This window comes from Pseudoxanthomonas sp. OG2 (genome assembly GCF_014192765.1).
Lineage (GTDB): Bacteria > Pseudomonadota > Gammaproteobacteria > Xanthomonadales > Xanthomonadaceae > Pseudoxanthomonas_A > Pseudoxanthomonas_A beigongshangi.
The window spans coordinates 1-56,870 of the sequence record NZ_JACHYM010000003.1; the positions used below are offsets into that span (position 1 = coordinate 1).

General features: G+C 65.2%; 51 protein-coding genes and 2 riboswitches (1 of these 53 running past the window's edge). Of the genes, 26 read left to right on the top strand and 25 right to left on the bottom strand.

Translation table 11 applies throughout. From position 1 onward, the window contains the following. On the top strand, positions 1–206 hold a 206-nt coding region (locus FHW78_RS19840; protein WP_221189082.1), incomplete at its 5' end, for a hypothetical protein. 267 nt (positions 207–473) lie between these two features. Continuing rightward, entirely contained in the window at positions 474–1,547 is a 1,074-nt protein-coding gene (locus FHW78_RS19390) for a 3-deoxy-7-phosphoheptulonate synthase (protein ID WP_183644900.1), read from the top strand. A gap of 135 nt (positions 1,548–1,682) precedes the next feature. Here the strand turns inward: FHW78_RS19390 and FHW78_RS19395 are convergent, their stop codons facing one another. Further along, positions 1,683–2,300, bottom strand: coding sequence for a trimeric intracellular cation channel family protein (locus FHW78_RS19395; protein WP_183644903.1), 618 nt, complete (start codon positions 2,298–2,300; stop codon positions 1,683–1,685). Between the two features lie 111 nt (positions 2,301–2,411). Next, a riboswitch (glycine riboswitch) is annotated at positions 2,412–2,503 on the bottom strand. A 10-nt stretch (positions 2,504–2,513) separates the two neighbouring features. Beyond that, positions 2,514–2,606: riboswitch (glycine riboswitch) on the bottom strand. A gap of 58 nt (positions 2,607–2,664) precedes the next feature. Here FHW78_RS19395 and FHW78_RS19400 point away from each other — a divergent pair. Further along, positions 2,665–3,183, top strand: coding sequence for an N-acetyltransferase (locus tag FHW78_RS19400; RefSeq protein WP_343205585.1), 519 nt, complete (start codon positions 2,665–2,667; stop codon positions 3,181–3,183). 607 nt (positions 3,184–3,790) lie between these two features. Here FHW78_RS19400 and FHW78_RS19405 read toward each other — a convergent pair. After that, positions 3,791–5,305, bottom strand: coding sequence for an acetyl-CoA hydrolase/transferase family protein (locus FHW78_RS19405; RefSeq protein ID WP_183644909.1), 1,515 nt, complete (start codon positions 5,303–5,305; stop codon positions 3,791–3,793). Positions 5,306–5,433: 128 nt separating this feature from the next. Here FHW78_RS19405 and FHW78_RS19410 point away from each other — a divergent pair, with 128 nt between their 5' ends. From FHW78_RS19410 to rarD, 5 genes are all read left to right on the top strand, one after another. Beyond that, entirely contained in the window at positions 5,434–7,629 is a 2,196-nt protein-coding gene (locus FHW78_RS19410; RefSeq protein ID WP_183644912.1) for a hypothetical protein, read from the top strand. A 396-nt stretch (positions 7,630–8,025) separates the two neighbouring features. After that, positions 8,026–9,057, top strand: a complete 1,032-nt coding sequence (gene lipA, locus FHW78_RS19415; RefSeq protein WP_183644915.1) for a lipoyl synthase — start codon at positions 8,026–8,028, stop codon at positions 9,055–9,057. Positions 9,058–9,250: 193 nt separating this feature from the next. Next, complete coding sequence (locus FHW78_RS19420; protein WP_183644918.1) at positions 9,251–11,443, top strand: carboxy terminal-processing peptidase; 2,193 nt, start codon at positions 9,251–9,253, stop codon at positions 11,441–11,443. A 267-nt stretch (positions 11,444–11,710) separates the two neighbouring features. Further along, positions 11,711–12,613 (top strand): drug/metabolite exporter YedA, encoded by a 903-nt coding sequence (gene yedA / locus FHW78_RS19425; protein ID WP_183644921.1) that lies wholly within the window; start codon positions 11,711–11,713, stop codon positions 12,611–12,613. Beyond that, on the top strand, positions 12,610–13,527 hold the full coding sequence (rarD, locus tag FHW78_RS19430; RefSeq protein WP_141454171.1) for an EamA family transporter RarD: 918 nt from the start codon (positions 12,610–12,612) through the stop codon (positions 13,525–13,527). Before yedA ends, rarD begins: the two co-directional genes overlap by 4 nt. Before the next feature lie 24 nt (positions 13,528–13,551). On the opposite strand, the gene FHW78_RS19435 is transcribed toward rarD, so the two are convergent. The 4 genes from FHW78_RS19435 to FHW78_RS19450 all read right to left on the bottom strand — a co-directional run bounded on the left by FHW78_RS19435 (position 13,552) and on the right by FHW78_RS19450 (position 18,140). Then, positions 13,552–14,631: an alpha/beta fold hydrolase gene (locus FHW78_RS19435; protein ID WP_183645096.1), complete on the bottom strand. Its 1,080-nt coding sequence runs from the start codon at positions 14,629–14,631 to the stop codon at positions 13,552–13,554. A 203-nt stretch (positions 14,632–14,834) separates the two neighbouring features. Then, entirely contained in the window at positions 14,835–15,413 is a 579-nt protein-coding gene (locus FHW78_RS19440) for a hypothetical protein (RefSeq protein ID WP_203323431.1), read from the bottom strand. Positions 15,414–15,423: 10 nt separating this feature from the next. Next, positions 15,424–17,628: a xanthine dehydrogenase family protein molybdopterin-binding subunit gene (locus tag FHW78_RS19445; protein ID WP_343205583.1), complete on the bottom strand. Its 2,205-nt coding sequence runs from the start codon at positions 17,626–17,628 to the stop codon at positions 15,424–15,426. 56 nt (positions 17,629–17,684) lie between these two features. Further along, on the bottom strand, positions 17,685–18,140 hold the full coding sequence (locus tag FHW78_RS19450; RefSeq protein ID WP_183644927.1) for a (2Fe-2S)-binding protein: 456 nt from the start codon (positions 18,138–18,140) through the stop codon (positions 17,685–17,687). 90 nt (positions 18,141–18,230) lie between these two features. On the opposite strand from FHW78_RS19450, the gene FHW78_RS19455 reads away from it, so the two are divergent. Together FHW78_RS19455 and FHW78_RS19460 are read left to right on the top strand one after the other, a co-directional pair. Further along, positions 18,231–19,196, top strand: coding sequence for an XdhC/CoxI family protein (locus FHW78_RS19455; protein WP_183644930.1), 966 nt, complete (start codon positions 18,231–18,233; stop codon positions 19,194–19,196). Then, positions 19,193–19,831: a nucleotidyltransferase family protein gene (locus tag FHW78_RS19460; protein ID WP_183644933.1), complete on the top strand. Its 639-nt coding sequence runs from the start codon at positions 19,193–19,195 to the stop codon at positions 19,829–19,831. The genes FHW78_RS19455 and FHW78_RS19460 overlap by 4 nt, the downstream gene beginning before the upstream one ends. Positions 19,832–19,882: 51 nt before the next feature. Here the strand turns inward: FHW78_RS19460 and FHW78_RS19465 are convergent, their stop codons facing one another. From FHW78_RS19465 to FHW78_RS19480, 4 genes are all read right to left on the bottom strand, one after another. Next, positions 19,883–21,190: an ABC transporter permease gene (locus FHW78_RS19465; protein WP_141454165.1), complete on the bottom strand. Its 1,308-nt coding sequence runs from the start codon at positions 21,188–21,190 to the stop codon at positions 19,883–19,885. 10 nt (positions 21,191–21,200) lie between these two features. Then, on the bottom strand, positions 21,201–22,358 hold the full coding sequence (locus tag FHW78_RS19470) for an ABC transporter permease (protein WP_183644936.1): 1,158 nt from the start codon (positions 22,356–22,358) through the stop codon (positions 21,201–21,203). A 12-nt stretch (positions 22,359–22,370) separates the two neighbouring features. After that, entirely contained in the window at positions 22,371–23,063 is a 693-nt protein-coding gene (locus FHW78_RS19475; RefSeq protein WP_183644939.1) for an ABC transporter ATP-binding protein, read from the bottom strand. A gap of 240 nt (positions 23,064–23,303) precedes the next feature. Further along, the gene (locus tag FHW78_RS19480; protein WP_183644942.1) at positions 23,304–24,551 is read right to left on the bottom strand and encodes an efflux RND transporter periplasmic adaptor subunit; all 1,248 of its coding nucleotides are present in this window, start codon (positions 24,549–24,551) and stop codon (positions 23,304–23,306) included. Positions 24,552–24,797: 246 nt separating this feature from the next. Here FHW78_RS19480 and FHW78_RS19485 point away from each other — a divergent pair, with 246 nt between their 5' ends. The 5 genes from FHW78_RS19485 (at position 24,798) to FHW78_RS19505 (ending at position 30,291) form a co-directional block, all read left to right on the top strand. After that, complete coding sequence (locus FHW78_RS19485) at positions 24,798–25,715, top strand: ABC transporter ATP-binding protein (RefSeq protein WP_183644945.1); 918 nt, start codon at positions 24,798–24,800, stop codon at positions 25,713–25,715. Beyond that, the gene (locus FHW78_RS19490) at positions 25,715–26,482 is read left to right on the top strand and encodes an ABC transporter permease (protein ID WP_183644948.1); all 768 of its coding nucleotides are present in this window, start codon (positions 25,715–25,717) and stop codon (positions 26,480–26,482) included. Before FHW78_RS19485 ends, FHW78_RS19490 begins: the two co-directional genes overlap by 1 nt. 33 nt (positions 26,483–26,515) lie before the next feature. Further along, complete coding sequence (locus FHW78_RS19495) at positions 26,516–27,691, top strand: sensor histidine kinase (RefSeq protein ID WP_183645102.1); 1,176 nt, start codon at positions 26,516–26,518, stop codon at positions 27,689–27,691. Between the two features lie 47 nt (positions 27,692–27,738). After that, positions 27,739–28,341: a response regulator transcription factor gene (locus FHW78_RS19500; RefSeq protein ID WP_183644951.1), complete on the top strand. Its 603-nt coding sequence runs from the start codon at positions 27,739–27,741 to the stop codon at positions 28,339–28,341. 243 nt (positions 28,342–28,584) lie between these two features. Then, positions 28,585–30,291, top strand: coding sequence for a diguanylate cyclase (locus tag FHW78_RS19505; RefSeq protein ID WP_318288443.1), 1,707 nt, complete (start codon positions 28,585–28,587; stop codon positions 30,289–30,291). Here FHW78_RS19505 and FHW78_RS19510 read toward each other — a convergent pair. The 7 genes from FHW78_RS19510 to FHW78_RS19540 form a co-directional block, all read right to left on the bottom strand. After that, positions 30,282–31,649, bottom strand: coding sequence for a leucyl aminopeptidase family protein (locus FHW78_RS19510; protein ID WP_183644954.1), 1,368 nt, complete (start codon positions 31,647–31,649; stop codon positions 30,282–30,284). The genes FHW78_RS19505 and FHW78_RS19510 overlap by 10 nt on opposite strands. Further along, a complete protein-coding gene (locus FHW78_RS19515) occupies positions 31,646–32,383 on the bottom strand; it encodes an HAD-IA family hydrolase (protein ID WP_183644957.1) in 738 nt (245 codons plus the stop codon). Before FHW78_RS19515 ends, FHW78_RS19510 begins: the two co-directional genes overlap by 4 nt. 183 nt (positions 32,384–32,566) lie before the next feature. Beyond that, positions 32,567–33,667, bottom strand: coding sequence for an AI-2E family transporter (locus FHW78_RS19520; RefSeq protein ID WP_183644960.1), 1,101 nt, complete (start codon positions 33,665–33,667; stop codon positions 32,567–32,569). Positions 33,668–34,347: 680 nt separating this feature from the next. Next, positions 34,348–34,785 carry a protein sip-5 gene (locus FHW78_RS19525; protein WP_183644963.1) on the bottom strand — a complete coding sequence of 146 codons (438 nt, stop codon included), beginning with the start codon at positions 34,783–34,785 and terminating at the stop codon, positions 34,348–34,350. After that, positions 34,782–35,258 (bottom strand): phage holin family protein, encoded by a 477-nt coding sequence (locus tag FHW78_RS19530; RefSeq protein WP_183644965.1) that lies wholly within the window; start codon positions 35,256–35,258, stop codon positions 34,782–34,784. Before FHW78_RS19530 ends, FHW78_RS19525 begins: the two co-directional genes overlap by 4 nt. Positions 35,259–35,267: 9 nt before the next feature. After that, positions 35,268–35,633: a hypothetical protein gene (locus tag FHW78_RS19535; protein ID WP_141454151.1), complete on the bottom strand. Its 366-nt coding sequence runs from the start codon at positions 35,631–35,633 to the stop codon at positions 35,268–35,270. A 268-nt stretch (positions 35,634–35,901) separates the two neighbouring features. Beyond that, a complete protein-coding gene (locus FHW78_RS19540) occupies positions 35,902–37,359 on the bottom strand; it encodes a Do family serine endopeptidase (protein ID WP_183645108.1) in 1,458 nt (485 codons plus the stop codon). A 534-nt stretch (positions 37,360–37,893) separates the two neighbouring features. Here FHW78_RS19540 and FHW78_RS19545 point away from each other — a divergent pair. The 5 genes from FHW78_RS19545 (at position 37,894) to FHW78_RS19565 (ending at position 42,828) form a co-directional block, all read left to right on the top strand. After that, entirely contained in the window at positions 37,894–40,047 is a 2,154-nt protein-coding gene (locus tag FHW78_RS19545) for an adenosylcobalamin-dependent ribonucleoside-diphosphate reductase (RefSeq protein WP_183644968.1), read from the top strand. A gap of 351 nt (positions 40,048–40,398) precedes the next feature. Continuing rightward, positions 40,399–40,944: a hypothetical protein gene (locus FHW78_RS19550; protein WP_183644971.1), complete on the top strand. Its 546-nt coding sequence runs from the start codon at positions 40,399–40,401 to the stop codon at positions 40,942–40,944. A 118-nt stretch (positions 40,945–41,062) separates the two neighbouring features. Further along, positions 41,063–41,929 (top strand): NrdJb, encoded by an 867-nt coding sequence (locus FHW78_RS19555; RefSeq protein ID WP_183644974.1) that lies wholly within the window; start codon positions 41,063–41,065, stop codon positions 41,927–41,929. 18 nt (positions 41,930–41,947) lie between these two features. Then, entirely contained in the window at positions 41,948–42,460 is a 513-nt protein-coding gene (locus FHW78_RS19560; RefSeq protein ID WP_183644977.1) for a hypothetical protein, read from the top strand. After that, positions 42,457–42,828, top strand: coding sequence for a hypothetical protein (locus FHW78_RS19565; RefSeq protein ID WP_183644980.1), 372 nt, complete (start codon positions 42,457–42,459; stop codon positions 42,826–42,828). The genes FHW78_RS19560 and FHW78_RS19565 overlap by 4 nt, the downstream gene beginning before the upstream one ends. Positions 42,829–42,855: 27 nt before the next feature. Here the strand turns inward: FHW78_RS19565 and FHW78_RS19570 are convergent, their stop codons facing one another. Then, complete coding sequence (locus FHW78_RS19570; protein ID WP_183644982.1) at positions 42,856–44,298, bottom strand: hypothetical protein; 1,443 nt, start codon at positions 44,296–44,298, stop codon at positions 42,856–42,858. Between the two features lie 498 nt (positions 44,299–44,796). Beyond that, positions 44,797–45,231, bottom strand: a complete 435-nt coding sequence (locus FHW78_RS19575) for a GNAT family N-acetyltransferase (RefSeq protein ID WP_183644985.1) — start codon at positions 45,229–45,231, stop codon at positions 44,797–44,799. A gap of 292 nt (positions 45,232–45,523) precedes the next feature. On the opposite strand from FHW78_RS19575, the gene FHW78_RS19580 reads away from it, so the two are divergent. Next, positions 45,524–46,369 (top strand): amidohydrolase family protein, encoded by an 846-nt coding sequence (locus FHW78_RS19580; protein WP_183644988.1) that lies wholly within the window; start codon positions 45,524–45,526, stop codon positions 46,367–46,369. A gap of 830 nt (positions 46,370–47,199) precedes the next feature. On the opposite strand, the gene FHW78_RS19585 is transcribed toward FHW78_RS19580, so the two are convergent. The 6 genes from FHW78_RS19585 to FHW78_RS19610 all read right to left on the bottom strand — a co-directional run bounded on the left by FHW78_RS19585 (position 47,200) and on the right by FHW78_RS19610 (position 53,680). Further along, on the bottom strand, positions 47,200–48,231 hold the full coding sequence (locus FHW78_RS19585; RefSeq protein WP_183644991.1) for a TraB/GumN family protein: 1,032 nt from the start codon (positions 48,229–48,231) through the stop codon (positions 47,200–47,202). Between the two features lie 49 nt (positions 48,232–48,280). Beyond that, positions 48,281–49,033 (bottom strand): hypothetical protein, encoded by a 753-nt coding sequence (locus tag FHW78_RS19590; RefSeq protein ID WP_183644994.1) that lies wholly within the window; start codon positions 49,031–49,033, stop codon positions 48,281–48,283. Between the two features lie 233 nt (positions 49,034–49,266). Beyond that, positions 49,267–49,953, bottom strand: coding sequence for a hypothetical protein (locus FHW78_RS19595; protein WP_183644996.1), 687 nt, complete (start codon positions 49,951–49,953; stop codon positions 49,267–49,269). A gap of 660 nt (positions 49,954–50,613) precedes the next feature. Then, a complete protein-coding gene (locus FHW78_RS19600; protein ID WP_221189084.1) occupies positions 50,614–51,939 on the bottom strand; it encodes an MFS transporter in 1,326 nt (441 codons plus the stop codon). Positions 51,940–52,173: 234 nt separating this feature from the next. Next, the gene (locus tag FHW78_RS19605) at positions 52,174–53,313 is read right to left on the bottom strand and encodes a fimbrial protein (protein WP_183644999.1); all 1,140 of its coding nucleotides are present in this window, start codon (positions 53,311–53,313) and stop codon (positions 52,174–52,176) included. A 193-nt stretch (positions 53,314–53,506) separates the two neighbouring features. Next, positions 53,507–53,680: a hypothetical protein gene (locus FHW78_RS19610; protein WP_183645002.1), complete on the bottom strand. Its 174-nt coding sequence runs from the start codon at positions 53,678–53,680 to the stop codon at positions 53,507–53,509. Positions 53,681–53,949: 269 nt separating this feature from the next. On the opposite strand from FHW78_RS19610, the gene FHW78_RS19615 reads away from it, so the two are divergent. The 5 genes from FHW78_RS19615 to FHW78_RS19635 all read left to right on the top strand — a co-directional run. Further along, on the top strand, positions 53,950–54,612 hold the full coding sequence (locus FHW78_RS19615; protein ID WP_183645005.1) for a type II CAAX endopeptidase family protein: 663 nt from the start codon (positions 53,950–53,952) through the stop codon (positions 54,610–54,612). Between the two features lie 53 nt (positions 54,613–54,665). Further along, positions 54,666–55,007: a hypothetical protein gene (locus tag FHW78_RS19620; protein ID WP_183645009.1), complete on the top strand. Its 342-nt coding sequence runs from the start codon at positions 54,666–54,668 to the stop codon at positions 55,005–55,007. A 77-nt stretch (positions 55,008–55,084) separates the two neighbouring features. Continuing rightward, a complete protein-coding gene (locus FHW78_RS19625; protein WP_183645012.1) occupies positions 55,085–55,864 on the top strand; it encodes a hypothetical protein in 780 nt (259 codons plus the stop codon). Positions 55,865–55,898: 34 nt separating this feature from the next. Beyond that, a complete protein-coding gene (locus FHW78_RS19630) occupies positions 55,899–56,096 on the top strand; it encodes a hypothetical protein (protein WP_183645015.1) in 198 nt (65 codons plus the stop codon). A gap of 113 nt (positions 56,097–56,209) precedes the next feature. Beyond that, positions 56,210–56,870, top strand: partial view of a hypothetical protein gene (locus FHW78_RS19635; RefSeq protein WP_183645018.1) — the 5' portion only. The gene runs 443 nt beyond the window's last position; only the first 661 of its 1,104 coding nucleotides appear in the window; its start codon is at positions 56,210–56,212; its stop codon lies off the right edge, out of view.

A 56,870-nucleotide genomic window follows, 5' to 3' on the forward strand; every position in this document is an offset into this window, starting at 1 on the left:
GCCGGGCGGTGGCATGGGCGGCATGGGCGGCATGGATTTCTGATCCGGCCCTCCAGGCAAACCCGCAAGACGAAAAACCCCGCCGCAAGGCGGGGCTTTTCTTTGGGCCCGGCAACCTCCTCTCCTGTGGGAGCGACGTCAGTCGCGAGCTTTTGCCATCGGCGCCTCTGCCCTTCCCGAATGATGAACGGAAGGCTCGCGACTGACGTCGCTCCCACAAGGAGAGGGCGGGTGCTTGCAAATGAAACATTTTGCGTTGCGGCAAAGCTGTGCTATCAATGCAAACCAATGAACGCAGCCCGCGCCAGCTTTTACTTTTGGTACTACTTTCCGATGCCGCTGGCGGAGGAAGGACTGCGCTCACCCTGAAGAAACATTCAGACGCATTCCCGAAAGCCGCCAGCGAACCTGGCGGCTTTTTTGCTTCCAGGGCTGGCGACATCGCACACAGACAACGAACTGGAGATTTCCCGATGGCGCCCCACACCGACGATCTGCGCATCCGCAAGCTGGAACCGCTCACGCCTCCGGCCGAGGTCATCGCGGAACTGCCCTGCGACGAAGCCGTGTCCGAAACCGTCAGCCGCAGCCGCGAAGCGCTGCACGCGATCCTGCATGGCCGCGACGATCGCCTGGCGGTGGTGATCGGCCCATGTTCCATCCACGACCCGATCGCCGCGATGGAATACGCGCAGCGCCTGCGCCCGCTGCGCGATGCGCTGGGCGGAGAGCTGGAAATCGTCATGCGCGTGTATTTCGAGAAACCGCGCACCACGGTCGGCTGGAAGGGCCTGATCAATGACCCTGGCCTGGACGGCAGCTTCCGCATCAACGAGGGCTTGCGGCTGGCACGCGGCCTGCTCCGCAACATCAACCGCCTGGGCCTGCCGGCCGGTTGCGAATACCTGGACACCACCTCGCCGCAGTACATCGCCGATCTGGTCGCCTGGGGCGCCATCGGCGCGCGCACCACCGAGAGCCAGATCCACCGTGAACTCGCCTCGGGCCTGTCGTGTCCGGTCGGCTTCAAGAACGGCACCGACGGCAACGTGAAGATCGCCGCCGACGCGGTCAACGCGGCTTCGCATCCGCATCATTTCCTGGCCGTCACCAAGGAAGGCCGCTCGGCCATCGCCGCCACCACCGGCAACCCGGATTGCCACGTGATCCTGCGCGGCGGCAAGGCGCCGAACTACGACGCCGACAGCGTGGAGGCGGCCAGCCAGGTATTGGCGAAGGCGGGCCTGGCACCGCGCCTGATGATCGACGCCAGCCACGCCAACAGCCTGAAGGATCCGGAAAACCAGCCGCGCGTGATCGAGGACATCGCCGCGCAGATCGAGGCCGGCGAGACCCGCATCATCGGCGCGATGATCGAAAGCCACCTGGTCGCCGGCCGCCAGGATCTGGTGCCGGGCCAGCCGCTGGCCTACGGACAGAGCATCACCGACGGCTGCATCGGCTGGGACGCGTCGGTGGCCGTGCTGGAACGCCTGGCCACCGCCGTGCGCCGCCGCCGCGAGCGCAACGTGTCGCAGGCGGCCTAGTCCGCATCGTGGAGGGCCGCAGGAGCGGCCCGGGCGCGACGGCGATCCGTTCCCCTCTCTCCGGATCGTCGGCGCAATCCCGGGGCCGCTCCTGCGCGGAGCGCCATCGCGGGATGCCCGCATCGCCCGATGCGATCAGTGCGTTTCGCCGCGATAGACGAACTTCGGCACGTCCCAGTTGTAGCGGATCGCCAGCAGCCGCAGCAGGAAGCCACCGCCCAGGCAGCCCAGGGTGGCGGTGGACTCATTCACGCCCGCGTGCAGCAGGAGCAGATACGCCGCGCCGGTCAGCAGCGAGACGCTGGCATACAGTTCCTTCTGGAATACCAGCGGAATCTCGTTGCACAGCACATCGCGCAGCACGCCGCCGAAGGTGCCGGTGAGCATGCCGGCGATCACCACGATGGCCGGCGCGTGCCCGGCCTCGCGCGCGATCGCGCAGCCGATCAGGGTGAAGGCGACCAGGCCCAGCGCATCCAGCCACAGGAACGCCTGGCGAAGATGATGCATCCAGCGGGCGACGAAGGTGGCGACGATGGCCGCGCCAATCGTGTAGCCCAGGTATTCCGGATGCTTCACCCAGCCCAGCGGGTAGTGGCCGAGCACGATGTCGCGCAACGAGCCGCCGCCGAGCGCGGTGACCGAGGCGATGATGACGACACCGAACAGGTCCATCCGCCGACGGCCGGCGGATAGCGCGCCGGTCATGGCTTCGGCGGTGATGGCGACGAGGTAGATCAGGGACAGTAGCATGGGGAAGGTTCCGGCGGGAGGTGGCCGGAACCGGCGGGAATTGCGCGCACGCGGTCCACGCGCGGAGGGCGCGTGGGACGGAACACTCAATTCATGACCGGAATCCGGTGCCGCTCCCGCTGTCCTTTTGCCTGAGAGTTCGGCGGCGTGGGCCGCTTGCCCCTTCGGCGGGTCATCGAAGACCTCTCTCCAGATCGGCGTGGGTGGATGCAGTGGATGGTTGCGTCCAGCAACCGGGCCTGAGCGATTATGGGAGCCTGCGCCTTCGGCGGGAGCCGTGCGGCTCCGCTCTCCTGCATCTGGCGCGCACTTTAGCAGAGACCGATGTGAAAATACCGGCTCCACTGGCCTGCCTGTCCCCATGATCGCCTACGCGCTGCGCTCCGAAACCCCCGCCGACCTGACCGCCATCCGCGCCCTGATCACGGAAGCCTTCGCCGGCGCCGAACACAGCAGCGGCACCGAGGCGGCGATCGTCGACGCGCTGCGCGCGCGCGACGAGCTGACCCTGTCGCTGCTGGCGGAACAGGATGGGCGGGTGATCGGGCATGCGGCGTTTTCACCGGTGGCCATCGGCGATGGCGCGGCCGGCTGGTATGGGCTGGGGCCGGTGGCGGTGGCGCCGGACTGCCAGGGCGCCGGCATCGGCGCCGCGCTGATCGAAGCCGGCCTGGCCCGGTTGCGCCAAACCGGCGCGGGCGGCTGCGTGGTGCTGGGCGATCCCGGGTATTACGCGCGTTTCGGTTTCGCGAACGAGGCCGAGCTGCGTTACGAGGGCGCACCGGCCGAATACTTCATGGCGTTGACCCTGGATGGCAGCCGGCCGCAGGGGCCGGTGGCGTACAGCGTGGCGTTCGAGGCGACGGAAACCGCGCGGGACTGACATTGGCTTTGCCTCTCCCTTCGGAGAAGGGGGATTGAGGGGGATTTGTTCTTGGCGCCAAAAGCAAATCCCCCGTCACCTGCTGCGCAGGTGCCCGCCCCCTTTTGCAAAGGGGGCTATCGATGTTGCGCCTTGCTTATGCCTCCCCCTTCGAAGAAGGGGGACTGAGGGGGATTTGTTCTTGGCGACAACAGCAAATCCCCCGTCGCCCGCTACGCGGCCGCCCGCCCCCTTTGTTAAAGGGGGCTATCGATGCTGCGACTTCTGCTTTTGCCTCCCCCTTCGGAGAAGGGGGATTGAGGGGGATTTGTTCTTGGCGCCAAAAGCAAATCTCCCGTCACCTGCTGTGCAGGTGCCCGCCCCCTTTTGCAAAGAGGGCTATCGATGTGGCGCCTTTGCTTATGCCTCCCCCTTCGAAGAAGGGGGACTGAGGGGGATTTGCTTTTGGCGCCAAAAGCAAATCCCCCGTCACCTGCTGCGCAGGTGCCCGCCCCCTTTGAAAAAGGGGGCTATCGATGCTGCGACTTCTGCTTTTACCTCCCCCTTCGGAGAAGGGGGACCGAGGGGGATTGATCAGCCATGCGGCTGTTGAAAAGCGCTTGCTCTTTCAGGTCTTCATGCTGCCCGTGTCCAGCCACCGCTGGTGCCACGACAGTGCCTCGGGCAACAGATGCGGGGTGTGGCGGCCATAGCTGGCATGCAGGGCGCGTTCGAAATAGTCGGTCAGCGCGTCGCGGTAGTCCGGATGCGCGCACTGCGCAATCAGCACGCGCGCGCGTTGCTTGGGCGAGAGGCCGCGCAGATCCGCAAGCCCCTGTTCGGTGACGATGATCGAGACGTCGTGTTCGGTGTGGTCCACGTGGCTGACCATCGGCACCAGCGAGGAGATGCTGCCGCCCTTGGCGGTGCTGGGGCTGAGGAAGATCGAAAGGTAGCCGTTGCGGGCGAAGTCGCCGGAGCCACCGATGCCGTTCTGGATGCGCGAGCCCATGATGTGGGTCGAATTGACGTTGCCGTACAGGTCCGCTTCCACCATCCCGTTCATGCAGATGCAGCCGAGCCGGCGCACCAGTTCCGGATGGTTGGAGATTTCCTGCGTGCGCATGACGATGCGCTCGCGGTAGAAACCGATGTTCTGCTTGAACACCTCGTTGGCTTCCGGGCTCAGCGCGAAGCCGGTGCACGAGGCGCTGCGCAGCACGCCATCGCGCAGCATGTCCAGCATGCCGTCCTGGATGACCTCGGTGAACGCGGTCAGGTCGCGGAAGCCGCTGGCGCTCAGGCCGGCCAGCACCGCGTTGGGGATGTTGCCCACGCCCGATTGCAGTGGCAGCAGGTTGGGCGGCAGCCGGCCCTTTTTCACTTCGTGCTGCAGGAATTCGATCAGGTGCGCGGCGATCCGTTCGCTGGTCGCATCGGCCGGATTGAACGGGCTGTTGCGATCCGGGCCGTGGGTGCGCACCACCGCGACAATCTTGTCCGGGTCGCAGCGCAGCGCGGTGTCGCCGATGCGATCGTCCGGATGGATCAGCGGAATCGGGTTGCGGTGCGGCGGCAGCGCGGTGCCGTAGTAGATGTCGTGCATGCCGTCCAGGCCTTCGGGCTGCCAGTCGTTGACCTCGACGATCACCTTGCGCGCCAGATCCAGCCAGGTCTTGTTGTTGCCCACCGAGGTGGACGGCACCAGCGCACCGTCCTCACGGATGGCCGACACTTCCACCACCGCGGTATCGACCTCGCCGTAGAAGCCGAACCAGGTGTGCTGGGCGACGTGGCTCAGATGGGTGTCGAGGTATTCCAGGGTGCCGGCGTTGATGCGCTGGCGGGTGTCCGGATCGCTCTGGAACGGCAAACGCAGGGCGATGCCGTCGACCTTGGCCAGCGCGCCGTCCAGTTCCGGCGCGGTGGACGCGCCGGTGAGCAGGCGGATCTGGAAGCCCTGGCCCTGCGCGTGGCAACGGTCGATCCGCGCCGCCAGTGCCAGCGGCACTTCCTTCGGATAGCCCGAGCCGGTGAATCCGCTCATGGCCACGGTCTCGCCGGGCTGGATGTGCGCGGCGGCTTCTTCGGCGGAAACGGCGAGCGCGCGCAGGCGCGGATGGCGGATACGGTCGCTGGACATGCGGGGGAGCGGAACCAGAAAGCGGAAAGCGCGCATTATCGCCCGCGGGCCCGGCCCGGGGGCCAAGACGATCGGGGAATACACCGCATGCGATGTTTCGTGTCCCGTGGTTCGGGCATGCTGTGCGCATGAACAGGACGTCGATTTCCGGGCTCGCCCCCCGCTGGAGCAGCACACGCCGCTGGCTGCTGCGCGCGGCCTTGGCCCTGCTGGCGCTGTACGCGCTGTACCTGGCCGCGGCCAATCTGTGGATCAACACCGCTTTGGGCGAGAGCACGCTCAACCGCAAGCCGGAGAAATTCCAGATGCATTGGGCCGGCGGCCACAGCTGGTGGCCCGGACGGGTCAGCCTGCGCGAGGTGAAACTGCAGGGCCAGGTGCGGCGCATCGCCTGGCAGGCGCAGGCCAGCGCGGTGCAGGGCGAGATTGCGTTGTGGCCGCTGCTACGGCGGGAACTGCACGTGCCGTGGGTACAGGCCGACGGCGTGAGCGGCGGCGTCCATCGCGCCGAACGGGAACTGCCGGTGCCGCCGCCGCGCGATGGCGGCTGGGTGTTGCGCTTCGATCGCATCGCCAGTGACAGCCTGACCCGCGGCGAGTTCGACGGCCTGCGCCTGGACGGTGAAGGCAGCGCACAGGTCGGTTTCGTCAAGCAACTTCGCGGCGGGCCAATGGAATTGCTGCCCTCGCGCGCGGCGTTCCGCAAGGCGCGCCTGGCCCGTGATGGCGAGGAGGTGCTGCGCGAGGCGGAACTGGACGCCACCTTCGCGATCGCCAGGCACCGCCGCGAGGAGGCGCCGGGCCTGCGCAAGTTGCTCAAGACCGACGCGCGGCTGAAGCTGCGCGGCATCACCAGCGCCATCGACGTCACTCCGGTGCCGGGCGGCGTCACCCTCGCGCTCGTGCCCGGGCGCGGCCAGGCCAATATCGAGCTCGGTTTCTCCAGGGGCGCGCTCGCGCCGGGCAGCCGCCTGCAATGGAGCATGCCGATCGGCGGCAGCGACGCATCCGGCGTCTCCCGCACCGACGCGCTGGGCATCGCGCTGGCGGTGGATCGCCAGGACATCGCGCTGAAGGTGAAGGCGCCGCCGCTCGCCCAGGGCCGGATGTCGGTGGACGCGGATCTGCGCCTGCGCGGGCGCGAGCTTCCGCTGGGAGATTTCCCCTCGCTGCTGCCGCGCGCGTCCGGGCACGTGGTCGGGCGCTGGCGGTTCTCCTCGCTGCACTGGATCACCAGCCTGTTTCCGCGGACGCCGTGGCTGCAACTGGAAGGCGCGGGGGACGTGGATGCCGACGTGCAGGTGGTGAACGGGCAACTGGCCGCCGGCAGCCGCATCGGCGTGCCGGAGGTGGACGCGGTGGCCGATGTGATGGGCAACCGCATCCGCGGCCGCGCCCACGCCGATATCCGCCTGGACGCCGGTCCCAAGGGCGAACTGGTGCCGCGCCTGCAGGCGGTGATGGAGCAGTTCCATGTCGCCTCGGTGCGCGCACCGCAGCGTCCCTATGTGCAGGGTCGCAACCTGCGCCTGTTCCTCAACGCCGATGGCCCCTTGCAGGACCTGCGCAACGCGATGCGCGGGCGGGTGGTGTTCGACAACGCCAACGTGCCGGACCTGCGCGTCTACAACCCGTACCTGCCGCGCCGGCACATGCGCTTCGACGGCGGCGCCGGTTTCCTCAGCGGCGATCTGTCGCTGGATACCGCCGGCGATGTCGGCCACGGCCGCCTGCGCATCACCGGGCGCGGCGCGCGCATGCATCTGGCCGGAATCGATCTGCGTGGCGACGTGGACATCGGCCTGGCCCTGCGCCGCGCGGATCTGCGACGGCGCGCGTTCGTCGCCGACGGCAGTACCGTGCAGTTCCGCAACCTCGGTTTCCGCGAACCCGGCGGCGATGCGCGCAGCGGCTGGTGGGCGAAGCTGCGGCTGGATCGCGCGCGCCTGGACGTGGATCGCCCGCTCAGCGCCGGAGGCAGCGCGGCGGTGCAGATGAAGGACGTGGGTTTCCTGCTGGCGCTGTTCTCGCGCAAGAAGGACTACCCCAAATGGGTCTACCGGCTGGTCGACGCCGGCCAGGCGCAGGCCGATGGCCGCGTGCAGTGGCGCGACGACGTGCTGGTGCTGGACCGGGTGAAGGCGAACAACGACCGTTTCGACCTGCAGGCCCGGCTGCGCCTGCAGGGCCCGCGTCGCAGCGGCCAGCTCTACGCGCGCTGGGGCGTGCTCAGCGCGGGGCTGGAATTGCAGGACAATGCCCGCCGCTGGCACCTGGTGAAGGCGCGGGAGTGGTACCAGGGGCAGCCGGATCTGCTGCGTTGAGGACCGTTTTGCGCAGTTGAACGGTTTGGCCCCTATTCAGGTTTCAGCCGTGTGAATCGTGAAACCGGTTACAGGATCGGCCCGAAAATTGGTCTGGCATCGGTAACATCCAAGCAGAACAAGGCTTTTCGGAAAAACCCCGTTCCCGGCTCAAATGTACTGCCCGGTTTTGTTTTGCAGTGCAGCGTGCAAGCCCCGCAACCGCTCCTTCACGATGGCCCCGCATCCCGACGTGGGGGAGGGAGCAAGCCCGCAACTGGCCTAGCCATTGCGGGCTTTTTTATGCCCGGGATTTGGGATTCGGGATTGGGGATTCGCAACAGCGCGGTGTGGCCGCAATGCTGGATTCCGGTAGGGCGGCTGTCGGTGGGGTGGGGGAGGCGTAGAATTCACGCCATGAACGAGTCCTCCCCGCGCCAGATTCCCCTCCAGGTCGTTTCCACCGCCGCCGCCGCCTCCGCCCCGCTGGAAACGGGCGTCAAGCAGTTGGGCGGCGACAAGATTTCCCGTTCGCCGGTGCAGTTCGCCGACGCGCCGGTGCTGCGCAAGCCGTCGTGGATCCGCGTGCGCATTCCCAGTGACGGTTCGGTGGCGCGGCTGAAGGCCAAGCTGCGCGAGAACCGGCTGGTCACCGTGTGCGAGGAGGCCAGTTGCCCGAACATCCACGAGTGCTTCGGCCACGGCACCGCGACTTTCATGATCCTGGGCGAGGTCTGCACCCGCCGCTGTTCCTTCTGCGACGTCGCCCACGGCCGGCCCAAGCCGCCGGATGCGTCCGAGCCGCTCAGCCTGGCGCATACCGTGGCCGACATGGGCCTGAAGTACGTCGTCGTCACCAGCGTGGATCGCGATGACCTGCGCGACGGCGGCGCCCAGCATTTCGTCGACTGCATCGCGGCCATCCGCGAGCATTCGCCGGGCACCCGCATCGAGATCCTGACCCCGGACTTCCGCGGCAAGGGCCGCATGGACCGGGCGCTGGAAATCCTGGCGGTGAATCCGCCGGACGTGTTCAACCACAACATCGAGACGGTGCCGGACCTGTACCCCAACGTGCGCCCCGGCGCCGACTACCAGTGGTCGCTGACCCTGCTGCAGAAGTTCAAGCAGCAGCATCCGGAGCTGCCGACCAAGTCCGGCATCATGCTGGGCCTGGGCGAGACCATGGAGCAGGTGAAGGCGACCCTGCGCGACCTGCGCGCGCATGACGTGGAGATGGTCACCATCGGCCAGTACCTGCAGCCCACCGCGCACCATCACCCGGTGATGCGCTACTGGACGCCGGAAGAGTTCAAGGAGCTGGAGCTCTACGGCAACGAGCTGGGTTTCAGCCACGTCGCCTCCGGCCCGCTGGTGCGTTCGTCCTACCACGCCGATCGCCAGGCCGCCGAGGCCGCCGCCAGCGCCCGCAACGCCGCCGCCGGCTGAACCGCGGGTTGGCCGACGGACGGCCAGCCGAAACAGGTTCACTTTTCTCTACGGGCCCGGGGTTAGGGTCTCTTTCGGCAGGCCCATCCGCCTGCCGAAAGACAGGGATGACAAGCGCCGCAACTTTGGGCACTGTCTGGCTGTCAGATGTCCCCGCCGTTCTCCTGCAAGGCCTCCGGGCCGCGAGTACCCGATGAAAGTGAAGAAAGTCCCCGCCGTCTTCCTGCTGTCCCTGGCGCTGGCGTCGCCGCTGGCGCTGCTGGCGCGTGGCGATGGCGACAACCGCGTCGCGCTGCCGACCGCGCCCACCGCGGATCAGGCCACCACCTCCAAGCTGGTCTACGGCCTGCTGTCCGACAGCCGCTACGCCTACCGCCCGCGCGCGCTGGATGAAACGTTGTCGGCGGACATTTTCAAGCGCTACCTGGAAGCGCTGGACGGCGGCAAGCAGTTCTTCACCGCCGCCGACGTGGCCAAGTTCGCGCCGCTCAAGGCGCAGATGGGCGAGGCGGTCCGCAGCGGCGAACTGGATCCGGCCTACGACGTCTTCACCATCTACCGCCAGCGCGTGCAGCAGCGCGTGGCCTACGCGCGCTCGCTGCTCAAGCAGGACTTCGACTTCAGCGGCGACCAGCGCTGGGAGTACGACCGCAAGGACGCCCCGTGGGCGGCCAGCACCGAGGAACTGGATGCGCTGTGGAAGAAGTCGGTGATGAACGACTGGCTGCGCCTGAAGCTGGCCGGCAAGAAGCCCGAGGACATCCGCAAGACCCTGGACAAGCGCTACGCCAACCTGCAGCGCACGGTCGACGAGTTCAAGAGCGAGGACGTGTTCCAGGCGTTCCTCAACAGCTACACCGGCGCGATCGACCCGCATACCGATTACTTCACCCCGCGCACCGCCGAGAACTTCAACCAGTCGATGTCGCTGTCGCTGGAAGGCATCGGCGCGGTGCTGCAGCGGCAGGACGATCTGGTGGCGATCCGCGAGATCGTGCCCGGCGGCCCGGCGGATCTGAGCGGCAAGCTCAAGGTCGGCGATCGCATCGTCGCGGTCGGCCAGGGCAAGTCCGGCGCGATGACCGACGTGATCGGCTGGCGCATCGATGATGTCGTCGCGCAGATCCGCGGCAAGAAGGACACCCAGGTCCGGATCGAATACATCCCGGTCGAATCCGGCATCGACGGCAAGCACGCGCAGGTCACCATCACCCGCCAGAAGGTCAAGCTGGAGGAGCAGGCGGCCAAGGCCGAGACCATCACCCTGCCGGCCGCCAACGGCGAGCCGCAGCGGCGCATCGGCGTGATCAAGCTGCCGGCGTTCTACCAGGACTTCGAGGGGCGTCGCCGCAATCCCAACGACTTCACCTCGGCCACCCGCGACATCGCCAAGCTGCTGGCCCAGTTCAAGACCCAGGACGTCGACGGCGTGGTCATGGACCTGCGCAACAACGGCGGCGGTTCGCTGGACGAGGCGGTCGAGCTGACCGGCCTGTTCATCGACAAGGGCCCGGTGGTGCAGGTGCGCGAGTCCGGCGGTCGCGTCACCGTCAACAGCGATCGCAAGCCGGGCGTGGCCTGGGACGGTCCGCTGGCGGTGCTGATCAACCGCGGTTCGGCTTCGGCTTCGGAGATCTTCGCCGGCGCCATCCAGGACTACGGCCGTGGCCTGGTGATCGGCGAGACCAGCTTCGGCAAGGGTACCGTGCAGAACATGGTGGATCTGGATCGCTGGCCGGCCAACGAGACCGCGCGCTTCGGCCAGGTCAAGCTGACCATCGCACAGTTCTTCCGCGTGGCCGGCGGCAGCACCCAGCACAAGGGCGTGGTGCCGGACATCGCGTTCCCGGTGAGCGTGGACGCCAACGAATACGGCGAGAGCACCTACGACAACGCGCTGCCGTGGACCCGCATCGCCGCGGTGCCGCACACCCAGTACGGCAACTTCGCGCCGCTGCTGCCGAAGCTGGAAGCCCTGCACGCCTCGCGCGTGGCCAAGGACAAGGAATTCCAGTGGAAGCTGGAGGACGTGGCTCAGTTCCGTGCCGAGGCGGCCAAGAAGTACGTCTCGCTCAACGAGGCCGAGCGCCGCGCCGAGCGTGAGAAGCAGGATGCGCAGTTCAAGGCGCGCCAGGCCGAACGCAAGGCGCTGGGACTGGCGCTGGATCCGCTGGCCGACGATCTGGCCGACGACGGCCTGGGCGCGAGCGAGCGCGACATCGTCAAGGATGCGGCCCGCGAGAAGCTGGTCGACAAGCGTCCGGATCCGCTGCTGCGCGAATCGGCGGCGATCCTGGGTGACGCCATCGGCGTGTTGAACCAGGACCGCAAGCTGTCGGCGCAGGTGCTGCCGGAATCGACGGGACCGGGACGCTGGGCGGATTGAAGCTGGGCATGGGTTTGTAAGATGAGAAAAGCGCGGCCTTCGGGTCGCGCTTTTTTTGGGGGTGCTCGCGGCGGGGTGGGGTGTTGGGTTGTTTTCCGGGACGCCGGGGAAGGGGTTTACGGTCGCGACTTATGTCGCTCCTACAAGGATGGGGCGGGAGACTTGAGCCAGATGAAAGGCGGACCGTGAAAGCTTTCAACGGTGGGGTCGCGCCGTGGCCGTCGGGGCTGGCCTAGAATAAGCGTCAATACGCTTGGCGCCTCCCCCATGAACTCCTCCGCTTCCAGCACCGCCGCGCCCGCGCGCGGTGGCGTCGCCGTCGTCGTCGCCCTGGCCCTGGTCTACGTCGTCTGGGGCTCCACCTATCTCGGTATCCGCCTGGCCCTGGAAGGCGGCTATCCGCCGCTGTTGATGGCCGGCGGCCGCTTCATCGTCGCCGGCACGCTGATGTACGCGGTGCTGCGCTGGCGCGGTTATGCCGCGCCGACCCGCGCGCAATGGAAGAACGTGGCCTTCATGGCGCTGGCGCTGCTGCTGTTCGGCAACGGCTTCGTGTGCGTGGCCGAGCAGACCGTGTCCTCCGGTCTGGCCGCGGTCGCGGTGGCCTCGATGCCGCTGTGGATGGGCCTGTTCGGCGCCATGCGCGGACAGCATCCCAGCCGCGCCGAATGGGCGGGCATCGTGATCGGCTTCCTGGGCGTGGTCTGGCTCAACTCCGGCAGCGCGCTGACCGCCAGCCCGAAGGGGCTGATCATGCTGCTGATCGCGCCGATCGCCTGGGCCTACGGTTCGGTGTGGAGCCGCGGCCGCGATCTGCCGTCGCCGTTCATGTCGGCAGCCGCGCAGATGGTGTGCGGCGGCGTGATCATGCTGGTGGTGGGCGCGGCGATCGGCGAGCGTTTCACCCAGTGGCCGACGTTGCAGGGCACGCTGGCGGTGGGCTACCTGGCGCTGTTCGGTTCCATCGTCGCCTTCAGCGCCTATGTCTGGCTGCTGCACAACGTGCGTCCGGCGGTGGCCGGCAGCTACGCCTACATCAACCCGGTGATCGCGGTGGCGCTGGGCGCGTGGATCGCCCATGAGAGTTTCAGCGCCCATGACCTGGGCGCGATGGCGTTGATCCTGCTGGGCGTGGTGGTGATCACCCTGGCGAAGGCGAAGCGCTCGTGAGCCAGCACGGTATCGATCGCAAGGGGCTGGTCATCACCAGCCTGACCTTCGTCCTGTGGGGCGTGGTACCGCTGTACTGGCACCTGCTCAAGGTGGTGCCCTCGTTCCAGATCATCGCCCACCGGATTGTCTGGAGCGCGTTGCTGGTGATCGGCTGGCTGGTGCTGAAGAACGGCCTGGGCTGGCTGCGCGCGATTCGCGCCCAGCCGCGTGCGTTGGCCGCGCTGGGACTGAGCAGCCTGCTGATCGCGTTCAACTGGGGCCTGTACATCTGGGCGGTCAACGCCGGCCACGTGGTCGAGACCAGCCTGGGTTACTTCATCAACCCGCTGCTCAACGTGCTGCTGGGCGTGCTGGTGCTGCGCGAGCGGCTGAGCCGCCTGCAATGGGTCGCGGTGGGCTTCGCGCTGATCGGCGTGGCCTGGCTGACCTGGCAGGCCGGTTCGCCGCCGTGGATCGCGCTGGGACTGGCGCTGTCGTTCGGCATGTACGGGCTGGTGCGCAAGCTGGTGGCGGTCGACGCGGTGGCCGGGCTGGGCGTGGAAAGCCTGTACCTGTTCCTGCCGGCGCTGGCGTTCGTGGCCTGGGGCGAGAACGGCCACGGCGGCGGCTTCCTGCAGGGCTGGGGCTGGCAGATCGATCTGCTGTTGATCTTCGGCGGCGTGGTCACCGCCATTCCGCTGATCGGCTTCGCCTACGGCGTGCGCAGGATTCCGCTGACGGTGGTGGGGCTGCTGCAGTACATCGCGCCGAGCATCCAGTTCCTGATCGGCGTGTTCGTGTTCCGCGAGCCGTTCGGCGCGGCGCAGGCGCTGGGCTTTGCCGCGATCTGGACCGGCCTGCTGATTTTCGCCGGCGACGGGCTGTGGCGTTCGCGCCAGCGGCCGCCGGTGGCGGCCACGGTCACCGAGTAGCGCGCTCGGAGTGATGCGCCGCGCTCAGGCGCCGCCCGGTGCCAGCGGTTGCGGGCAGGCCGGCGTCGCCGTCGGCGTGCGCTCGAACCAGTCGATCACCGTCGGCGCCAGCCGATCCAGCCGCATCGGCAGGCTCAGGTGATCCTCGCCGGGGATTTCCAGGTAGCGGGCGCGCTTGGACGCCGCCGCGAGCAGGCGGCCATGCGCGACCGGAATGTGCCGGTCGGCGTCGCCATGGATCAGCAGTACGCAGGCCGGCGCCTGCGCCAGTGCCGCGCCAACGTCCACCTTGTCCAGATCCAGGCCGAGCTTGCGGTCGGCCTGGGCGATGGCGACGTTCAGGCTGTCGCCGCTGTAGCGCCAGCGCGCCAGCGGCAGGGCCAGGCGATCGCGCCAGTTCGACGCCGGGCGGGTGAGCATGTGCGGCACCATGTCGCGGATCGCGCTGCCGGCGTTGTCGAAGGATTCCATCGCCACCACGCCGCCGGCCTGCACGCCGAGATCGCGCGCGGTGAAGATGGCGGTGGCCGCGCCGTAGGACACGCCCATCACGTGCAGCGGACCGGTGACCTCGCCGCGCTCGCGCAGCGCGCGCAGCATCGCCACGACGTCTTCGCCCTCGCGGGTGCCGTAGCCGGACGGCGCGACGCCGGAACGGCCGTGGTTGCGCAGGTCCACGCTGATGGTGCGGTAGCCGGCCTGGGCCAGTTCCAGCGCCCACGGCAGCAGCGAGCCGCCGTCCATCATCCAGCCGTGCAGCAGCACGACGGTGCCGCGCGGCTTCTGCGCGGACGGCCTGGCCGCCGCGTCGAAGTCGAGCTGGAAATCCATGCGGTTGGCGGCGGTGCCGCCGGCATAGCGGTAGCGCAGGCCGTAGTCGCCCGGATCCAGCGCGCGCCAGTACAGCGGCACGCCATTCACCGGCACGAAGCCCTCGCGATGCGGCAGGCGCGCGAACATCGCCTCGATGCGATCGCGCGGCAGCAGCGGCGACACGCCGCCGGGCGCGGCCAGGCGTTCGCTCAGCGACAGGGCGGGCAGATGGGCAGTGGTGAAGCCGACCAGCGACAGGCAGACGCAGGCCAGCGCGATCAGGCGCAGCAGCATGGCGATCATCGGGGGGAGGGACAGCGGTCGCGCACCTTACCGGCGCGGGAGCCGTCGCCGCTATCGCAGAACGATGACAGAAAGATGACGGTTAAGCCGGGATTTGCCTGGCGGGTGGGCGGTTGGCCCGGAAAGGGAGCACCGCGCCGCGAGGGCGCGGCGGGTGGATGGTGCGAAGAAGCCGCCGAGCGAGCTCGGCTCTACGGGGAGGGGCAGGGGGCGCCGGCGTCGGCCCAGGTCTTGAAGGCGGCGACGAACTTGTCGTGCGGGACTGGCACCGGGGCACGGTTGCCGCCGGGGTTCCAGCCCCACAGCACCAGCTTGTCCTCGGCGACGTGCTTGATCAGCGCGGGCATGTCGCGATCGCCATTGAGTTTGCGGTCCTGGATCATCGCGCACAGCTCGTGGGCCGGCAGGCCGATCCAGGCCATCTTGTGATCCGGCGGCGGCAGTTGCCAGTGCGGTGCGCCCGGCGGCGCGTGCGCGCTGTAGCCGGCCGGCGGATTGGCTTCGCCGTGGCAGGTGGAGCAGGGCTGGCCGGGCGCGCCCTTGCCTTCGGGACCGCGCACCACGTTCATCATGTGCGGGGTCTGGCTGTCGAACTGCAAAGGCTGATCGCCGGGAATGTGGCAGTTGCTGCAACGTGGATGCTGGAACACCTGCTCGACGGTGGCGAAGGCTTGCAGTGCCTGCGCCTTCTGTTCGGCGCTGATGCGCGGGCCGCAGGCGGCCAGCAGCAACGACAGCAAGGCGATGAAGAAGAGGGCGGCGGCGCGCATCGTCGGATCCTCAGGCGGGCTTGGCCGCGGGGGCCAGGGTGAAGGGAAGATCACGCAGGCGCTGGCCGGTGAGCGCGAACACCGCGTTGGCCACTGCCGGCGCGATCGGCGGCGTACCGGGTTCGCCCACGCCGCCCATCTTGTCCGTGCTCGGCACGATGTGCACTTCCACCACCGGCATCTCGGGCAGACGCAGCACCGGATAGTCGTGGTAGTTGGATTGCTCCACCTCGCCATTCTTGAAGGTGATGCGCCCGTGCAGCGCGGCGCCCAGGCCGAACGCCAGCCCGCTTTCCAGCTGCGCCTTGACGTTGTCCGGATTCACCGCCAGGCCACAGTCGATCGCGCAGACCACGCGATGGACCTTGATCACGCCGTTGTCGACCGAGACCTCAGCCGCGTGCGCGACGTAGCTGCCGAACGATTCGTGCACGGCGATGCCGTGGCCGCGTCCCTTCGCCGCCGGTTTGCTCCAGCCGAATTTCTCCGCCGCCAGGTTCAGCGCGGCCAGGTGGCGCGGATGATCCTTGAGCAGGCGCCGGCGGTATTCCAGCGGATCCTGCCCCGCCGCGTGCGCCAGTTCATCGACCAGGCTTTCCATCACGAAGCCGTTGTAGCTGTGCCCCACGGAGCGCCACCACAGCACCGGGATGCCGGTCTTGGGCGAATGCAGATCCACCCGGTGCGCGGGCGTGCCCAGCACGTACGGCGAATCGGCCACGCCTTCCACCGAGGTCGCGTCGATGCCGTTCTTCACCGTGAACGGCTCGAACGGCGTGCCGGCGGTGATCGACTGGCCGACCATCACCTGCTGCCAGGCCACCGGCGTGCCGTCCGCGGCCAGCCCCACCTTGGCGCGCTGCACGTAGGCCGGGCGGTAATAGCCGCCACGCACGTCGTCCTCGCGCGGCCACACCGTCTTGACCGGCGCCTTGGCGGCCTTGGCCACTTCCACCGCCTCGGACACGAAGTCCGACACCGGCGTCGCGCGCCGGCCGAAGCCGCCGCCGAGGAAGGTGGTGTGGATGCGGATCTGTTCCGGCTTCAGCCCGGTGATGCGCGCGGCGACCTGCTGGTCGACGGTCTGGAACTGGGTGCCGGTCCAGATGTCGCAACCTTCGGCGTCGATCTTCACCGTGCAGTTGAGCGGTTCCATCGGTGCGTGCGCCAGGTAGGGCACGCTGTACTCGACTTCCACCACCTTGGCCGCCTGCGCCATCGCCGCGGCCGCATCGCCGGCCTGCACCGCCACCGCACCGGCCGTGCGCGCCTGCGTGGCGAACTGTTCGCGCAGCCGCGCGCTGTCCAGATCCGCGTGCGGGCCGCGATCCCATTCCACCTTCAGCGCGTTGCGGCCCTGCAAGGCGGCCCAGTAGTGATCGGCGATCACCGCCACGCCGCTGGGCACCTGCACCACGTTGCGGACCCCGGGCACCGCCTTGGCGGCGGTGGCGTCGAACGATTTCACCGTGCCGCCGAACACCGGCGCGCGCGCGACCACCGCGGTGAGCAGGCCGTCGAACTGCACGTCCATGCCGAAGATCGCGCGACCGGTGATCTTCTCCGGCGTGTCCAGGCGCTTGGCGCCCTTGCCGATCAGCTTCCAGTCCTTGGGATCCTTGAGGGTGAGCGTCTTCGGATCCGGCGCCTTCAGCTGCCCGGCCGCGTCGGCCAGTTCGCCGTAGCGCAGGCGCTGGTCGCCATGCACCACCACACCGTTCTCGGTCTTCAGCTCCGCCACCGGCACGCCCAGGCGCGCGGCCGCGGCTTGCAGCAGCAAGGCGCGTGCGGTGGCGCCGGCCATCCGGTAGCGATCGAACTCGGACCAGGTGCTGGTCGAGCCGCCGGTCATCTGCATGCCGAAGGCGGTATGCGCGTAGGCCGGTGCGGCTGGTGCGTGCTCGACCTTCATCTTCGTCCAGTCCGCATCCAGCTCCTCGGCGATCAGCATCGGCAGCGTGGTCCAGATGCCCTGGCCCATTTCCGAGTGCGACAGCAGCACGGTGATGCTGTCGTCGGCGGCGATGCGCAGGAAGGCGTTGGGCGCGAACGGTGCGACCGTGGCCGGCGCGGCGGCGGCGTTCTGCGCCAGCGCGAAGCGGCCGGCGGCCGGCACGATGAAGCCGATGACCAGGCCGCCGCCGAGGACGGCGCCGGCCTTGAGGAACTGGCGGCGGGAAGAGGAAGCGACGGAATCCGCAGGCTTGGCGTCCACGAACATTCTCCGATCGGATGCCGGGCCCTTGTGGTCCGGCGCGGGGGGAAGAGGAATCAGGCCTTGCCCAACTGCGCGGCGCGGTGCACCGCCGCGCGGATGCGCGGGTAGGTGCCGCAGCGGCAGAGATTGCCCGCCAGCGCCTGGTCGATGTCCTGATCAGTGGGGCTGGGCACCACCGCCAGCAGCGCGGCGGCGGTCATGATCTGGCCGGACTGGCAGTAGCCGCACTGCACCACGTCCAGTTCGGCCCACGCCTGCTGCACCGGATGGCGTCCGTCGGATGACAGGCCTTCGATGGTGGTGATCTTCTTGCCGGCCACCGCGGAGACCGGGGTGACGCAGGCGCGCAAGGGGACGCCGTCGATGTGCACGGTGCAGGCGCCGCACTGGGCGATGCCGCAACCGAACTTGGTGCCGGTGAGTTTCATCAGGTCCCGCAGGACCCAGAGCAGCGGCATGTCGGGCGGCGCCGCGACCTCGTGCTCGGAACCATTCACGTGCAGTTTCATGCTCGATCCCTGGCGTCGGCTGGGGAGTTGGCACATTACGCCCGCGGATGCGACATTGCCAAGACATCCGGCGACTTTTTTCGGAGGCCCATGTCCAGCCAGCGCAAGGTGTTGGAAGCCGCCCTGCGGGCCGTGGCGACCGGCGATGCCGGCGCGGGCCTGGCGGTGGTGGTGGACACCGAGGGATCGACCTACGTGCATGCCGGGGCGATGGCCCTGTTCAGTGCGCGCGACGGCCAGACCGGCTGGTTGAGCGGCGGCTGCCTGGAGCCGGACATCCAGCGCCGCGCGCTGGCCGCGGCCGACGCGGGCGCGCTGGACTGGATGGACATCGACACCCGCGACGACGAGGACTTGCTGTCCGGATCCGCGGTCGGCTGCCGCGGACGCCTGCACCTGGCGCTGCTGCCGCTGGCCCGGCTGGCAGGTTTGGCGGCGTTGCTGGAAGACTGGCAGCGGGGCGGCGAAACACTGCATTGGTCCTTCGATGCCGGCGGCGAAGTGCGTGCCGGCATCGGCGCGCGCCAGGCGCACTGGAGATTGCCGGTGACCGCTGGCGCCGAGACGCCGCAACGGCCGGCTTACGGGCTGGCGATCCGGCCCGCGCCGAAGGTGCTGATCTGCGGTGCCGGCCCGGAGACGCCGCTGCTGGTGCCCTGGCTGCGCGAACTGGGCTGGCGGGTGACCCTAGCCGAACGCCGCCCGCGCTGGCAGCCGCACGCCGCGCTGGCGGATCTGGCCTGGGACGTGTCGCCCACCGACGCGGCCGCGCGTGCCGACGGCCATGCGGCCGCGCTGGTGATGCACCACCACTTCGAACTGGATCGCGAGGCGCTGGCGGCGCTGGCCGAAACCGAGCTGCCCTTCATCGGCCTGCTCGGACCGGGGCGCCGCCGCGACGATCTGTTCAAGGTGCTGTCGGCGCCGACCCGCGAACGCCTGCGCCATCGCCTGCGCTCGCCGATCGGCCTGCGTCTGGGCGGGCAGGGACCGGAGGCGATCGCGCTCAGCATCGCCGCGCAGTTGCAGGCGGTGCTGGCCGGCGAACCGGCATGACCTCGGCGCACGACGCGGTGGTGCTGGCGGCCGGCGGCAGCCGCCGGCTCGGCCAGCCCAAGCAACTGCTCACCCGCGAAGGCGAGACGCTGGTCCGTCGTGGTGTCAGGCTGGCGATGGAAACCGCGCCGCGCCGGCTGCTTGTAATCGTTGGCGGGCATGCGGAAGCGGTGAGCGCGGCGGTGCGCGATCTGCCGGCGGACATCCTGTTCAATCCCGAATGGGAAGAAGGACTGGCGAGCAGCCTGCGTCTGGCCGCGGCGACACTGGCGCCCACATGCGCGGATTCGTCATCCGCCTGCCTGCTGCTGGCCTGCGATCAGCCGGCGCTGGAAGCGGCGCACCTGGCCGCGTTGCGCGAAGGCTTCATCGTCCGTGGCTGCGCGGCGACCCGCCACGGCGAGGGCCGCGGCGTCCCGGCATGGGTGCCGGCGGATCTGTTGGCGCAGGCAAGCTCACTGCAAGGCGATCGCGGCCTGCGCGGACTGCTTGCGGCGCGTGCAGACGAGCACATCGCCCTGCTCGACGCCCCGGAACTGGCCCGCGACATCGACACGCTGGACGATCTGCGCGAAGCGCGCCGACGTGGCTGGATCGATCCGGTTCCGGACGCGATGCCGGATCCTTCCCCCTGAAACGAAAACGGCCGGCAGGCGCCGGCCGTTTTCCTGTTCACGCCGATGCGATCACAACGCGCGCAATGCGGTGGTGATCGGCAGGCGCGCCGCGCGCAGCGCCGGGAACAGGCCGCCGACCAAGCCGATGCCGAGCGCCCACTTCAGGCCGTTCCACAACAACTCGGGCGTGACCTTGAACTGGAACACCACCTGGCTGAAGTTGCTGCCCAGGGTCGAGACGCTGTAGCCGTTGAAGATGGCCCAGGCGATCACGCCGCCCAGCACGCCGCCCAGCAGTGCCAGCAGCATCGTCTCCAGCATCACCGCGGTGACCACCGGCAGGCCGCGGAAACCGATCGCGCGCATGGTGGCGATTTCGCGCGCGCGCCCGGCCACCGCCGAGTACATGGTGTTGAGCGCGCCGAACACCGCGCCGATTGCCATGATGGTGCCGATCACGATGCCCAGCCACTTAATGATCGTGGCCAGCTGCCCGGACTGCTTGCTGTAGTACGCGCGGGTGGTTTCCACGTCCAGTTTCAGGCGCGGATCGCCCTCGACCGCGGCCTTGAACTGGTCGAAGCCGGCCTTGCCGTCGGTCTTGACCGTGATCGACTGGTAGGCGCTGCGGTTGTAGGTGGACGACAGGGTCTGCGCGTCGCCCCACAGTTCCGAGTCGTGCGCGTCGCCGGAAGCGAACCGGCCCACCACGGTCCATTCCTGGTTGCCGAGATTGAGCTTGCTGCCGACCTTCAGGCCGCGGAACTGGGTGGCCGCGCCCTGGCCGACGACAATCTCGCGCAGGCCGGCGCCGAACTTGCGGCCCTCGACCAGCTTGATCTTGTCGCGGACCAGCCAGGCCTCCTCGCCCACGCCGCGGAACTGCGCGTTGGCATCGGTGCCGTCGGCCATGCTGGGCAGGTTGACCACCTGCGACAGTTCGGCCGACATCAGCGGCTTGCCGTTCGGTCCCTTGGCGACGCCGGGCAGGCTGGACAGCAGCGGCGCCTGTTCGCGGGTGATGACCGAATTGGTTTCCGCCTGCGAACCGCCGCGCAGCACGATCGCGGTGGTGTCGTCGCCGGTGCTGTTGAGGGTGGCCTTGAAGCCTTCGCCCATCGCCAGCATGGCGACCAGCACGCCGACCACGCCGGCGATGCCGACCACGATCACCGAGGACGCGCCCCAGCGTTGCGGCAGGCTGCTGATGCCGATGCGCGCGGCGGCCAGCGCCAGCCGGCCACCGCGGGTCAGCAGCAGCCACAGCGCCAGCAGCACGGCCAGGCCCAGTACCAGGAACCACGGCAGGTTGATCCAGACCACCAGGAAGACGGCCAGGCCGACGACGGAGATGATGTTTGCAATCCAGTTGGGCATGTCGTTCTCCTCAGCGTCCAGCCAGTGCATCGACGATCTTCAGGCGCTTGGCGCGCAGCGCCGGCAGCAGGCCGACGACGATGCCGATGACCACCATCAGGCCCAGCCCGACCAGCCAGGTCTGGGTGGGAACGTTCGGCAGCGAGATGGCGCCCTGGCTGGCCGCGGTCAGGCCCGGCATGATCACCGCCGCCAAGCCCATGCCGATCAGGCCGCCGAGCACGATCAGCAGCACCGACTCGATCATCACCAGGGTCAGCACCGTGCCGTCCTTGAAGCCCAGCGTCTTCAGCACCGCCAGTTCCGGCACCCGCTCGCGCACCGCCTGGGCCATGGTGTTGCCGGTCAGCAGCAGCAGGGTGAAGAACACCGCGCCCATGATCGAGGTGACGATCAGGCCGATGTCGGCGAACTGCTTGGCGAAGGCCTGCTGGAACGCCGACTCGGTCTGGCTCTTGGTCTCGTGGTCCGAGTTGGCCGACAGCGCGTCGATGGCGCGCGCCACCTGGTTGGCCTGGTTGGTGTTGGCCAGTTGCACCGTGTACCAGCTGACCTGGCTCTTGATGTAGTCGTTGGATTCGTCGAAGTATTTCCAGTTCATCATCAACTGGTTTTCCGCGCCGACGTTCTTGCGATCCTTCACCCGGAAGATGGCCTTCAGTTCCAGCGGCCAGTCGTTGCTGCCGCCACGCGGGAAGATGGTGGCCTTCAGCGGAATGGTGTCGCCAATCTTCCAGCCGTGCTTCTTGGCCAGCGACTCGCCGACGATGGCGGCGTTGCGGGTGTCCTGGAACGCCTTGAGCTGATCCGGCGGCACCGTGTACTCGGTGTAGACGTCGAAGAAGTTGGGCGCCACCGAGAAGTTGGGGAAGAAATCCTTGGGATCGCGGTAGATGCCGCCGAACCACATGGCGTAGGTGGCCTTGCGCACGCCGGGCACCGATTCGATCTGCGGCAGCAGGTTGATCGGCAGCGACTGGGTGATCGACAGGCGCGAGGCGACCACCAGGCGGTTGGCGCCATCGACGCTGCCGCCGGAGTTGAACGCCACCCGCACCGAATCCAGCAGGCCGAACAGCAGGAAGGCCGCGACCACGGACAACAGGGTCAGCAGCGTCCGCGTCTTGCTGCGGAACAACTGTGCCCAGACCAGGGACAGATATTTCATCGCCGCCTCCCGTCAGTGGGCCAGCGCAGGGGCGTCGACCAGCTCGCCCTTGTCCAGGTGGATGGTGTGGGTCGCGTACTCGGCCGCCTTCGGATCGTGGGTGACCATGATGATGGTCTTGCCATGCTCGCGGTTGAGCAGGCGCAGCAGGTCCAGGATTTCCTCGGCCGAGTGGCGATCCAGATCGCCGGTCGGTTCGTCGCAGATCAGGAAGGTCGGATCCGAGACGATCGCTCGGGCGATCGCCACGCGCTGCTGCTGGCCGCCGGAGAGCTCGTTGGGACGGTGCGCGCCGCGTTCGGCCAGGCCGACCAGCTGCAGGGCGATTTCCGCGTTGCGCTTGCGCTGGGCGGCGCCGAGCTTGGTCAGCAGCAGCGGCAGCTCCACGTTCTTCTGCGCGGTCAGCATCGGCATCAGGTTGTAGAACTGGAACACGAAGCCGACATGGTGGCTGCGCCAGGTGGAGAGCTGGGCGGCGCTCATGCTGTCGATGCGCTGGCCCTCGATCTCGATTTCGCCCGAGGTCGGGGTGTCCAGGCCGCCGATGAGGTTGAGCAGGGTTGTCTTGCCCGAGCCGGACGGTCCCATCAGGGCGACGAAATCGCCCTTGGGAATATCCAGGTTCAGTCCGTGCAGCACCTGCACCTTTTCCGGACCGCGCTGGTAGGTTTTGACGAGGTTGCGAATGGTGACCAGTGAGGACATCGTGTTTTCCCTTCTGTGGTGTTCGGAGGCGCGCGCCGGCGACGTGATCGTCGCCCGCGCGCACGGCATTGCGTTGTCTTGCGTTGCAGCCAACCACTTTGGTGCGCGCCCGGGCATGGTTTCCCTGGCGTCCTGCGGGCCGCGCTACCGACGGGTGGCGGCGGTCATGAATCGGCAGCCGGTGGAGCCTGCCGGGCACGCGTCGCAACGTCCGCGACGCGCGCGATGGAACCGGAACCGTTACTGCGCTTCGTCCTCGGCCAGCGTGACCTTGCTGCCGTCCTGCAATTCATCCGGCGGGCTGAGCACCACCGTGTCGCCCGCACCCAGGCCCGACAGCACCTGGCGATCGTCGCCCATCGGCTGGCCGACCTTCAGCAGGCGCTGTTCGACCGTGTTCTGCTCGGTCAGGGCGAACGCCACCGGCTGGCCGTCGCGCTCGACGATGGCCGCCGACGGGGCGCGCACGCCCTGCGGCTTCTTCTCCTCGGCCGGCTTGGCCGCTTCCAGGAAGCTCACCCGCACGCCCATGTCCGGGACGATGCGCGGATCCTTCTGCTTCAGCGCGATGCGCACCTTGACCGTGGCCTTGCCGCGATCGGCGGTGGGAATGATGGCGATGACCTCGGCCGGAATCTTCCAGTCGGGGTAGGCGTTGAGGGTGGCTTCCACCGGCATCTTCGGCTGCACCCGGCCGATGAAGGCCTCGCCCACGTCCACTTCCACTTCCAGCGAATCCATGTCGACGATGGTGCCGATGCCGGTGCGGGTGAAGCCGCCGCCGGCCGACAGCGGCGACACGATTTCGCCGGGCTGGGCGGCCTTGGCGATCACCACGCCGGAGAACGGCGCGCGTACCACGGTGTTGTCCTTGCCGATGTCGGCGATGCGCAGGCGATCGGCGGCGGCGCGCTGGTTGCGCTGCGAGGTCAGTGCCTCGGCGCGCAGGGCGTCGCGTTCGGCCACGGCCTGGTCGTATTGCGAGCGCGCGACCAGTTGCTGCTGGGTCAGCTGCGACAGCCGGCGCACGTTGGCCTCGGCTTCCTTCAGCCGCGCCTGCACGCCGGTGCTCTGGCTGCGCGCGGCCTGCAACTGGCTTTCGGCCAGCGCGCGCTCGGCGTCGGCGTCGATCGGTTCCAGCCGCGCCAGCACCTGGCCGGCCTCGACCTGCATGCCTTCCTCGATCAGCACTTCCTGGACCTTGCCGGTGACCTTGGCCGACACCGTCGCCATCCGCCGCGCGACCACGTAGCCGGTCGCATCCAGCACCGAGGCCGAAGCGCCGCTGCTGCCGATCGCGATGACCGGCGCGGTCCGCACCGGCACGCCCTTGTCGCGCCCGAACACGAACCAGCCGCCCACCGCCAGCAGCACCAGCACGGCGGCCACGCCCAGTCCAATCCACAGGCCGCGGCGCGACGGCGGTTCCGGCGGCGCGGCCTTGCGATCGATGCGGAGTTCCTTCAACAGGTCGGCGGAAGAGTTCATCGCTTATCCAGACGGGCGAACGCGGAAAGTGTGACCAGCTAGGGTAACCCGGCCCAGTTGCCGGAAGTCACTTGTTGCCGGCCCTGGCGGCTCCGCGCCCGGAGCGGGGAGGGCACAGGATGCCCGGCCAGGGCCGGACGACCAAGTGACAGCTGTCATCCACCACGCATGAAGACCGCCACTGCCGGGTCCGCCGGCGGCGGCCTAGATTGGTCGCATCGCCGACACCTCGGGAGCGCGCCCCACATGGATACGCAGGCACCGCAGTACGAACCGGCCCGGTTGCGCGCCGTGCACAAGCGCTATGGACCGATCACCGCCCTGGCCGGACTGGATCTGGCACTGGCGCCTGGACGCCTGCTGGCGCTGCTGGGTCCCAACGGCGCCGGCAAGAGCACGGCCATCGCGATCCTGCTGGGCCTGCAACCGCCCGATGGCGGCGAGGCCCGCCTGTTCGGCCAGGCGCCCGGCGCGATGGCGGTGCGCCGGCGCATCGGGGTGATGCTGCAGAGCGCCGGCATTCCGGACACGCTCAAGGTGCGCGAACTGCTGGATCTGACCCGCAGCTACTATCCGGCCCCGCGCAGCGTCGCCGATTGCGTGGCGATGGCCGGACTGGATGGCCTGCTCGAACGCCGCTACGGCCAGCTATCGGGCGGCCAGCAGCGGCGCGTGCAGTTCGCGCTGGCGATCTGCGGTCGTCCGCAACTGCTGTTCCTGGACGAACCCACCACCGGCCTGGACATCGACGCGCGCCAGATCCTCTGGCAGGCCATCCGCGAACTTGTCGCGGGCGGCTGCGCGGTGCTGCTGACCACGCATTACCTGGAGGAAGCCGAGGCGCTGGCCGATCGCGTCGCGGTGATCGATGGCGGACGCGTGATCGCCGAGGGCAGCGTGGCCGAGGTGCGCGCGCGGGTCGCGCAGCGGCGCATCCGCTGCCTCACCGCGTTGCCGGCCGAGGTCGTGGCCGGCTGGCCGCAGGTGCGCAGCGCCCGGCATGACGGCGAGCGCCTGGAGATCGTCGCCGATCTGGCCGAACCCGTGGTGCGCCGGCTGCTGGCCGAGGACGCCGCGCTGACCGAACTGGAAGTGGCCCGCGCCGGCCTGGCCGAGGCCTTCATCAGCCTCACCCGGCAGGCCCGCGAACAGGAGGCCGCCTGATGGACACCACGATCGCTCCTGCGCGCGCGCCGCTGCGCGCCTACCTGCTGGAAGCCCGCTACGAATTCCTGCGCCTGCTGCGCACGCCTTCGTTCTCCCTGCCGACCCTGCTGTTTCCCGCGTTGTTCTACCTGCTGTTCGGCGTGCTGCTGGGCGCGCGGCAGGGCGGTGACGTGGCGGCGCGCTACTTCCTGGCGACCTATGGCGTGTTCGGGGTGATGGGCGTGGCCCTGTTCGGTTTCGGCGTGAGCGTGGCCCTGGATCGCGAACGCGGCCTGCTGGCGCTCAAGCGCGCGCTGCCGATGCCGCCGGCGGCCTATCTGCTGGCCAAGACCGCCATGGCGATGATCTTCGCCGCCGTGGTGTCCGTGCTGCTGGCGCTGATCGCCGCGGGCCTGGCCGGGGTTTCGCTGTCGCCGTGGCAATGGGCGGCGCTGTGGCTGGTCAACGTGCTGGGCGTATTGCCGTTCGCCGCGCTCGGCCTGTGGCTGGGCTGTCTGGTCGGTGGCGAGGGCGCGCCGGCGGTGATCAACCTGGTGTACCTGCCGATGGCATTCCTGTCCGGCCTGTGGTTGCCGCTGAGCATGCTGCCGGCGGTGCTGTCGCAACTGGCGCAGTTGTGGCCGGCGTATCATCTGGCCCAGATCGCGCTGCGGGTAGTCGGCAAGGATGCGGGCCAGCCGCTGATCCTGCATCTGGCCGTGCTGGCGCTCGTCACCGTCGTGTTCGGCCTGCTGGCCTGGCGGCGCCTGGCGCGTCCGGCCTGAGGTTCGGTTCCGTTCCGGAGAATCCGCGTGTTCATGTACTTCCCGCCCGTATCCGAGAACTCGCTGGCGAACCTGCACGAGCGGCGCAGCGAGCTGCGCGGGCGCGGCACCGGGCGCTGGTTCCCGTTGCTGATGCTGATCTGGTCGATCTGGATCTTCGTCACCCCGATGTCCAACCCGGCGTCGTTCCCGAACTGGCTGTGGCCCACCCTGGCCAGCTACGCGGTGTTCCTGTTGCTGTTCCATGGCGCTTACTACCGCGACCGCCGGTACATGCTGTTCAACGCGCTGGGCATGGCGGTGCTGGGCTATGCGCTCACGCCGTTCAATCCCGGTGCGCAGAGCTACATGATCTACGCCTGCGCCTTCATGGCGTTCGCCGGCCCCACCCGTTCCGCGATTGCCTGGATGCTGGTGCTGCTGGCCGCGTATTCGGTGGAATGGATGGCGCTGGGCTGGCCGCTGATCTACCTGGCCAGCACGCTCATGGTCGGGTTCGCGGTGGGCCTGATGAACATCAGCTTCGCGCGCAAGGCGCAGGCCGACGCGGCGCTGATGCTCAGCCACGAAGAGGTGCGCCGGCTGGCCGCGATGGCCGAGCGCGAGCGCATCGGCCGCGACCTGCATGATCTGCTTGGCCACACGTTGTCGCTGGTGGCGCTCAAGTCGGATCTGGCCGGCAAGCTGCTGGATCGGGATCCGGCGGGCGCGCGGCGCGAGATCGACGAGGTCAGCCGGGTCGCCCGCGACGCGTTGGCGCAGGTGCGCAGCGCGGTCACCGGCATCCGCGCGGCGGGCCTGGCCGCCGAACTGGCCTCGGCACGGCTGCTGCTGGAATCCGACGGCGTGACGCTGACCTGTCCGGCCGGGATTCCGCCGCTGTCGCCGGAACAGGAAACCGTGCTCGCGCTGACCGTGCGCGAGGCGGTGACCAACCTGCAACGGCACGCCCGCGCCAGCGCCGCGCGGGTGGAGCTGGAAGTGGCAGACGGACGCTTGCGGCTACGCATCGAGGACAACGGACGCGGCGGCGCCATCGTGCCCGGCAACGGGCTGAGCGGCATGCGCGAGCGGCTGGAAGCACTTGGCGGCAGCCTGCGCGTCGATGCACGCCCCGGCCGCGGCACCGTGCTGGAAGCCAGTCTGCCGGCAGGCCCGCTGGCGCCACAGGCCTCCGGCGCGGCATCCTTGCTGCCCGCGCAGACCTGAGGACGCCCCATGCCGCACGCCCCGCATCCGGCGCAATCCCCGCGCGCATGATCCGGGTGTTGCTGGCCGAGGATCAGGCGATGGTGCGCGGCGCGTTGACCGCGCTGCTCAACCTGGAAGCGGACATCGAAGTCGTCGGCACCGCCGCCGACGGCGAATCGGCGTGGCGCGAATTGCAGCGGCTGCGTCCGGACCTGCTGGTCACCGACATCGAAATGCCCGGCCTGACCGGGTTGGAACTGGCCCAGCGCATCCATCGCCACGCGTGGCCCACCCGGGTGGTGATCGTCACCACCTTCGCCCGCGCCGGCTATCTGCGCCGCGCGCTGGACGCGGGCGTGTCGGGTTATCTGCTCAAGGACGCGCCGGCCGACCAGCTGGCCGCCGCGCTGCGCAAGGTCCATGCCGGCGGCCGCGCGATCGATCCGCAGCTGGCGCTGGAAGCCTGGAACGAAGCCGACCCGCTCAACGATCGCGAGCGCCAGGTGCTGCGGCTGGCCGGCGAGGGCCTGTCGGCCGGCGACATCGCGCGCCAGCTCAATCTTTCGCAGGGCACCGTGCGCAACTACCTGTCCGAGGCCATTGGCAAGCTCGGCGTGAGCAACCGCATCGAGGCCTATCGGCTGGCGCGCCAGCGCGGCCTGCTGTAGTCGGCGCTGTAATCGCGGCTTCCACATTCGTCAGCGTACGTTCTCACGCGCCGACAACCCGCCGTCAGCGGGCGCGGCGAAACCTCGCAAAGCGCAACGGAAGCCGCCCGCGCGCTTTCGATGCGGTCCGCGTGACGCGCGTCATGATGTGTCGCTGGTTCCATAACGGTGCCTGCGGGATTGTCGTGTCCGGTGCCTGTGCTTAGGCTGGGGCCGGTCCCGACCCGGCACTGACGCATTCCCGTGAGACCCCGCCAAGCCAACCGACTCGGTCTTTTCGCCGCCGCGCTGATCTTCGTGGCCATCGGTGCGGGCGTGTTCTACGGGGCGCAACGCTTCATTTCCGACGCCAACCGGGTGACCCACACCAATGAGGTCATCGCGCTCATCGGCGCCATCGAAGCGGCGGTGCATGACAGCGAGTCCGCCCAGCGTGGCTATCTGCTCACCGGCAACGTCAACTACCTGGCCGACTACGGGCGCAGCCGCGACCAGTTGCCCGATGCGATCGAGCGCCTGCAACTGCTGGTCCGCGACAACCCCGAACAGACCCGGCGGGTGGTCGCGTGGCGGATCGAAATCCTGCGCAGGCTCTCGCAGATGGAAGCCACCGTGGGCAACTTCCGGCTCGGCGGCCTGGCGGCGGCACAACGTTCCATCAATCATGAAGTGCGGCAGGCGAGCGTCAGCATCCGCGATCAGGCCGAAACGCTGATCGCCGCCGAGCGCGAACTGCTGGCCCAGCGCGCCAGATCCAGCCAGGACAGTGCCAACCTGTTGCGTGGCTTGGCGCTGCTCGGCATTCCGCTGGGGCTGGCGGTGACCGGACTGGTCTATTGGCTGCTGGTGGGCGAGATCCGCCGCCGGGCCCGCGCGGAGGAAGCCAGCAGCGATGCCCGCCGGCAACTGATGGTGACCATCGACAAGCTGGAGACCCACAGCGCCGACCTCAATGAACTCAGTCGCTACAGCGGCATGCTGCAGAGCTGCGTGCGTACCGAGGAGGCGATCCGGCTGGCCACCCAGCATTTCGCCCGCCTTCTGCCGCACGTCGGCGGGACGCTGTACCGGATTCGCGCCTCGCAGGACTACGCCGAGGAAGCCGCGCACTGGGGCGAGCACGCGCTGCACAGCGACGCCATGTTCCCGCTGGAAGCCTGCTGGGCGCTGCGCCGCGGCCAGCCGCACGTGCATCGCGCGCATGCCGAGATGCTGGGCTGCACCCACGTCATGTCGCCGGCGCTGCACGCCTCGCCGACCACCGCCTGCATTCCGCTGATCGCCCAGGGCACCCAGCTGGGCCTGCTGTACTTGTCCAGCCACGACGACGGGTTCCTGGCCCGCCAGGATCTGATCGAGACCGCCGCCGAGCAGCTGTCGATGGCGCTGTCCAACCTGGACCTGCAGGAACGCCTGCGCCTGCAATCCATCCGCGAACCGCTGACCGGCCTGTTCAACCGCCGCTACCTGGAGGAATCGCTGGCGCGCGAACTGGCGCGCTGCGAACGGCGCGGCCTGCCGCTGAGCGTGATGATGATGGATCTGGATCACTTCAAGGCCTTCAACGACCTGCACGGCCATGTCGGCGGCGACACCCTGCTGTCCGGGTTCGGCCAGTTGCTGCAGAAGCTGGCGCGCAGCGAGGACATTGCCTGCCGCTACGGTGGCGAGGAGTTCACCCTGATCCTGCCGGAAACCGATCTGGACACCGCGCGCGAGCGCGCCGAGAGCATCCGCGCGGCGGTGGGCGCGATGCGCATCCGCCACATGGGCCAGGAACTGCCGGCGGTCACCGTGTCGATCGGCGTGGCCAGCTTCCCGCTGCACGGGCGCCAGGGCGAAAGCCTGATCCGCCACGCCGACGAAGCGCTTTACCGCGCCAAGCGCGATGGCCGGGACCGGGTGGAAGCGGCCGCCGAGTCAGGCGGCCACGTGGTCCATCAGGCGTAGCGCGCCTTCAGCAGCGCGTAGGCGCTGCGCAGGGCCAGCGCCTCGCCGCCGGCGGGGCGGCCGGGACGATCGCTGTCGTTCCACGCGTACACGTCCAGGTGCGCCCACTTCTGGGTGGCCGGCAGGAAGCGTTCCAGGTACAGCGCGGCGGTGACCGCGCCGGCCATGCGCGAACCGGCGTTGGCCAGATCCGCCACGTTGCTGGTCAGGTAGCGCAGGTAGGGACGCCACAGCGGCATCCGCCAGACCGGATCGCGCATGCGATCGCCGGCGGCGATCCAGTCGTTGGCCAGCGCGTCGTCATTGGCGAACAGGGCCGGCAGATCCGGACCCAGCGCGATCCGCGCCGCGCCGGTGAGGGTGGCGAAATCCAGCACGATCTCCGGCGACTGCTCGCCGGCGTAGGTCAGCGCGTCGCACAGGATCACCCGCCCTTCGGCGTCGGTGTTGTCGATTTCCACGCTGATGCCCTTGCGGGTGGCGATGATCTCGCCGGGGCGGAACGCGTTCGGACCGATGCTGTTCTCCACCGCAGGCAGCAGCAGCGTCAGGCGCACCGGCAGCCCCCGCGCCATCACCAGCCCGGCCAGCGCCAGCGCGTGCGCCGCGCCGCCCATGTCCTTCTTCATGTTGCGCATGCCGTCGGCCGGCTTGATGTCCAGCCCGCCGGTGTCGAAGCACACGCCCTTGCCGACCAGCGCCACGTGCGGATGCGCCGGGTCGCCCCATTGCAGCGCGATCAGGCGCGGCGCGCGATGCGATGCGCGGCCGACCGCGTGGATGGCGGGGAAGTTCTGCGCCAGCAGCTGATCGCCGGCGATGACGTCGATGTCCGCGCCATGCGCCTCGGCGATCGCGCGCGCGGCCGCTTCCAGTTCGTCCGGACCCATGTCCTCGGTCGGCGTGTTGACCCAGTCGCGCACGCGCAGGCTGGCGGTCAGCAGATCCTGCGCTTCGGCGTCGGGCTCGCCCAGCACCAGCCGCGCCGGCAACCGATAGGGTGTCTTGTAGCGGCTGAAGCGGTAGCTGCCCAGGCCCCAGCCCAGTTGCAACGCCGCGTGCGCATCGGCATCCAGGTCATGCGCGATCCGCCAGTCGCCCGCGGGCAGCGCGAACGGCGCGTGCGCGTAGCTGTAGGGATCCAGCGGGTCGCCCACGCCCATCACCGCGCCGGCCAGCCCCTCGGCATCCGGCAGCAGCGCCAACGTGCCCGGCGCGGCGCTGTAGTTCTGCGCCTCCAGCCACGCGCGCACGGCGGCGGGCTGCGCATCGCGCCAGCTTTCCCAGCCGCCGCGCGCGACGACGTGCAGGGGTCGGGCCTGGGGGGAATCCTGGGTGTAGCCGGGGGAAAGGTTCATGCGCGGGCATGCTCCGTGGCGAAATCGGGATGGGCATCCAGCCAGTCGGCCAGTGCGGTGAGGGTGGCGAATTCCAGGTCCGGCAACGGATCCGGATGCGGCCAGCCGGCCAGGTGATCGACGTGGTCGATCCGGTTGAGCCAGCAGGTGCGCAGGCCGGCGCGCGCCGCGCCGACCACGTCCAGATCGATGTGGTCGCCCACGTGCAGCACCTGCGCGGGCGGCACGCCCAAGCGATCGCAGGCGGCCAGGAAGATGCCCGGTTCCGGCTTGGCCGAACCGTGCTCGCGTGCGCCCAACTGGAACACGAAATGCCGGGCCAGCCCGATTCGCTCCAGATCGGCGTTGCCGTTGGTGACCGCCGCCACCGGCACCCGCGCGGCGATGCGCAGCAGCGCGTCGATGGCATCGGGGTAGCATTCGACCTGGTTGCGGGCCGCGTAGAACACTTCGTAGGCCGGTTCCAGCAACGCCGGATCCGCTCCGCTCTCGTGCAGCGCGCGCTGCAGGGTCAGGCGGCGCAACGCGCTGAGGTCGTGGATCAGTTCCGGATGGGCGGTGAACACCTGCTCGCGCAGCGCGCGCATGCGTTCGACCGGAAACAGTTCGGCGGTACGCGGACTGTGTTCGATCAGCCACTCGTGCAGCACCCGTTCAATCCGCGCGCCGATGGGCGCGAACGGCCAGAGGGTGTCGTCGAGGTCGAGGGTGATGGCGCGGACGGGGAAGCTCACGGGGCGATTTTACCCCGCCCCGCTTCCAGCCGCCGAAAACGCTTACCCACTCCCTTCTTGTGGGAGCGACGTGAGTCGCGATACCCGACCATCGCCAGGAAAGCCACAGACGGGGTATGGCCGGTTCCGTGCCAAAAGCTCGCGACTCACGTCGCTCCCACAGGTTGGAGGGGGCGGGGCGGGTTACTCCAGCAGGCGGGCCCAGCCTTCCATGCCTTCCACCCGCGCCAGCACCAGTTTCACGCAGACGAGCAGCGGCACCGCCAGCAGCAGGCCGATGATGCCCCACGCCCAGCCGAACAGCATCAACGCCAGGATCAGCACCAGCGGCGACAGCGCCATCCGCCGGCCCAGGATGATCGGCGTGATGATCTGGCCTTCCAGCGTATGCAGCACCAGGTAGATGCCGGCCGGCAGCAGCGTATGCAGCGGATCGTCGAAGGTGATGAAGCCGACCAGCAGCATCATGATCACCCCGATCAGCGGGCCGACATACGGCGCGAAGTTGAGCAGCGCCACCAGCGTGCCCCACAGCATCGCCTCGCTCAGTGGCATTTTCAGCAGGTACAGCGCGGTGGCGAAGATCAGGCCCACCACCGTGTTGATCACGCTGATGGTCAGTACGTAGCGCGAGACCTCGCGCTCGATGGAATGCAGGATGTCCACGGTGAACTTCTTCTGCTGCCGGCTGGACAGCAGCGCGATGGCCTGCCGCTGCAGGTTCTCGCCGTAGACCATGAAGAAGAACGTCAACAACACCACCGCCAGGATCGAGGCCAGCAAGCGGGGCGTGGTGGTCAGCATGCGGTAGGGATCGTCCTGCGCGGTGCGCACGATCTGCGGGCGCTTGCCGGTCTCGCCGCCGGCGGCGCGGGCGAAGTTCTCCGCCGCGCGGTTGGCCTCCTGCACAGGCTTGGTCCACTCGCGCAGCTTCGGCGCCAGCTGGCGCAGTTCGCTCGGCGCCTCGCGGAACCACACCGAAGCCGGCTGCCACAACTGCGTGCCCAGCGCCCCGGCGGCGGCCAGTCCGCCCAGCAGCACGATCAGCGCGGCCAGGAAGCGCGGCAGGCGCAGGCGCCGCAGCGTGCGGATGATCGGATTGCCGACCAGCGCGAAGAACGCGGCCAGCAGCACCGGCAGCACCACGTCCTGCGCCGCCCACAGGGTGAACCCGACCGCCAGCGTCGCCAGCACCACCAGCGCGATCGGCGCACGCGGGCGCGGCGGCAGCGGCGTGGATTCGGCGGCGGCAGCGGGGGTGTCGCCAGCGGGCGAAAGGGCCATCGGGGCACTCCGGAAATGGAGTCCGATTATGCCGCTCCAGGCCGGTTCCGCACGGCCGGCGCGGTGGCCGGACGGGTTCCGGCAGGCGTCATCGTCATGGCGTGAAAGGGAAGCGGGTTTGGTTCACGCCGAATCGACGGGCATCGGGCGACACAAGCCATACCCCCTTCGAAGAAGGGGGTGGGCGCCGCAGGCGACCGGGGAATTGACCCGCCATGCGGCGGTTGTGGAGCGCCTGCTTTTACGCGGAAGAGCCAATCCCCCTCGTTCCCCCTTTTTCAAAGGGGGAGGCAAAGCAGAGCCACAAGAAGAACCCCGCGCGCTCGCGAGAAGTGATTGTGAACTACCCCCTTCGACGAAGGGGGTGGGCGCCGCAGGCGACCGGGGGATTTGCTTTACGCGGGAGAGCCAATCCCCCTCGGTCCCCCTTTTCAAAGGGGGAGGCAAAGCAGAGCCACAAGAAGAACCCCGCGCGTTGCGAGAAGTGGTTGCGAACTACCCCGTTCGAAGAAGGGGGTGGGCGCCGCATGCGACCGGGGGATTGACCCGCCATGCGGCGGTTGTGGAGCGCCTGCTTTTTGCGCGGAAGAGCCAATCCCCCTCGTTCCCCCTTCTTCGAAGGGGGAGGCAAGAGCAACATCAGGGCGTGCGGGGGCAACGACTGGACGGATTTCGCGAGCCTAGCGCTCGGACATCTCGGTCGCCGCTTCCGCCGGCATGGGCTGGCGGATGGGCATCTCTTCCTCGTCGAAGGCTTCATCCACCAACGGCTCTTCCGGCGGGTAAGCCTGCGAGCCCGCCTGTTCTTCCTGCACCGCCTGCGCGGTGTCGGCGGCCTCGCTGGCCTGATCGGCGGCGGTGGCCGCCTGCACGGTGGCGAACAGGCTGCTCAGCGAACCCACCATCTGCAACCAGCGCGCGCCGTTCATCGAGCGCAGCGGTTCGGCGCGGCCGGCCAGGAAACCACTGACCAGTCCGGCAATCATGATGCGTCCGGGCGTCCAGCTGTCGCGCCAGACCTGGCTCAGGGTCTGCCAGTGCGTCCGGGTCTGCAGCGCGCGGCCCTCGACCAATTGCTCGGCGCGATCCACGCGGCGTTGCAGGCGTTCGAAATTCATCGCGCCGCTCCCGGGTCGGTGTCGCCATCCTCGTCGGCGTCGTCGTGCTCGTCGAACAGGCCCAGCCGCTGCAACTGGCGGCGGGTGGCGTGCAGCCCGGTGTGATCGAAATATTGCCCCACCTTCCACGCCGCCAGCACGGTCACGCCGATGCTGACCAGCGCGGTCACCGACAGCGATTGCAGCCAGGTCCAGCCCAGCCGCTGCAGCAACGCGATCAACGCACCGGCGCACAACAGCCAGGCCGAGGCGCCGAAGATGATCGCCACGCCGGCCCAGGCCAGCGCCCGGCCGAACGCGCTGCGCGCCAGCGCCAGATCCGCCGACACCAGCCGGCGCAGCGCGCGACCGGTGTCACCGGCCGACGCCAGCGCCGCTTTGCCGGCCGCGCCGACCTCGCGCAGGCTGTCGTCCAGCCCGGGCTTGGCGGCTCGGGGTGCTTCGGTGTCGGAAGATTCCGGCGGAACGCTCACGCGTGGGGCTTACTTGTCGCCGCTGCGTGCCAGCTTGGCGATGATCCAGCCGGCGGCGAAGGCCACGCCGAACGAGGCCAGCGGACGCTCGCGGATCAGGTCGGCGGCGCTGTCGATCAGATCGCGGCCCTTGTCCATCAACGCATCCACCTGTTCGCGGGCGGCGGCGCCACCCACTTCGGCGGCGGCGATGCCGGCCAGCGCGCTGTCGGCCAGCTCGGACTTCACGTTGGCCTTGCCCAGCTTCAGCTCGTCGCCGGCCGCGCCGGCGGCGCCCTTGATCGCCTCGCCGGCGGCGGATGCGGCCGACTTCAGGTGCGAACCAGCCTCGCCCAGATTGCTCTTCATCGCATCGGTAGCGGTGGGATTGCTCATCGTCGTCTCCAGCAGTGAGGGATTGCCGCTCCACTCTATAGCAGGTGGGCATGAATGGGCTGTTATGTGGCCGATTGGGGGCTTTGCGCAAATCCCAGGATCAGAAGCAAATCCCCCTCAATCCCCCTTTTGACCAGCCATTCGGCTGTTGAGAAGCGCTGCAAAGGGGGAGGCAAAGCGGCATCCGGCGGAGATGAAGCACAGCGAGGAATCCCCCCTTTGAAAAAGGGGGGCAGGGGGGATTTGCTTCTGCTTTGCGCTGCTTCGCCTACTGCATCAGCAGATTGCCGGAGCTGCGCCCACGCAGAATCTGCAACACCAGTTGCTGCGGCTTGCGTTCGAAGCTGGCGCGGAAGCTGGCCAGATCGGCGAAATCGCCACTGCTGCCACCCACCACCAGATCGCCCGGACGCAGGCCGCTGTTCCAGGCTCGGCTGCCGCGAGCGACATTGGCCACTTGCAACCCTCCGACCGCGCCCATGCTGCGCAGCTGCTGGCGCGAGCCTTCGTCCAGATCCTTGAAGGTCGCGCCGGTCAGGCGCGGATCCACCGTCGAACCATCCAGCGAACGCAGGCCTTCCTGCAACGTCGCCGTCAGCTGCAACGGCTTGCCGTCGCGGCGCACGTCCAGGCTGATCCGGCTGCCGACATCCTGCAGACCCTCGAAGTTGTGCAGCGACGGCGCGTTGTCGATGCGCTGGCCGTTGGCGGCCAGCACCACGTCGCCGGACTGCAGGCCGGCGGCGGCGGCGGCCGAGCCCGGATACACCCGGGTCACCAGCGCGCCGCGCGGGTTCTCCAGGCCCAGGCCCTTGGCCAGGCGCTCGTCCACGTTCTGGGTTTCCACCCCGAGCGTGCCGCGCTTGACCACGCCGTTGTTGGCGATCAGCTGGTCCTTGATGTTGCGCGCCAGGTTGATCGGAATCGCGAAGCCCAGGCCGATGTTGCCGGCCATGCTGCCGCGCGGGTTGAAGCTGGCGGTGTTGATGCCCACCAGTTGGCCTTGCAGGTTGACCAGCGGACCGCCCGAGTTGCCCGGGTTGATGGAGGCGTCGGTCTGGATGAAGTTCTGGAAGCCCGCCATCGGGATGCCGCTGCGACCCACCGCCGAGACGATGCCCGAGGTCACCGTCTGGCCCAGGCCGTAGGGATTGCCCATCGCCACCACGAAGTCGCCGACCTGCAACTGGTCGCTGTTGGCCATCGGGATGGCGGTCAGGTTGGTGGCCGGGATGCGGATGACCGCCACGTCGGTGTCCGGGTCCGAACCCAGGAACTCCGCTTCCATGGTGCGGCCGTCGCTGAGGGTCACCGACACGCCGTCGGAATTCTCGATGACGTGGTGGTTGGTCAGGATCAGGCCCTGCTGGGCATCGATGATCACGCCCGAGCCCAGCGCGCGCTCCACGCGTTCGCGCGGCATGTCCGGGATGCCGAAGATGCGGCGGAAGAACGGGTCGTCTGCGAACGGCCCCAGCGGGCTGGCCACCCGCACGGTCTGGCGGCTGTACACGCTGACCACCGCCGGGGTGACCTGCTTGAGCATCGGCGCCAGCGACGGCACCGGCTGGCCGCCGACGGCGGCCGGCAGCGTGGCGGCGACGGGAATGGCGGCCGCGGGCATCGCCTGCGCGGGCTGCTGGAAGGTTTCGTGGATGGCCGTGGCGGCAAATCCGCCGAAGGCGGCGGCGGCGGTCAGGGCCAGCAGGGTGGGGAGCGGTCGGATCGGTCGCATCGGTCGTATCGCGGCAGGTCGTGAGGGTCTGGGACTTCGGATGGCGGCGCCCCGCGAGGCTTGCAAGGGGCGTCCGCCGTTCCTGAACGAGTGTGCGCATCGACCACTAAACCCGCAATGAAGTTCCACGCCAGGACTGTCCGCGGTTTCACCGGATCACCCCGGATTGTCATGAAAAAAAGCACCATAAGCCGATTGACAGACCCCCCGGCCGGGGGTAGCTTGGCTACCTCGTGCCGCCACTACATATAGCGGTCCGGTGCGAAAGCGGCCCAAGCACTGGTGTTTTTGCTTGACAAAGGAAGGCTCCCCGGGGAGGGGCGCCAAAGCGATGGAAGGGTGTGAGAAAACTAGCGTGAGCCTACGTGAGCACGTTTCCCGCAATCCCGCCAACACACTCCGGCAACCTGCGCCGCGCATGATGGAGCGCTGCGCGCGGGCCGGTCGTCCCCGTCGTCCGGGCACGCTGCGTTAACACACAACTAGAAAAGAACCCGGTTCAGGAACCAAGGAGAACGACACAACATGAGCACGGTGCGCCTCGAGGCGGTCAAGACAGCGGCAACCGGGACCGAGATTCCCATGCAGCCGGCGTCCCAGGACATCTGGGACAAGAAGTACCGGTTGAAGACCAAGCAGGGCGAAGCCCTGGACGCCGACATCGACGGTACCTACCAGCGCGTGGCCCGTGCCCTGGCCGATGCCGAAACCACCAACGAGAAGCGCGCCTACTGGTACGAGCGTTTCGTGTGGGCGCTGCGCCGCGGGGCCATTCCCGCCGGCCGCATCACCTCCAACGCCGGCGCCCAGCAGCACAAGCCGGCCACCAGCACCATCAACTGCACCGTCTCCGGCACCATCGAGGACTCGATGGACGGCATCCTGGACAAGGTCCACGAAGCCGGCCTGACCCTGAAGGCCGGCTGCGGCATCGGCTACGAGTTCTCCACCCTGCGCCCGCGCGGCGCGTTCGTGGCCGGCGCCGGCGCCTACACCTCCGGCCCGATGTCCTTCATGGATATCTACGACAAGATGTGCTTCACCGTGTCCTCGGCCGGCGGCCGTCGCGGCGCCCAGATGGGCACCTTCGACGTCTCCCACCCGGACGTGAAGGACTTCATCCGCGCCAAGCGCGAAGACGGCCGCCTGCGCCAGTTCAACCTGTCGCTGCTGATCACCGACGGCTTCATGGACGCGGTCAACAACGACGGCGACTGGCCGCTGGTGTTCCCGGTCAACATCAAGGAAAAGGGCGACCTGGACCTGGAAGACGCCAACCAGGTGGTCTGGCGCGACTGGCCGACCCACAAGAACTACGTGGTCCGCGACGACGGCCTGGTCGCCTGCAAGATCTACGGCCACATCCGCGCCCGCCACCTGTGGGACATGATCATGGTCTCGACGTACGACTACGCCGAGCCGGGCTTCATCCTGATCGACCGCGTCAACGAGATGAACAACAACTGGTGGTGCGAGACCATCCGCGCCACCAACCCGTGCGGCGAGCAGCCGCTGCCGCCCTATGGCGCCTGCCTGCTGGGCTCGGTCAACCTGACCAAGTTCGTGCGGGATCCCTTCACCGACCAGGCCCGTTTCGACTGGGAGGAATACAAGGAAGTCGTGCGCGTGTTCACCCGCATGCTCGACAACGTGGTGGAAGTGAACGGCCTGCCGCTGGAACAGCAGCGCGCCGAGATCCTGCGCAAGCGCCGCCACGGCATGGGCTTCCTGGGCCTGGGCTCCACCCTGACCATGCTCAAGCACAAGTACGGCAGCCCGGAATCGTGCGAGTTCACCGAATCCATCGCCCGCGAAATGGCCGTGGCCGGCTGGGAAATGGGCCTGGCGCTGGCGAAGGAAAAGGGCGCCGCCCCGATCATGGAAGAGCTGTTCACCGTCACCGCCGAGATGCTGCGCAAGCGTCCGGAAATGGCGAAGGACGGCTGGAAGGTCGGCCAGGAAATCCCCGGCAAGGTCCTGCACGCCAAGTACAGCCGCTACATGCAGCGCGTGGCTTCGGTCGCGCCGGATCTGGTCGATGAAATGGCCGAGGTGGGCAGCCGCTTCACCCACCACAGCTCCATCGCCCCCACCGGCACCATCAGCCTGTCGCTGGCCAACAACGCCTCCAACGGCATCGAGCCCTCGTTCGCGCACCACTACAGCCGCAACGTGATCCGCGAAGGCAAGAAGTCCAAGGAAAAGGTGGACGTCTACTCCTACGAGCTGCTGGCCTACCGCGAACTGGTCAACCCTAAGGCCATGCCGTTCAGCGACGAAGCCGACGCCAAGCTGCCGGAATACTTCATCGCCGCCGACGACATCTCGCCCAAGGAACACGTGGACGTGCAGGCCGCCGCGCAGAAGTGGGTGGACAGCTCCATCTCCAAGACCGCCAACGTCCCCACGGACTACCCCTACGAGGAGTTCAAGGACATCTACCGCTACGCCCACCAGCAGGGCCTGAAGGGCTGCACCACGTTCCGCTTCAACCCCGCCGCCTTCCAGGGCGTGCTGGTCAAGGAAGCGGACCTGGAAAACACCACCTACCGCTTCGAACTGGACGACGGCAGCGTGGTGGAGGTCAAGGGCAACGAGCAGATCGAATACGACGGCGAAATGCACACCGCCGCCAACCTGTTCGACGCGCTCAAGGAAGGCTACTACGGCAAGTTCTGACGGCCGGCGCGCGCTGCCCAGCAGCCGCACCCACCCGCAAGAACCACCGTTCAAGTGGCAACCGAACGAAGTCTCCTCTCCCGCTTGCGGGAGAGGATGCCCAAAGGGCAGGTGAGGGGGGCGAGCAAAGCGAGCTGCTCCTAACCGACAAACCAACCGAAAGTCCCCTCTCCCGCCTGCGGGAGAGGATGCCCGAAGGGCAGGTGAGGGGGGCGAGCGCAGCGAGTTGCTCTTGCTTTTCAACCATCCGCCAACAAGGCAAAAACCCACAACCCCCAGCCCCGCTGCAAAACCGCGAAGCTGGGTATAGCATCGGCGACGTAATCCGACAGAACGCCCACAGGAGGGCACATGAGCAACGGTAATGGTGTCACGGCGACGCTCTCCGACGCCGCCGAGACTGTGAAGGAAAAGGCGATGGAAATCGGCGGCGCGGTCGCCTCCTCCGCCAGCGCCACCGTCGCCAAGGCGAAGAAGGCCGTCGCCAAGCGCACCAGCAAGGCCAGCAAGGCGGTGAAGAAGACCGTCGACAAGGCCAAGAAGAAACTGGCCGCCGCCAGCGCCAGCGCCAAGAAGGAGGCCGCCGCGCTCAAGCGCAAGGCCACCGGCGCCAAGAAGAAGGCGGCCAAGAAGGTGTCGGCCGCGCGCCGCACCGCCAAGAAGGATGTCGCCAAGGCCAAGGGCACGGTGAAGCGTGACGTGGCCACGGCCAAGCGCAAGGTCGCCAAGAAGGCGACGACCGCCCGCAAGGCGGTGAAGAAAGCCGTGAAGAAAGCCACGGCCAAAAAGGCAGCACCGAAGAAAGCAGCACCCAAGAAGGCGGCCAAGAAAGCCGTCCGCAAAGCAGCCCCGAGAAAGACCGTGAAGAAAGCCGCCAAAAAGGCAGCCAGGAAGTAACCCGCAACACCGCCTTCCCCTCTCCCTGACCGGGAGAGGGGACAGGCTTTAAGGGCACCACCGCCCGGAAGGCGGTCCCCTCATCACCTCGCACAACGACACAACAGGATTTCCCGCCATGGCCGTCAAGATCGACAAGAAAATCAAGGGTTACAGCGTCCTCACCCCGGAAGACAAGGCGCGCGAAGCGGCGCCCCCGGTGCAGGCCGAGTCGATCACCCGCGCCAAGGCCGAAGCCGAACTGCCCAAGGCCGACATCATCCACATGCATGAGCGCATCGAGCGCCCGGAAGTGCTGGTCGGCAGCACCTACAAGATCAAGTCGCCGCTGGTGGAACACGCCATGTACGTGACCATCAACGACATCGTGCTCAACGCCGGCACCGAGCACGAACTGCGCCGCCCCTTCGAAATCTTCATCAACAGCAAGTCGATGGAGCATTTCCAGTGGATCGTCGCGCTCACCCGCATCATGTCCGCCGTGTTCCGCAAGGGCGGCGACGTCACCTTCCTGGTCGATGAAATGAAGGCCGTGTTCGACCCGCGCGGCGGCTACTTCAAGGCCGGCGGCGTCTACATGCCGTCCCTGGTCGCCGAACTGGGCGCCATCGTCGAAGAACACATGAAGTCGATCGGTCTCATCCACGACCCGGAAATGAGCGACCACCAGCGCGCCATCCTGGCCGAAAAGCGCAAGCAGTACGAAGACCGCGCAAAAAAAAACTCTGAAATAACCCCCCCGCCCATCCCTTCCCCCGCCCAAGCGGGGGAAGACGCCCGAAGGGCAGAAGGGGGCGCTCCTGGCGCAGGCCCTTCAAACACCACCACCAACACCCCAGGCGCCTCCGAAGACATCGCCGTCACCGGCGACGGCGCCAGCTTCCCGCCCTCCGCCACCCTCTGCCACAAGTGCAGCACCAAGGCGCTCGTCATCATGGACGGCTGCGCGACGTGCTTGAACTGTGGGTATTCGAAGTGCGGCTAAGAGAGCACTGACCTTTAAATGGATGCTTTCTCAAAGCTCCCGCTTTTTTCTGATTGGTTATCCATACTTGGCCTGCTGCTTACGTTAATTGGGTTTGCAATAACGATCATTGCTGCCCATCGAGCAAAATCGGCAGCAGAATCTGCACGAGAAGCTGCTGATTTTGCTGCGAATACGATCAGAAAACTGGATCTAGTTGCAGAGATGGCGACAGCAATACGGCTAATTGAAGAGCTTAAGAGGCTTCACAGAAGTAAAGCCATGGATTTGCTTCCAGAACGCTATGCGGGTGTTCGCGCAAAGTTGATCTCGATGCGAGAGCAGGCATTCTTTCGCGAGGGTAGTGCACAAAAGCAGATCCAAGACGTCATTGTCCGAATATCTTCCCTTGAGCGTGCCTACGACAAAGATCCCAATTTTTTGGAGAAGTCGAATGCGCTGGTTCGCTCCAATAGTTCATTGGCTTCTTGTGTGGATGCGCTAATGAGTCTTCATGAAGGCATTAAACTGAGCATGACGGTGTCAAAATGATCTATCCAAAGCTTATGACAGTTGCTTTTAAGTTGGCTAGCTCAACCAATGCCGGCCATACGAAATGGCAGGAGACAGAAGTTGACGGCATGTATCAAACATCTTTTGCGCGTAGCTCCATTCGAATCGCAACGCGAAGGAGCAAGATTGATGAGTTATCGAATGAATACTTTATTGAAGTATTGAATGCCGATGGAGATGTAGTAGCCGAGTTGGGAGACGAAGACCCAAGTGACATTGATGAACGCGGGCGGTTGTACACCGCACTGAAAGAAACGTTCGAGGTGGCTCAGAGGCATGCGAGCGGTGCAGATGATATTTTAGACGATATTATTGAAGAAATAGATAGAGAAGGACTCCCGTTCTAGTGCAGCATGCATAGCTCAGCATTCGATTTAGCTAGAACGCATTGCGATCGTCCGATATCTTGAGCTAAAGAATTCTTCTACGATCTGGCTTCCATCTTCGGTAACGCCGATAAGCATTTGTATAAGGTCCTCATCGCAAATGGGTACAATCAAATGCCTGTTTGCCAGCCAAGCATCGCTACACTTGGCGAGAAGTCCGCGCATATCATTGACTTCGCGAAAAAGAAGAAGACCGACGCATCCATGATTTACAGAGAAGCGGCCCACAAGCTGGTCGACTTCCGGATTCGCGATGTCTTTAGTGTAATTCTTGCATTCCACCATGATGAACTGAGCAGGTACATGTGACACCGCATGAACCCGGTGGAAAAATCCCGCTTGAGCCGCGTTATCAAAAACAATATCAATTCGCTTCCTTCCCTCATTGATCTCTCGCTCAACAACAGGAGATGTCAGGTTCGGGTATAGAAGATACTCAAGCGCACCTGTGCAAAGCCGGTGATACCGAGACGCGGAGTCTGGCCCACTAGGAATGTTTCTGATTTGATCTATCAGGTAGCTTGAAACAGCTACTGGGTCATCTGCGCAGATTTCATAGTTCTTTATGGAGGAAGAGTTGTTCTTCGCCCATTCTTTAAAATCAGCAAAGACGCGAGGATGGTTCTTTGTGAACTCAGAAACGAATTCCTTTGAGAATGGTGCAATAGATTCGGTTAGCGAAACCTTCGTGACAAAAGGTGATCCATCTTTACGATGTTGAACGAGTGAAGTCATCATTTCAATGTTCTCGTGCTGCAAGTACTCAAGAACAAAGCTGCTGTAATACTTCTTGGGCGTGTATTTTTTGACAAAGGACACTACACCTTTTGGTGTTAGCAGTATTCGCTTTCCATCGACTACCAGACAATTTGCATAATCATTGCGCCATCTGCGTTCTGCGGCGCTCCAGTAAAATCCTGTTGGCCTATTCTCATCAACAGGGATTCCCCACAGTTCGCACTGACTAATCGTATAGTCGATAAGGTGTCGCCGAACTATATTCGTAGTCATGTCGGATATCTTGTCCTTGTCTATTCCGGGAATGAATAATCTGAAATCTTCAAGGTCTTCAACGACGCCTGATGACACTGCATCGCTGCCTACAATGCTTGCGAATAGCTTGTCAGCATCCATTTTTCCAATGGCTCGACCCTTGGGGTTCCCTCGAGAAAGCCCGAGACAAGTTTCATTCGGCTCATGAAGATGATCAAACATCGAGCGCGCGTTCTCTAATTCATCTGAGCGGACAAGCTCAACAAATGTTTGAAAGAAATTTCTGATGGTCTGGCTTGCCGATCTGGACCACGCATCTTTTCTTATCCCGATAAAAAAAGGATCTAAAAAGAGAGGGGTGTCGATCGAAGTGTCGATATCAATAAAATCAACTTGATGCTGACCAACAGTTAGGCCGAATCTCTCAGTAATCTTCATTAAATCTTCCTTGATTGACTTCTGGCTGGAGATAACGCTACTTGAAACACAAGAATTTGTCAGTTATTTGTATAATTAATTGATTTTATTGGAATATTTATGTGATCTCTCCGGATGGCCGAAATTAAGTAGCCCTCAGATGCTGATTTCAGCATTTGTCACGACGGTGGAAATTGCCTCATGACGCTTAGCGAGGACATGGAGAAACGGGGTTGATTTTTGGTTGTGACAGGATCCGCAGCGACGGAGGAGGAGCAACAGAACGCAGGCATCGGCTGCTCGCGTTTTGCTACGCGTCGTTCGTGGTGTCTGCTTCAGGTTCGCCGTAGTGGTATGCGGTGCGGACAGGATGATGTCCTGAGCGACATCCTGAGCCAGGTAGACGAAGAAGCCGTCCAGGGCCCGCGGGGACATCAGCAAGCGGAGCGTTTCATCCGAGCGGAAGCACGGACTAGCCAAGGCGGTTCTATCAGCCCCCAAGGCCCAATCTCAATCCACCTACTCCCTCAACCGCATCCTGAACTGAAAACACTCAATTCCAAACCCTTCGCGGAAATAGAAGCGATGGGCCTGTTCGCGGATGGTTCGGGAGATCAGTTGAATCTCGGAGCAGTCCAGGGCTTCGGCTTCGGCGCGTAGTCTGGCGAGGATTTTTGATCCGTAGCCTTTGGAGCGGACGCGCTCGTCCGTTACCAGGTCGTCGATATAGAGCAGGCGACCGCAATAGATCATGTTCATGACGCGGTAGCTGGCCACGGCCCGTACCACGTTGTCGTCCGTGAGGGCGAGCAGCTTGAGGTTGTCGCTGGCCATCAGATCCCGGATGAGGGAGACGTAGCTGGCTCTTTCGATCTGGGGTCGCAGTTGGCGCATGACGTCGAACGTCGCGGCTATCTGCTCGTCCGAAACGGCATGCTCGATATGAAGGGTCATCGACGTGGTTTTGGCGATACACGACTGGGATGCCGCGATTCTGGGCAGGCACCGGCAGGCCGTCAATCAGTGCCAACCAGCCCACGGTAGTCATCCCGGCCATGGACGGATTGGCTCCCAACCTATGACCTATTCAGCCCGGCCGCATGCAGCCATACCATCGGCGATCTGCGGTCGTGGCGTCGCCCACATGAAGTGCTTGCCGCGTCAAACACTCTGGAGAAGCGCAATGAGGTTCAGAGGCACCCGACGTCATTCTGCTCAGACCTCCGTCGCCGCACGGGCATACCGCATGCGCGCCGTCCTGGTGCTGGCCTTGGCCGCCCTCGCGCCGGCCGCCGCCGCGCAATCCACGCTGTTTGATTCGCACGTCCACCTCTGGGACGGCGAGAAGTCGCTACAGGCCTACGAGGCGCAGTTGAAAGCGCAGAAGCTGGGGCCGGCCGATTTCGCCGGGATGTGGTTTGGCGGCCCCAATCAGACGCTGGCCGGGGACACGGCGGCCATCCGAGCCGGTAACGACGGCATTCTGGCTCTGGCGGCCAGGCATCCCCGGATGACGGCGGTGGTGACTGTGCACCCCTATGATGGGCAGGCGGCGCTGGACGAGCTGGCGCGGGTGGTCAAGCAGGGCGCGCGCATCCTCAAGATTCATCCGCACACCCAGAAGTTCGAGGCCGATGACCCGCGGGTGCTGGTCCTGGTCCAGCGCGCCGGCGAACTCGGCGTCATCGTGCTGATCGACAACGCCAACATCCTGCCGGGCGACAGCGAGAAGATGTTCAATCTGGCGCTGCACGCACCCGGCACCAAGATCATCTTCGCCCACATGGGCGGGATGAACTTCCGCTTCTGGAATACCCTCAAGGCGGCGCGCACCGCCGAAGGCCTGCTGGGCGACAACATCTATTTCGACGTCTCGGCCATCGTGGCGCTGGTGGCGGATTCGCCGGTGGAGCAGGAGTTCGTCTGGACCATGCGCAATGTTGGCATCGACCATATCCTGCTGGGGTCCGACTATCCGCAGTTCTCGCTTGAGCAGAACGCCGACGCGCTCAACCGTTTGGGCCTGGACGAGCAGGAGCTGGCCAAGGTGCGCTATCAGAATGCAAATGCCCTGCTTGACAACGTTGATTGAATAGTCCACGCCGAGCGAGTGCGTGGTGGCCAATGCAGGAGGTCTGCTCTAGTACTAGCGATCATAGTCCTGCGGGATGAGAAATTGCGCGAAGAACTGTATTCGGGACGTACAGCGGACAAAAGCTCAAACAAGGTCATCTCTCGCACCCTCGCTCGCGCATCGTTGTCAGAATGGTTCCTGAACTATCTGGTTCCTTTAAGAGCGCTTTCCGCAGATCAGCGCAACCCATTCTTCTTTGCAGCCTCTGAAGCCGCCCCATCAGCGTACTATCGAAAGCCTGCGTTCGCAAAACAGGTCTTGCCTCTAGGAGGTCAGTAGTCTTAGGGCGTCCGAGCGCATTACTAGAAAATGTGATGTGCTCCGTTGGAGGTCCAAGATTCAATGGTTCGGTCGAGATGTCTGAATCAGCAGCCGGTACCTTATTCTCTTCGAAAGCTATGCCGTCGCTCTTGGTTGTGACAACGCTCTTTCCCACGAACGTGGATTCGGCGCCATCATTGCTGCGCAGAGCCATGCTTCTTATGTCTCGAGCGTCATGGGCTTCTGTGTCATGTCGGTGGGCCGATGTAAAGAATAGGCGCGTTCTCTCTATGCTCTCTGTTCGCGCTGGCGCGGTAGGGTTTCCGGTCCGCAGCAAGAAGACAATGAGGATGAGGTTTATAGTTATCGCCGCGAATGTTGATAACAATTCATCCGTTTTAGATTGAAATTGTGTTGGAGAAGCGAATCTCAAAATGGAATGTATTTTGGATAAAATGAAGTAGATGATGTTTCAAGAAGGTAAAGGAGATCGAGTCGTGTGACGTCGATGCAACGGTCCGAGTTCGTTATGGGGGATCTACTTCGTAGCCTTCAGAGCGAAGTCGATCGATGTACCCTCCCTCCCTAATGACGCTGCCAATAGGTAAAAAAGAAACGGTCGTAGTGTTATTATCCAAAGCGTAGTTCGCGGCATCCATCCAGGCAGCGATAACGCTTTCTTGGATGTTAGGGATGCCATGCTTACGTGAGAAGTTAGTGTCACTTAGTACGGCCGAGCACAATCGGTCGCGACGGTCGAGTCGATTCAGGTCTATACGGTCAATATCGCCCGTAGCCCAAGCGTTAGCATTGGTAATAAGTTGGGGCAAGTCATGCTCGATCACATCCATGGTGGCTGCAAAGCAGTGTATGTCATTCATTGATTCCTGCCGCGCATCTTGAAGGATACGTCTCGCTTCTGCGTCAGATAGGCCGAACACGTAGCTAGGAGCACTGATTTTGATCTTTTTTGTCCTGGCGACGGCCAATACCGGTGGAACAACGATCCTTTCTTTGCTGAGGCCGGAATTCTTGATGGCTGCATTGAGCAGGATTCCCGCCGCAATTGCCGGTCGTGCCTTCTCCACCTTGCCATCAGATGGAAGGTGCTTTTGCTTTAGCGCCTGCCATCGTGCATATTCATGTGCAGGTAGAACGTCCTTCAATGGTTTCTGGCCAGGATTCTTTTGCGCCTTCCAATATCCATAGCCAAGCCACAGTCTTTTGAAGAGTCCCACATTCACATCAACTGTGAAATAAGGCTCCCATAGCACAACTTGTGCGTTTGATACGACGTCCAGCACAGGCTGAGCATTCCACTCGATAGTGGCCGGCACAGGACTCAACGTACCAAATATCCACAACTCGTGGTTTCCTTTGGTAACCCGCCACATGCCTGGCCCCGGCTTGGTTCCGGTCACAACGACGGTGTCTAGCGTCGGGAGGCTCTCATCCAGACTGGATTCTGCGCCGATCGAGTTGTTGGAAATAGATTGGCCTCCAGCTGCTGGCGCGACAAGGATAAGGACAGCCAGCTTGATGGCTCGCAGAAAGTGCATGGTTTGCCTCAGCATGCGGGATAAGGGTGAAGTAACGGCGTGCTTGCTGCTATGCGAACCCACGCAAATCAACAACGTGCTCAGGCGAACGCACGTCAGGGTCGGAAAGAATGAGTTCGGACGCTCGTAAAACCATGTCTTTGGACAGGCGAGAGAAGGAATGAGATCTCGATATATGTGATCTCATGTTTTGCCAGTAGAGCATCTGGACTGACATGAACTGCTCGTAGAAATGGAATATTCTTCGAACTATTCTGTAATCATTTGCCTCGACAATCTCCGGGTGTCCGCGTGAAGGTTGCGCTACTAAGAAAGACTCGCCAAACTCGCTTTTAAACCCAAGGCCATTGCCGTGCGGCGTTGATATCATCGGCAGAACTCTTGCTCCAGTCTTTCGAGCAAGTATTGATGTTCCTAGCATCACATTAAGCGATCGGCTGCAGAATGGAATGGATAGGGTTTGATTCACGTCCTTAAAGACGTCGGGCATGATGAATATAGCTGCTCCGGATTTTAATTGGCGCATCGCTGTTGCCAATCCCTTTGGCGTGTCGTGGGCAAAAGCGACATTGCTGTTCCTGCCCCAGAACCAATCGTTTAATTTGTCGAATACTTCATTTCCGGGATGGCTCTCCGGATTTCCGTAGAACAGGTAGACGGAGCGTCGGGGCCTCAGTACTTCGGCAAGCATCGCGATGGATAGGATGTAGTGCGCATGATGTGGGATGGCTATAAGCAGGCCTTGGTCAGAATCCAGTAAATCAATAACTTCCCTGTAGTTCGTGTGGTCGGAACTTTGCATCAACCCCAGGAAGCGCTCTCTATCCGCGTCTCGCACAGCTTCGGCAACGATCTTCTTCTGCAGGTACCAGTGATAATATGCGCCGAATCTACGTTTCCCTGACTCTTCGCATGCGATCCTGATGCTGTGCTCGTCATCCTCGCTTAGTGGAGTTTTTAGCCACTTCTCAATTAGTCCTATGCGCCTGTCGATTAGGCGTAAAGGTCGGGCGAAGTGCGTGAGTAGATGAGGGGTTAGCATGTATGTAGAGACCATTTGCCTACTTGGCGGCGTAGGACTTCTATGCGTTCAACGGCCTTCTTTAGGGCTTCGTCATCAAGATCTTCGAGATAAGCGTCGAGAACCGCTGAATGGAACAGTCGCAGTTTTCGTTTTGCGTTGTGGACGCGTGCTGCGGGCGTCCGAATGAATTGATGAGTGCGCGCCAGCCATTGGTCACCGAGCGCGTCGCAACTTTTGAGGTGTTCGATAACGTTTCGGTAGATTCTTGAGCTGTCCGAGCATGCGGGCTCTATTTCCATGAAAGCACTTGCGTTCCACGAGACAATCCGATAACCATGGCGCTGGTTAAGTATGAGTTCAATTGGAGATACAAAGAAATTTCCGGAGTGCGTTCGCAACATGACGGTTGCATCGACCGGGTTTACGAGTTGGTCAGAAAAAATCAGTACGTTGGGGCAATTGCTATGGGGCAGGAAGGATAGAAGTTCTCCTGCGGTAATTCCGGACTCCGGCAATTTCAACGCACCCACGATTGATGGAAACCCGATTGCTGGATTGCGGCCCACGAAGCTAACGGTTTCTGGTGTCGTCGGTAGAATGAAGGCCGCTGGACCATGGCGGGAATTCTCTAGGCCGGAAACCCGGTTTTTGAATTCCTGATGATGAAAGAGAGCTTCAGGAAGGACTGCAATATCCATAAAGTGGATCCCCATAGACGAAAGGGCGAAGTATTAAGACCTCGCCCTTTGTTATTCGGCCAGTTACAAGAGGTTGGTGTCGACGCCAGGGGAGCAGCTATTGCCGTTTGAACCGCAGCAGTCCGAGCACATGCTTCCTTCAACCGACGCGAGCACCACATTAGATACTTCGAATAGCCCCCTTAGGGACAGTGAATTTTGAGAAGACTGCACCAGTTCGGCCTCCAGGGAGCTGATATTGAATGTCATTGTGTTCATTCTTTCTCCATTTCTACGTTTAGATCTGCGCAACAGAATGGCGTGGCGTGCTCGCCGCACCAATTTGGACCGGATGTCCAAATTGTTTGGAGAATGAGCTTCGAATGCTCATCCTCGACGTGTGCTTAGGTCCTGGTCTCCCGGGGCACGGTTAGATGGTTGGGACTTCCTGCTCATCTTGAAGAACTCGGTCGATCTGATTCGGGAGAATTTTGCGTGAGAATTCTGCTGCATGATGCAGCCCATCAGGGATGGCGTTATGAATAGTTACTACGTTGCGAGGGCCAAGTCGACTAACTTTGAGCGCTTGGCGAAACAATGTTTCTTCTATCACTTCTAAATTAGTGCGCTGAGACGAGGGGACCCGTCCGATATCATCGCCGTCGTATCCAGGGCGTGCGCTCACATTCCGCCATCCACGCATCGCCGCGATGCGCTTCTTCCCTTCACCAACAACAAGCCAAGCGCAGCGAGCAATGGAGCACCAAGAACCAGCATCGCCCGTACTGCGCCCGAAGCCTCCAACTGCACGGCGGAAATCGGCAAGACAATCAACAGCACCCCATTGTTGAGGCTTTCCGAGACGGCCAGTACCTGACCCTTGTCGGGGCCGCTGCGGTGGGCGAGCAGGGCGGTGCTGGCGGGGGCGGCCAGGCCGAGGGCGAATCCCCACAAACTCAGACAGACGAGTCCGGCCGGAAGCGGCAATGGTGCGGCCATGAATGCGCCCATCGCCGGCAGGAGCAGCCACAACGCGGCCATCAATACCGCCTCGTCCCCTGAAAGCAGGCGGCGTACCGAGCCGATACCCAGATTGCCGAGAAACAGTCCGCCGCCGAAGACGGAGACCGACAGGCCGACGGTGGCGGTTCCCAGGCCATGCCGGTGGCGGAGCACTTCACCTGCCAGCAGGAAGCCGGCGACGGCGGCGCCGTTCCAGAGTCCCTTGGCCAGCAGCAGGCGCACCAGCCTGCCTTGGGCAAGCCAGCGGACGGCGCCCGACCCGGCGAAGGCGCGCGCGGGTGGCGTGGACGTCACCGCGCCGCGCGCCACACCGAAGGTCAATACGCATCCGGCCGCCATCGTCCAGAAAGGCATGCGCCAGCCCCATGTTTCCGCCAGCACGCCAGCCAGCGCGGGGCCGGCGACAAGGCCGAAGGTCATCCCGGCCATCACCGCGCCCATCGCGGCCGATTGTCGTGACGCGCGCACGGTATCGGCCACCAGCGCGAAGGCGGTGGGAATGAGCGCCGCCGACGCCAGCCCGCCCAGCATCCGCAAGCCCAACGCGACTTCGAAATTCGGCGCGAGCGTCAACGCCAGATGGTCCGCCGCCAGCAACAGCAGCGACAGCAGCAGCCACCGCCGCCGGTCCATCCGGTCGGACAGGTAGCCGAACACGGGCGCGGCCAGCGCATAGGCCAGCGCGTAGCTGGACACCAGCCACGCCGCCCGCGCGGGCGCGACCGCGAACACACGCGCCAGCGGCGCCAGCATCGCGGACAACATGAACTCGGACGCGCCAACGAGAAACACCGCCAGCGCCAATGTGGGCAACAGGAATCGTGAAGGCATGAAGCCCTCCTTGCAGTAGGGGGAATGAAGACGCACGGCGTCGCCGCCGCGCCCGTCGTGTGACAAGGCGAGGCGATTCAGGGAGAAAGAAGAGAATGCGGCGACGCGGACAACATCGTGGCCGCAACGCAGGCAGCGGAGCCGCGTTGGCACGAAGGCCGGAGCGGGAGGATGGCGGCGCGCGGAACCGCGTGGCCGAAGATGTCAGGGCCGCGCAAAGCGGGGCCGGGCGTGACTATATACCTTCAATGGTTTCGCGGAAACCGGTGGTGATCGGTTCCCGTGCATCGGCAGGACGGTCGAGAGCGAGGCGATCCCTCTCGGGCATGCACACGCGCACCGGGGCGTGCAGGACTACCGCTTCCGGGCGCCGCGTCACCCCGATGGTCACTCGTATTGCAGTACGTACGTGAGGGTGGCGTCGGCTTTTCCGGCGGTCATCTCGCCGGTGGTGGCCACGTAGCGCGCCTTTCCCGAGAAGCGGTACCGCTCAAGGTTGGTTCCGCTCGATTGCCACGTCAGCGGCAACGCGCCTCCCTTCGTGAAAGGCACATCCTTCCCTTTGTCATTGGTCACCGCGATGCCGACGCCTTTGGCGACATTGGCTGCGCCACCGCCATCCAGATTCAGCAGGCCGTCCCGAACGGCGTTTCCCTCGAAATAGACCTTGACGGGCGGCTTGGTCGCGGGGTTCATGCCTTCGCATTGGACGTCAAGGGAAAACGCATGTTCCTTGGTCCGGCCCAGTTTGATCTCGGCAATCATCGTCCGTCCCATCTCGACAGGGGGAAGGGCGTGAGGGGTGTGGCAACTGGTGAAGTAGACGTCCTGTTTCAGGGTGGTCTTCAAGGATGTGCCCACGATCTTGTGCCATGATCCGGCAGTGGGAATTTTTGTTTGGACGGAGAACTCGGTTTCATAGCTGAAGGTGAAGTCTCCCTTGCCTACACCCATGGCAGTACGGATGAAATCAATAGTCACAATTTGCGGGGGGTACAGTGATCCGCCCCCTCCTTGGGAAATTGACTGGTTGATAGGAGGGGGGAGTGAGTAATAGTGCGGATTAGTGGTAGCGCTGAACTTGATTCTTATGCCCACGCCGGGGATGCCAGTCTCATACACCTGAGGAAGGTGCGAGGCAAGTAACGTGATCTTCGGAGGCGTCATGCGGTACCAATCATCGGGTCCACAATTCCAGTAAGGGGCAGATGAAGGTGTCGAGTAAAAGTACTCCGTGTGGGTAGCGATGACTTCGCCAATGTTGGCCTTCTTTAGCGTGAAGCTGGCCGGAAAATTTTTTATTGGAACCTGTTGGGGATACCTTTCCGCGCCATAGTTACGGCAATCGGCATGCGCCGCGCTGGTCCAGGCGCTTGCGATCAGGAGCAGCGACAGGCACGCGACGGCTTTCCGCGGGAAGGACACCGCCATGCGTGATGCGGGGTTCGGCGCATCGGTGTGCTTATCGGGGGAGATGGCTGCAATCTCCGTGGAAACCGCATGGGAAAGGACGGGGAGCGAAGGCATGTTCAATCAATTTTCTGGCAGATGAGGGTGTGTTTGAGTCATGTGCTCACTCTTCCTCGTTGACGACAAGGATGAGGAAACACCGAAGGCCGTCGAACCGGAGGGGATCCTGGATATCGCCATCGACATCCGCTGCATTCGGGTGAGCGTGCAAAATCGCCGATGATGAAATCGGTATTCGCGTAGCGGAATCTCATTTCGCGAAAGTGGGTTCGCGCTTGGAAATGCAGCCACCGAAGCCTGCCACGCCAGACTGGGCGCGGCAATCGGATTCGACCGCTTCGGATAGAAGAGATCTTCGCATCACACCAATGGACTTGAAGAAACGCTGTTTTTGTCCGGTTGTCTGATTGATCTCTGCACGCACTTGGCTATCCGCATCGATGCATCACATGCGCATCGAACAACCGGATAGTCCGAAATCGCTGGAGGCACCCGACCCCTCGGGTATCATGGCGCCGCGTTCGCCTGCGAATCTTGGAGCGCCGGGGGAGACGCGGCACGGGTGTCCGCAGCGCCGGGGGCGAGCGGGGAACGCCGTCGGCGAGGCGCCCATTTGCGGCAGTGGGACCCAGAGCCTAGCCGCCGCGCATCCCGTGGAAACCGCATCACCATGGCCAGGACTGGAAAGGACACATGACGGCATTGTCTCGACGGATCGAATTCTGGGTGGTGGTGATCGTGGCCTTCGGTTACTTCATTGCCGGCAGCGTGTGGGCGGCCTGGTTCGCGCACCCCTCGGACGATCTGGCGTTCAGCGATGCCAGCGTGATCGGGATGGTCTTGGCGGAACTCGTGCTGTTTGCCCTGTTGGCGCCCCTGCTGTGGTGGCGTGGCTGGCGGCCGGAAGCGCTGGGGCTGGGATTCACCTGGCAGGATGTGGGCGTGGGGTGCGCGCTGTTTCTCGCATGCATCATCGCCGCGTCGTTGTTGATGACGGGCCTGGCTCTGATGGCGGGTGGCATGGGGACGCTGTGGGAGCGGATGGAAGGCGCACCGTTGTCGATGGCGGCCATCGTGGCGGTGTCGATCGTCAATCCGATCTTCGAGGAAGTTTTTGTCTGCGGCTACGTGATACGCGCCTTGCAGCGCACCCGCAGCGTCGCGTTCGCGGTGAACGCCAGCGTCGCCATCCGCGTGTCCTACCATCTGTACCAGGGCGCCATCGGCGCGCTGGGCGTGGCTGTGGTCGGCCTGATCCTGGGTTGGTGGTTCGCCCGCAAGGGCCGTCTATGGCCGGTGATCATCGCGCACGGGTTGATGGACCTGGTGGCGTTGCTGGGGTTCGGGATGGGGTGAGGGCTGGATGGATGGGGACCGATGGACCTGCCGGATCTTCTGATGGAACGCTCATGAAACGAGGCTGCGCCGTACTCCTGTTCCTCTTGCTGAGCGCTTGCTCGGCGGGTACGCCCATTCAGGTCATCAACCGGTCGCAGACTCCGCTGCATGACGTCCGGGTTTCCGGTGCCGGCTTCTCAGTACCGGTCGCGCCCGTGCTGGCGCAGGGGGAGATCCGCACGGTCCGGGTAGACCCGCGCGGAGAGTCCGGAATCGCCGTATCCTTCCGGGCAGGGGAGCGCGGGTTTGCCTTGCCGGAGCAGGGGTATTTCGAGGGGACCGGCCCGTATAGCGTCAGCGTGGTGGTGCAACCGGACCATTCGGTTTCGGTGAGCACGAAAATCGGTTTCTGAGACCGCTTGGCCGGTTGCTGGAAGACGGTGTGTTTCCGTGGGGATATCGAACCGGACGCGTTTGAAAGGGAGATCACATGCGGCACAACCTGTTTGTCATTCTGCTGGCGCTGGCAAGCCTGACGGCATCCGCCGATGAGCCTGCGTTCAAGCCCCTGACGCCCGCCGAACGATCCGCAGCCTTGCAGTCGGCTTCGACGACCGGCGAGGCGTTGTACCGGCACGACCAGGCGGCCTGGCACGCGACCGACGCGCTGATGGCGCTCTGGAAGAATTCGCCGGATTCCCGTGTGGCCGGCTGGATCACGCAGGAAGCGGAAGGCGGGGTTGCCGTTGTGTTCGTGGACCGCACGCCGGAAGCGCTGTACCGGGTCACGGTATCCGATGCGGGCGTGGCCGGGCCGGTCAACGCGCTGGCCGCTCCGGAGCCGCTGAGCGCCTATGAGGCCGGGGCCGCCGCCGCGCGCGCGGTGGCGAAGGACGCGAGCTTCGAACGGTGCGGCGAGCGCTATAACACCATTACGCTGCCGGCAACCGACGACACCAGCGGATGGACGGTCTACCTGATTCCTGGCACGACCACGTACGAGGATCTACCGGTCGGCGGCGCCCAGCGGGTGAGCGTGAAGGATGGAAAAATCGTCTCGCAGCGTGGATACAGCCGCAGCTGCATTGTGCTGAAGGATGATCCCAAGGCAGTGGGACTCATGATCACGCATCTGCTGGATCCGGAGCCCACCGAAATCCACGTCTTCTGGAGCCTATGGGCCAAGAAGACGTTCTATGTGATGACGCAGCCTAATGGTGTCATGTGGAAGTTGGACGGCAAGACCATCCACGCGATGGACAAGGACTGAAGGCGTCATGGGCCACATCGGCAGGGGAACCCAGATGATTCTGCTGGTCAGCGGGGTTTTCCTGCTGGGCAGTGGGCTGCATGCGCTGGAGCGCTGCTACCGGGGAGGAGAGTGGGTAATCGTCCTGCGCAACGTGGCCTATGGGGATGGCCTGGCGATGTTCATCATCAGCGCCATGATCGTGATGGGCGCCTGCCTGATCGTAAGCAGCGTGCGCCAGCTCCAGCGGTAAAGGAGACGGGGCGCGGGCCAAATGCATGGATTTTGGAACGCGGTTCGACGTAGTACGGACCCTCATTCCGAGGCAATCAAACGCGGGCACATCAGAAAGGGAGGAGGTGTGATATGGCGAAGCATGGCGTGAACATCAAGCGGTCCCTGGTGGCGGCACTGGCGGTCGCGGTCATCGGGCCTGCACTGGCGCACAAGCTGGCAACGCAATCGACCGCGGAAGAACGGCGGTTGGCGGGAATCACTTCCGGCACGATGGCGAGCGTGGAGAGGATGCTGGCGCGGCTGTCGGTATCCGCCTTCACCGAGCCGGTCCACGAGGAGATCACCAACCGCATCTATGGCTGCAATGGCGACATCTGCAGCGGAAGCGCGGCGACCGCAGCGCCTGTTCCCGTGCTGGCGGGGATCCGCTGGAATGATGATCCGCCTTTCCGAATGTCGCTCCAGCAGGCACGCGGGATTAGTTGCAAGACGAGGGAGACCATCCGCTTCGAGACCCAGCCGAGTTGCTGGGTAGGTCTGTTCCTGGATGCCAACAAGGGCGCGGCCGCCGGCAAGGTGTACGGTCCGGGCGATGCGATGCTGTATCGCTCCCACTTTGGCGATCTCCAGTACCTGCATGCGATGGCGAGCCGGAACGGCGAACCCGCCGCACAGACCAAGGCGCGGCTGATGGGCTGGTTCGAGTTCACCTGGCGCGCGGCGCGCGGTGAATACGACCTGGAAAAGCGCCTGAAGGAGATCCAGATTCCGACCATCCAGGAAGGCTATG

What these genes read in the sequence shown, in the direction of transcription:
- FHW78_RS19625 (WP_183645012.1), top strand. Translation starts at nt 55,085, where the DNA reads ATGCGGCACAACCTGTTTGTCATTCTGCTGGCGCTGGCAAGCCTGACG.
- FHW78_RS19535 (WP_141454151.1), bottom strand. Translation starts at nt 35,633, where the DNA reads ATGAGCAATCCCACCGCTACCGATGCGATGAAGAGCAATCTGGGCGAG.
- FHW78_RS19565 (WP_183644980.1), top strand. Translation starts at nt 42,457, where the DNA reads ATGATCTATCCAAAGCTTATGACAGTTGCTTTTAAGTTGGCTAGCTCA.
- FHW78_RS19440 (WP_203323431.1), bottom strand. Translation starts at nt 15,413, where the DNA reads ATGCGCGCCGCCGCCCTCTTCTTCATCGCCTTGCTGTCGTTGCTGCTG.
- FHW78_RS19580 (WP_183644988.1), top strand. Translation starts at nt 45,524, where the DNA reads ATGCGCGCCGTCCTGGTGCTGGCCTTGGCCGCCCTCGCGCCGGCCGCC.
- FHW78_RS19585 (WP_183644991.1), bottom strand. Translation starts at nt 48,231, where the DNA reads ATGCACTTTCTGCGAGCCATCAAGCTGGCTGTCCTTATCCTTGTCGCG.
- FHW78_RS19390 (WP_183644900.1), top strand. Translation starts at nt 474, where the DNA reads ATGGCGCCCCACACCGACGATCTGCGCATCCGCAAGCTGGAACCGCTC.
- yedA (WP_183644921.1), top strand. Translation starts at nt 11,711, where the DNA reads ATGAACTCCTCCGCTTCCAGCACCGCCGCGCCCGCGCGCGGTGGCGTC.
- FHW78_RS19575 (WP_183644985.1), bottom strand. Translation starts at nt 45,231, where the DNA reads ATGACCCTTCATATCGAGCATGCCGTTTCGGACGAGCAGATAGCCGCG.
- FHW78_RS19485 (WP_183644945.1), top strand. Translation starts at nt 24,798, where the DNA reads ATGGATACGCAGGCACCGCAGTACGAACCGGCCCGGTTGCGCGCCGTG.
- FHW78_RS19615 (WP_183645005.1), top strand. Translation starts at nt 53,950, where the DNA reads ATGACGGCATTGTCTCGACGGATCGAATTCTGGGTGGTGGTGATCGTG.
- FHW78_RS19590 (WP_183644994.1), bottom strand. Translation starts at nt 49,033, where the DNA reads ATGCAAAGTTCCGACCACACGAACTACAGGGAAGTTATTGATTTACTG.
- FHW78_RS19545 (WP_183644968.1), top strand. Translation starts at nt 37,894, where the DNA reads ATGAGCACGGTGCGCCTCGAGGCGGTCAAGACAGCGGCAACCGGGACC.
- FHW78_RS19520 (WP_183644960.1), bottom strand. Translation starts at nt 33,667, where the DNA reads ATGGCCCTTTCGCCCGCTGGCGACACCCCCGCTGCCGCCGCCGAATCC.
- FHW78_RS19410 (WP_183644912.1), top strand. Translation starts at nt 5,434, where the DNA reads ATGAACAGGACGTCGATTTCCGGGCTCGCCCCCCGCTGGAGCAGCACA.
- FHW78_RS19605 (WP_183644999.1), bottom strand. Translation starts at nt 53,313, where the DNA reads ATGCCTTCGCTCCCCGTCCTTTCCCATGCGGTTTCCACGGAGATTGCA.
- FHW78_RS19465 (WP_141454165.1), bottom strand. Translation starts at nt 21,190, where the DNA reads ATGCCCAACTGGATTGCAAACATCATCTCCGTCGTCGGCCTGGCCGTC.
- FHW78_RS19395 (WP_183644903.1), bottom strand. Translation starts at nt 2,300, where the DNA reads ATGCTACTGTCCCTGATCTACCTCGTCGCCATCACCGCCGAAGCCATG.
- FHW78_RS19480 (WP_183644942.1), bottom strand. Translation starts at nt 24,551, where the DNA reads ATGAACTCTTCCGCCGACCTGTTGAAGGAACTCCGCATCGATCGCAAG.
- FHW78_RS19455 (WP_183644930.1), top strand. Translation starts at nt 18,231, where the DNA reads ATGTCCAGCCAGCGCAAGGTGTTGGAAGCCGCCCTGCGGGCCGTGGCG.
- FHW78_RS19490 (WP_183644948.1), top strand. Translation starts at nt 25,715, where the DNA reads ATGGACACCACGATCGCTCCTGCGCGCGCGCCGCTGCGCGCCTACCTG.
- FHW78_RS19570 (WP_183644982.1), bottom strand. Translation starts at nt 44,298, where the DNA reads ATGAAGATTACTGAGAGATTCGGCCTAACTGTTGGTCAGCATCAAGTT.
- FHW78_RS19450 (WP_183644927.1), bottom strand. Translation starts at nt 18,140, where the DNA reads ATGAAACTGCACGTGAATGGTTCCGAGCACGAGGTCGCGGCGCCGCCC.
- FHW78_RS19620 (WP_183645009.1), top strand. Translation starts at nt 54,666, where the DNA reads ATGAAACGAGGCTGCGCCGTACTCCTGTTCCTCTTGCTGAGCGCTTGC.
- FHW78_RS19560 (WP_183644977.1), top strand. Translation starts at nt 41,948, where the DNA reads ATGGATGCTTTCTCAAAGCTCCCGCTTTTTTCTGATTGGTTATCCATA.
- FHW78_RS19595 (WP_183644996.1), bottom strand. Translation starts at nt 49,953, where the DNA reads ATGGATATTGCAGTCCTTCCTGAAGCTCTCTTTCATCATCAGGAATTC.
- FHW78_RS19500 (WP_183644951.1), top strand. Translation starts at nt 27,739, where the DNA reads ATGATCCGGGTGTTGCTGGCCGAGGATCAGGCGATGGTGCGCGGCGCG.
- FHW78_RS19420 (WP_183644918.1), top strand. Translation starts at nt 9,251, where the DNA reads ATGAAAGTGAAGAAAGTCCCCGCCGTCTTCCTGCTGTCCCTGGCGCTG.
- FHW78_RS19630 (WP_183645015.1), top strand. Translation starts at nt 55,899, where the DNA reads ATGATTCTGCTGGTCAGCGGGGTTTTCCTGCTGGGCAGTGGGCTGCAT.
- lipA (WP_183644915.1), top strand. Translation starts at nt 8,026, where the DNA reads ATGAACGAGTCCTCCCCGCGCCAGATTCCCCTCCAGGTCGTTTCCACC.
- FHW78_RS19550 (WP_183644971.1), top strand. Translation starts at nt 40,399, where the DNA reads ATGAGCAACGGTAATGGTGTCACGGCGACGCTCTCCGACGCCGCCGAG.
- FHW78_RS19405 (WP_183644909.1), bottom strand. Translation starts at nt 5,305, where the DNA reads ATGTCCAGCGACCGTATCCGCCATCCGCGCCTGCGCGCGCTCGCCGTT.
- FHW78_RS19475 (WP_183644939.1), bottom strand. Translation starts at nt 23,063, where the DNA reads ATGTCCTCACTGGTCACCATTCGCAACCTCGTCAAAACCTACCAGCGC.
- FHW78_RS19495 (WP_183645102.1), top strand. Translation starts at nt 26,516, where the DNA reads ATGTACTTCCCGCCCGTATCCGAGAACTCGCTGGCGAACCTGCACGAG.
- FHW78_RS19510 (WP_183644954.1), bottom strand. Translation starts at nt 31,649, where the DNA reads ATGAACCTTTCCCCCGGCTACACCCAGGATTCCCCCCAGGCCCGACCC.
- FHW78_RS19470 (WP_183644936.1), bottom strand. Translation starts at nt 22,358, where the DNA reads ATGAAATATCTGTCCCTGGTCTGGGCACAGTTGTTCCGCAGCAAGACG.
- FHW78_RS19460 (WP_183644933.1), top strand. Translation starts at nt 19,193, where the DNA reads ATGACCTCGGCGCACGACGCGGTGGTGCTGGCGGCCGGCGGCAGCCGC.
- FHW78_RS19525 (WP_183644963.1), bottom strand. Translation starts at nt 34,785, where the DNA reads ATGAATTTCGAACGCCTGCAACGCCGCGTGGATCGCGCCGAGCAATTG.
- FHW78_RS19555 (WP_183644974.1), top strand. Translation starts at nt 41,063, where the DNA reads ATGGCCGTCAAGATCGACAAGAAAATCAAGGGTTACAGCGTCCTCACC.